General features: G+C 66.2%; 39 protein-coding genes and 1 tRNA gene. 12 read left to right on the forward strand and 28 right to left on the reverse strand.

Features of this window, described 5'->3' with window-relative positions:
- Nucleotides 1-88 precede the first annotated feature (88 nt).
- The 13 genes from G1C96_RS04535 to G1C96_RS04595 form a co-directional block, all read right to left on the reverse strand.
- Nucleotides 89-778: a hypothetical protein gene (locus G1C96_RS04535; RefSeq protein ID WP_169275465.1), complete on the reverse strand. Its 690-nt coding sequence runs from the start codon at nucleotides 776-778 to the stop codon at nucleotides 89-91.
- A gap of 57 nt (nucleotides 779-835) precedes the next feature.
- A complete protein-coding gene (locus G1C96_RS04540; protein WP_169275466.1) occupies nucleotides 836-1,369 on the reverse strand; it encodes a hypothetical protein in 534 nt (177 codons plus the stop codon).
- A gap of 207 nt (nucleotides 1,370-1,576) precedes the next feature.
- Complete coding sequence (locus tag G1C96_RS04545) at nucleotides 1,577-2,266, reverse strand: hypothetical protein (protein WP_169275467.1); 690 nt, start codon at nucleotides 2,264-2,266, stop codon at nucleotides 1,577-1,579.
- 122 nt (nucleotides 2,267-2,388) lie between these two features.
- Nucleotides 2,389-2,739, reverse strand: coding sequence for a hypothetical protein (locus tag G1C96_RS04550; RefSeq protein WP_169275468.1), 351 nt, complete (start codon nucleotides 2,737-2,739; stop codon nucleotides 2,389-2,391).
- Nucleotides 2,740-2,801: 62 nt separating this feature from the next.
- Nucleotides 2,802-3,155 (reverse strand): hypothetical protein, encoded by a 354-nt coding sequence (locus G1C96_RS04555; protein ID WP_169275469.1) that lies wholly within the window; start codon nucleotides 3,153-3,155, stop codon nucleotides 2,802-2,804.
- A gap of 479 nt (nucleotides 3,156-3,634) precedes the next feature.
- On the reverse strand, nucleotides 3,635-4,129 hold the full coding sequence (locus tag G1C96_RS04560) for a hypothetical protein (RefSeq protein ID WP_169275470.1): 495 nt from the start codon (nucleotides 4,127-4,129) through the stop codon (nucleotides 3,635-3,637).
- Nucleotides 4,130-4,384: 255 nt separating this feature from the next.
- Nucleotides 4,385-5,470 carry a sensor histidine kinase gene (locus tag G1C96_RS04565; protein WP_169275471.1) on the reverse strand — a complete coding sequence of 362 codons (1,086 nt, stop codon included), beginning with the start codon at nucleotides 5,468-5,470 and terminating at the stop codon, nucleotides 4,385-4,387.
- Between the two features lie 35 nt (nucleotides 5,471-5,505).
- Nucleotides 5,506-6,129, reverse strand: coding sequence for a response regulator transcription factor (locus G1C96_RS04570; RefSeq protein WP_169275472.1), 624 nt, complete (start codon nucleotides 6,127-6,129; stop codon nucleotides 5,506-5,508).
- A 100-nt stretch (nucleotides 6,130-6,229) separates the two neighbouring features.
- Nucleotides 6,230-6,871 (reverse strand): response regulator transcription factor, encoded by a 642-nt coding sequence (locus tag G1C96_RS04575; RefSeq protein WP_169275473.1) that lies wholly within the window; start codon nucleotides 6,869-6,871, stop codon nucleotides 6,230-6,232.
- A gap of 130 nt (nucleotides 6,872-7,001) precedes the next feature.
- Nucleotides 7,002-8,192, reverse strand: a complete 1,191-nt coding sequence (gene dapC / locus G1C96_RS04580) for a succinyldiaminopimelate transaminase (RefSeq protein ID WP_169275474.1) — start codon at nucleotides 8,190-8,192, stop codon at nucleotides 7,002-7,004.
- Nucleotides 8,193-8,272: 80 nt separating this feature from the next.
- Nucleotides 8,273-8,596 carry a ferredoxin gene (gene fdxA / locus G1C96_RS04585; protein ID WP_169275475.1) on the reverse strand — a complete coding sequence of 108 codons (324 nt, stop codon included), beginning with the start codon at nucleotides 8,594-8,596 and terminating at the stop codon, nucleotides 8,273-8,275.
- 149 nt (nucleotides 8,597-8,745) lie between these two features.
- The gene (locus G1C96_RS04590) at nucleotides 8,746-10,269 is read right to left on the reverse strand and encodes an amino acid permease (protein WP_169275476.1); all 1,524 of its coding nucleotides are present in this window, start codon (nucleotides 10,267-10,269) and stop codon (nucleotides 8,746-8,748) included.
- Between the two features lie 193 nt (nucleotides 10,270-10,462).
- Entirely contained in the window at nucleotides 10,463-12,097 is a 1,635-nt protein-coding gene (locus tag G1C96_RS04595; RefSeq protein ID WP_169275477.1) for a UxaA family hydrolase, read from the reverse strand.
- Nucleotides 12,098-12,303: 206 nt separating this feature from the next.
- On the opposite strand from G1C96_RS04595, the gene G1C96_RS04600 reads away from it, so the two are divergent.
- Nucleotides 12,304-13,356, forward strand: coding sequence for a LacI family DNA-binding transcriptional regulator (locus G1C96_RS04600; RefSeq protein ID WP_169275478.1), 1,053 nt, complete (start codon nucleotides 12,304-12,306; stop codon nucleotides 13,354-13,356).
- A gap of 916 nt (nucleotides 13,357-14,272) precedes the next feature.
- Here the strand turns inward: G1C96_RS04600 and G1C96_RS04605 are convergent.
- From G1C96_RS04605 to G1C96_RS04620, 4 genes are all read right to left on the reverse strand, one after another.
- Nucleotides 14,273-16,126 carry a family 43 glycosylhydrolase gene (locus G1C96_RS04605; protein WP_205832047.1) on the reverse strand — a complete coding sequence of 618 codons (1,854 nt, stop codon included), beginning with the start codon at nucleotides 16,124-16,126 and terminating at the stop codon, nucleotides 14,273-14,275.
- 706 nt (nucleotides 16,127-16,832) lie between these two features.
- The gene (locus G1C96_RS04610) at nucleotides 16,833-18,143 is read right to left on the reverse strand and encodes an ABC transporter substrate-binding protein (RefSeq protein WP_169275479.1); all 1,311 of its coding nucleotides are present in this window, start codon (nucleotides 18,141-18,143) and stop codon (nucleotides 16,833-16,835) included.
- A gap of 186 nt (nucleotides 18,144-18,329) precedes the next feature.
- Nucleotides 18,330-19,052 carry an SGNH/GDSL hydrolase family protein gene (locus G1C96_RS04615; RefSeq protein ID WP_169275480.1) on the reverse strand — a complete coding sequence of 241 codons (723 nt, stop codon included), beginning with the start codon at nucleotides 19,050-19,052 and terminating at the stop codon, nucleotides 18,330-18,332.
- A gap of 236 nt (nucleotides 19,053-19,288) precedes the next feature.
- On the reverse strand, nucleotides 19,289-20,449 hold the full coding sequence (locus tag G1C96_RS04620; RefSeq protein ID WP_169275481.1) for an AraC family transcriptional regulator: 1,161 nt from the start codon (nucleotides 20,447-20,449) through the stop codon (nucleotides 19,289-19,291).
- A 569-nt stretch (nucleotides 20,450-21,018) separates the two neighbouring features.
- Between G1C96_RS04620 and G1C96_RS04625 the strand changes: the two genes are divergently transcribed.
- The 3 genes from G1C96_RS04625 (at nucleotide 21,019) to G1C96_RS04635 (ending at nucleotide 25,983) form a co-directional block, all read left to right on the forward strand.
- The gene (locus G1C96_RS04625; RefSeq protein WP_169275482.1) at nucleotides 21,019-22,335 is read left to right on the forward strand and encodes an ABC transporter substrate-binding protein; all 1,317 of its coding nucleotides are present in this window, start codon (nucleotides 21,019-21,021) and stop codon (nucleotides 22,333-22,335) included.
- Nucleotides 22,336-22,550: 215 nt separating this feature from the next.
- Nucleotides 22,551-24,884 (forward strand): glycoside hydrolase family 95 protein, encoded by a 2,334-nt coding sequence (locus G1C96_RS04630; protein WP_169275483.1) that lies wholly within the window; start codon nucleotides 22,551-22,553, stop codon nucleotides 24,882-24,884.
- Nucleotides 24,885-24,951: 67 nt separating this feature from the next.
- Nucleotides 24,952-25,983 (forward strand): LacI family DNA-binding transcriptional regulator, encoded by a 1,032-nt coding sequence (locus G1C96_RS04635; RefSeq protein WP_169275484.1) that lies wholly within the window; start codon nucleotides 24,952-24,954, stop codon nucleotides 25,981-25,983.
- A 420-nt stretch (nucleotides 25,984-26,403) separates the two neighbouring features.
- On the opposite strand, the gene G1C96_RS04640 is transcribed toward G1C96_RS04635, so the two are convergent.
- The 9 genes from G1C96_RS04640 to G1C96_RS04680 all read right to left on the reverse strand — a co-directional run bounded on the left by G1C96_RS04640 (nucleotide 26,404) and on the right by G1C96_RS04680 (nucleotide 34,893).
- A complete protein-coding gene (locus tag G1C96_RS04640; protein ID WP_169275485.1) occupies nucleotides 26,404-26,694 on the reverse strand; it encodes a F0F1 ATP synthase subunit epsilon in 291 nt (96 codons plus the stop codon).
- Complete coding sequence (atpD, locus tag G1C96_RS04645; protein ID WP_169275486.1) at nucleotides 26,694-28,181, reverse strand: F0F1 ATP synthase subunit beta; 1,488 nt, start codon at nucleotides 28,179-28,181, stop codon at nucleotides 26,694-26,696. Before atpD ends, G1C96_RS04640 begins: the two co-directional genes overlap by 1 nt.
- Nucleotides 28,182-28,189: 8 nt before the next feature.
- Nucleotides 28,190-29,086, reverse strand: a complete 897-nt coding sequence (locus G1C96_RS04650) for a F0F1 ATP synthase subunit gamma (protein WP_169275487.1) — start codon at nucleotides 29,084-29,086, stop codon at nucleotides 28,190-28,192.
- A 3-nt stretch (nucleotides 29,087-29,089) separates the two neighbouring features.
- On the reverse strand, nucleotides 29,090-30,736 hold the full coding sequence (atpA, locus tag G1C96_RS04655; RefSeq protein WP_169275488.1) for a F0F1 ATP synthase subunit alpha: 1,647 nt from the start codon (nucleotides 30,734-30,736) through the stop codon (nucleotides 29,090-29,092).
- A gap of 92 nt (nucleotides 30,737-30,828) precedes the next feature.
- Nucleotides 30,829-31,647: a F0F1 ATP synthase subunit delta gene (locus G1C96_RS04660; protein WP_169275489.1), complete on the reverse strand. Its 819-nt coding sequence runs from the start codon at nucleotides 31,645-31,647 to the stop codon at nucleotides 30,829-30,831.
- A gap of 24 nt (nucleotides 31,648-31,671) precedes the next feature.
- Complete coding sequence (locus tag G1C96_RS04665) at nucleotides 31,672-32,202, reverse strand: F0F1 ATP synthase subunit B (RefSeq protein ID WP_169275490.1); 531 nt, start codon at nucleotides 32,200-32,202, stop codon at nucleotides 31,672-31,674.
- Between the two features lie 65 nt (nucleotides 32,203-32,267).
- A complete protein-coding gene (gene atpE / locus G1C96_RS04670) occupies nucleotides 32,268-32,504 on the reverse strand; it encodes an ATP synthase F0 subunit C (RefSeq protein ID WP_169275491.1) in 237 nt (78 codons plus the stop codon).
- A 100-nt stretch (nucleotides 32,505-32,604) separates the two neighbouring features.
- Nucleotides 32,605-33,411: a F0F1 ATP synthase subunit A gene (gene atpB / locus G1C96_RS04675; protein WP_169275492.1), complete on the reverse strand. Its 807-nt coding sequence runs from the start codon at nucleotides 33,409-33,411 to the stop codon at nucleotides 32,605-32,607.
- 444 nt (nucleotides 33,412-33,855) lie between these two features.
- The gene (locus G1C96_RS04680; RefSeq protein WP_169275493.1) at nucleotides 33,856-34,893 is read right to left on the reverse strand and encodes a homoserine O-succinyltransferase; all 1,038 of its coding nucleotides are present in this window, start codon (nucleotides 34,891-34,893) and stop codon (nucleotides 33,856-33,858) included.
- A gap of 182 nt (nucleotides 34,894-35,075) precedes the next feature.
- On the opposite strand from G1C96_RS04680, the gene G1C96_RS04685 reads away from it, so the two are divergent.
- Nucleotides 35,076-35,152 (forward strand) — tRNA-Met (locus G1C96_RS04685).
- Between the two features lie 107 nt (nucleotides 35,153-35,259).
- Here G1C96_RS04685 and G1C96_RS04690 read toward each other — a convergent pair.
- Complete coding sequence (locus G1C96_RS04690; RefSeq protein WP_169275494.1) at nucleotides 35,260-39,009, reverse strand: hypothetical protein; 3,750 nt, start codon at nucleotides 39,007-39,009, stop codon at nucleotides 35,260-35,262.
- 304 nt (nucleotides 39,010-39,313) lie between these two features.
- On the opposite strand from G1C96_RS04690, the gene G1C96_RS04695 reads away from it, so the two are divergent.
- The 3 genes from G1C96_RS04695 (at nucleotide 39,314) to G1C96_RS04705 (ending at nucleotide 43,163) form a co-directional block, all read left to right on the forward strand.
- Nucleotides 39,314-41,686 carry an alpha-1,4-glucan--maltose-1-phosphate maltosyltransferase gene (locus tag G1C96_RS04695; RefSeq protein WP_169275495.1) on the forward strand — a complete coding sequence of 791 codons (2,373 nt, stop codon included), beginning with the start codon at nucleotides 39,314-39,316 and terminating at the stop codon, nucleotides 41,684-41,686.
- A gap of 57 nt (nucleotides 41,687-41,743) precedes the next feature.
- Complete coding sequence (locus G1C96_RS04700) at nucleotides 41,744-42,241, forward strand: inorganic diphosphatase (protein ID WP_169275496.1); 498 nt, start codon at nucleotides 41,744-41,746, stop codon at nucleotides 42,239-42,241.
- Between the two features lie 346 nt (nucleotides 42,242-42,587).
- Entirely contained in the window at nucleotides 42,588-43,163 is a 576-nt protein-coding gene (locus G1C96_RS04705) for a manganese efflux pump MntP (RefSeq protein WP_169275497.1), read from the forward strand.
- Between the two features lie 3 nt (nucleotides 43,164-43,166).
- On the opposite strand, the gene G1C96_RS04710 is transcribed toward G1C96_RS04705, so the two are convergent.
- Nucleotides 43,167-43,919, reverse strand: a complete 753-nt coding sequence (locus G1C96_RS04710; protein ID WP_169275498.1) for a hypothetical protein — start codon at nucleotides 43,917-43,919, stop codon at nucleotides 43,167-43,169.
- A gap of 154 nt (nucleotides 43,920-44,073) precedes the next feature.
- Here G1C96_RS04710 and G1C96_RS04715 point away from each other — a divergent pair, with 154 nt between their 5' ends.
- From G1C96_RS04715 to valS, 4 genes are all read left to right on the forward strand, one after another.
- Entirely contained in the window at nucleotides 44,074-44,916 is an 843-nt protein-coding gene (locus tag G1C96_RS04715; protein WP_169275506.1) for a winged helix-turn-helix transcriptional regulator, read from the forward strand.
- Between the two features lie 44 nt (nucleotides 44,917-44,960).
- A complete protein-coding gene (gene nth, locus G1C96_RS04720) occupies nucleotides 44,961-45,623 on the forward strand; it encodes an endonuclease III (protein WP_169275499.1) in 663 nt (220 codons plus the stop codon).
- Nucleotides 45,624-45,660: 37 nt separating this feature from the next.
- The gene (locus tag G1C96_RS04725) at nucleotides 45,661-47,244 is read left to right on the forward strand and encodes an ABC transporter substrate-binding protein (protein ID WP_169275500.1); all 1,584 of its coding nucleotides are present in this window, start codon (nucleotides 45,661-45,663) and stop codon (nucleotides 47,242-47,244) included.
- Nucleotides 47,245-47,829: 585 nt separating this feature from the next.
- Nucleotides 47,830-50,577, forward strand: a complete 2,748-nt coding sequence (valS, locus tag G1C96_RS04730) for a valine--tRNA ligase (protein ID WP_169275501.1) — start codon at nucleotides 47,830-47,832, stop codon at nucleotides 50,575-50,577.
- The last annotated feature ends 341 nt before the right edge of the window (nucleotides 50,578-50,918 follow it).

The raw sequence follows: 50,918 nt of genomic DNA on the forward strand, positions 1-50,918 counted from the left end.
GGCCACGTCGCCCCGCTCATGGTTTCAGCCTATAGGCCGTTCCCCGCATCGCTTCGGCGTGTCCCCTACCACGAACGGGCGGCGCGCCTCAGTCTGCGGACTCGGTTCCCTGCGCGGCGGAGCTCGACTCCCCGGACGGTTCCGGCCCGATCTCCCAGTAGGCAGGGTCGGGAAGCTTGCTCTGGTCCCCATCCACGGCATAGGGACGCCAATACGGCTCGAGCGCCTTGTTGATGCGCATGTAGTCGTATGCGGCGGGGTTCTCGGACGCGCTTTCGCCGCAGAGCTGCTGTTCCTTGTCCATGCCTTCGCCGACTCGGTCCTGATGGGCATCGTCCCAGCGGTCGGACACATTCGGATCGTCACTGACGATGATTCCCTGCCGGGCAAGACACGCGTTCTGCAGTTCCCTGCTTCTGGCCTGTATCGCCTTGGATTCCTGAGGCGTGAGACGACCGTCCGCGAAGGCCTGCCTGACGACGGGATCGACGGCGGTCTCATATGCCTCACGGTAGGCGTCCGGCGCGGGATCAGGTACGATCCAGACGATGCGACTGCGGGCGTCCCCATCATTCCACGGCCACGGCAGACCGGAACCGTCCGAGGCATTCCTACCGGGAGAGGCGGACGGTCCGCACGCCGACGATGCCGCAACGGCAACGAAGGCCACAACGGCGCATGCCCTACGGAAACGCGGAGAAAAACCGCGTGCATCATGCTTCCTCATCATGTCGCCCTTTCCAGCAAAACCTCGTTGCCCGCCGTATGTTGCCAGCATATCCGTCAATGACCGAACACTCGAATGCATCAACATCACGAACGAACATGCGGATGATCATTGCTTCAATCCGAGCGGATCCGTCATGCATTGGAAGAATCGCTCGGATTTAGCCGAATCGTAGTTGGGATCATGCTCATCGGTCAATGGCCCAAGATATTTCTTGTATTCAGGTGTTTCAGTACCCCCCGGAGCGGAGTAGAACGACAGGAAGTAATCTGGATCCATGTTCTTGTCAATGAGTCCATGCGATTTCATGCATTCCAGAATCTTGGTGTTGTATTCGTCGGCACTGAGATTATCCGGATTATTGGAAATAAAATCATGCAATGGCATGATGTGCATGTAATCGGTCTTTTCATAGCATTGCTGCATCACCGCATTGGAATGCTCGGCGACGACTTCGACGCCGGCATCCGCATGAAGGCTTTCCCCGCCATCCTCCGTCCACGACCACCTGAGTCTTGGATCGGCGTCGAACACGCATGTGCTCATCGCATCCGCAAACTCACTCATCTCCGCCTCAGTGATCACACCGTCCTTGAGAATTCCTTTCACCAATGGATTAGTCGATTCATCGTAGTTCTTCATGAACTCCGCGGCGTATGGATTGTCCGCAGCGATGGAAAGCCCCTCACTATTCTCGCTTTCACAGGCAACAAGAGGAGCCAATATCACCACAAGGAATAGTACAGCACAGGCAAACCTAACATAACCAAATGAAAGCAATGACCGCCCACACATACCAAACTCCTTACTCAAGAAATCACACTCACCTGATCATATAAAACAATCTAACTACTTCCTTATACTCATCGGATCATCAACACATTGCCAGAATCGTTCCGACTTGGCGGCATCATATCCCGGGTCATGCTCATCCTGCAACGGTGTGATATATCGCTTATATTCAGAGCTATTAAAGCCACCAGGAGCCGAATAGAATGAAAGGAAATAATCGGGATCCAAATCTCTGTCGATAAGACCATTGTCCTTGAGGCACTGCAGAACCTGCTTATTGAAATCATCCGAACTCAGATTATTCGGATTTGAACCATTAATCGATGTATACAGAGGCATAATATTCATGTAATCCGTTTCATCATAACATTGCTGCTCACGTTCAAGCATCTGTTCAGTCGTTATATTGGAATCCTTGCCGAGCAATATCGTCTCACCTTCGCCGTTGGACCACGACCAGTCAAGTCCCTTATCCGACATACACTGCGCGAACACGTCGGCAAATTCATTGATCTCGGCCTCGGATATCTCTCCGTCCCTCAGCATACCCTTCACCAGCGGATTCGTTGCACGTGCATAGGAATTCCTGAACTCAAGGGCATATGGATGACTCGGATCTACAGCAGGACCATCGTCGGAGGATGATGCATCAGAAAACCCGCATGCACATAGCGGCATCAGTATTATACAGAGCACCATGAAACCCGATCGATAATGCCCGCCACGTCGCCTAGACAATGAGAACATTGCATACTCCCTCTCCAAAGAAGATCCTTGCGCAATCAATTAGGAAATTGATACTGATTGCCATGAATATATCTACCACGACAATCAGCATCAATCTCCACCATGCTCGAAATCATTATCACTCAACTGCTAATGAAATCCCCCCATGACTCATCTTGACCGCCCAGAAGATTATGCCCAGCAGTTGACCGAACTCCAAAACTACGATACTCAGAATCGGTTTTAAATCCATATCTACCATCGGGAAGATTATACCTGATACGATGCCTTGACTTAAAACCAACATATGCCATGCAATACTGCCAGTGCACTTCACCGATTCCAGGATCCATCCAGTAATATTTATAGGACATCACGGTCAAATTGTTCGTCCCAGCGACAGCACTGGTGGCAGGAATGGCAGCAACGCCGATTCCCAAGGCACAGGCAAGAAGAGCTGCGACGGTCTTCTTGCAACGTGTTACGATTGTCATGATTGTTCCTTTCTTAATTGAATTTCCATGTAATACAATCCGAGTATTTCACACGCATTGAACTACATATCGAGATTAAAATCACCGAAATAGCCACCGATGGTGTAGTCATAGCTCAGGCGAGGAGCGCGCGAATCCTCTCCGGGAGCCATCCACTTTCCCATCGATCGGCCATATTCACCATTAGCATTCCATCCATGCATCCAATGCCGAGAGAAATACCCGTTTATTCCACGGGAGCGGTCTTCATCAACGAAGCCGTAGAATCCGCTCCACGGCGCATTCTCTGTGTGGATCTGCCATTCCGCTGAACGATCTGCCGCGAATGCCGTCAAGGCATACACGGGCATACAGCCCACGAATACGATACATGCCACAAGGGTTGCGGCTATGCGTTGACCCGGTTTTCTTATCATATTGTCCTCCTATTATGCGTTATAAATACTGCATTGTATAAAGGTGCACCAACGGCAACGTTGCCGTTATGTGTTATATTATAAGGACAAGCCGAAGGAGGCAACGGATTCGCCTACTACGAACGGGCGGTTTTGGCTGAAACACCTTTACTGAGATAAAAAGCAATATATGGGCATCGTCACAAAAGGAGTATCATGAAAGCTCTTATCGCAATTATAAGTATCATTATCATTAATTTTCCTTGTGCCACTACATCTTTGCCGGCAACTAAACCTGCCATCCAGATTTACGGCAACAGTTGCCCATGTCCAGATCCGGTCAAATGGCTTTGTGGACCTTTTTGCGATTAATCAACGACAGCTCACCATCGACACGCAAACAGACGCAACCGTATTGTTCGAAGGGGTCACATCCGCGTATGCAGATCTGACCCCTTCGAAACCAGCAGGCATCGGCTTCAGTCTCTTTGCGATGCCAGCTATGACGCATTCGGAATGAATTCCATCATCCGAATCCACTGATAGGTAGGTCCGTATTCCGTACAATCGAATATGGCGTCGGACAGTGCGTCTGCCTTGCCGATATCGGAGGGTGCGATGGTGGCACCGTCGGCACTAGTGGAGAACCCCTTAGAGCCCAAGCACGCTTCCAGCAGGGCATTGCCCTCAGCCACCTCGCCATAGGTGACCTTGCCGTCCTCGAAGATCCTTCGCACAGTAGGATCCGTAACCTTGGCGTAGGTCTCATCGTATCCCGCAGGTTTGGGATTGGGGACGGTGCCCGACACGTCGTCGGTGTTTTTGCCTTCGGGTATGTGCTTCGTGATGGTCGAAGTGTCGTAGGTGGGTGCACTCCATCCGGACGGAGTGGAACCGCCGCACGCAGACAAACCAGAGATCGCGACGAGACAAACGACTGATGCGATCGCTCTGCATGAGAAACGATTGACGGATGAGACGGTATGAATGTTCATCGAAGTCTTCCTTTCCTTGGCTGGTCCGCGTTGACCCGCCATTATGATTCCATCGTAGCAACGGAGGAGAGGACACTCGACGGTTCCGTGTACCACGTTTGGACAGATGATCAAGATACGTGCCGTCGTTGTTGAATACGACTCCGCCCCCGGTGTCCGGTTCGATGACGGTGACCGTCCTCGCTGTGCAACCCAGACGCAGCCCATTGACGAAGCCCGTTATCATCTCATGATGCGGAGCGGAACTGCGGATGCTCAGTACGTGATGGCGATGGTCCATTCGCCGTCCTCGACGGCGTGTGAGACGGTCCCGTGGTAGGGCGCGATCGACTGGCGCATCAGCGCCATTCCCGAATCGGCACCCGTCTCGTCCGGACGCTCCTCGGTGAGATTGGTGGATACGATGTGCACCGTCACGTCGTCATCGGTCACGTCATCGCCGAACGTCACCGTCGTCGCATACGGGCCGGGAATCCCATGCCGGATGATGTTGGTGTGGATCTCGCGCAGCAGATCGACGCATACGGCCAGTTTGTCCGCGGAAACCGCATTCACCGGTCCCGAGACGGCGATGCCTCCCCGGAAATGCAGCAGACGCATCGTCGCCTCGATCTCCCCCACGGTGTTGTGGAATCTCAGGGCAACGTCTCCCGCCGTCGTGACCTGGCGCTGCGACGGCGCGACGCTCAGCTTGGCGGGATTGATGATGTTCTCGCGCAGCTCGTGCAGCGCCTGCTGCAGCAGCAGTTCCACCGTGCTCCAATCCCGTGCGTCCGAGGATCCGTCACCATGGAGCCGGCACACCATCATGGCACCGGCGAGCTTGCCCGCGATGGAGTCATGCGCGCTGTGCAGCAGACGCAGCTGCTCCTGCTGCCGCTCGTAGGCGGCCTGCTGCGAGGCAAGACGCGACTGCCGTTCGCCCCACTTCCTTACGCCGAACCCCAGCACCAGAGCGATGAGATACGTGGAGTCGATGCCTATGAGCGACGGGAGCGCGCCCGGCTTGTCCCAGAAATGCAGGACGATGTCCGTACTGATGGAAAGCACCGTTGCCAGCATGCATGCCACGGCGTACAGCGGCGTTCCCATGAATCCCAGCACGCCCAGGGCGAACCACACACCGGCGTACGCCTGCGGTCCACCGAATACCAGGGGAATCAATGAAGTCGCCACGCTCAACGCGCACAGCGCCGTGGAACAGGCAACCGGATACAACGGCAGCAGCAGCACCGCCGCCAGATAGTACACGCCGGCAACGCCGGACTGCACGTCCGTGATGGGGCTCATCGGCAGCTGCAGCACATAGTAGACCACGCCGAACAGGCTCCCGAGCGTCATCGCCTTGTGCCGCCCGTACCGCCGCAGTATCCCGCTCAATCGATCAGCCCCTCCCTCACGCAATACGCCACCGCCTCCGCGCGGGAATTCACGCCGAGCTTGGCATAGATGCTGCGCATATGGGTCTTCACCGTGGTCTCGCTTCTGCCGAGTCTGCGGGCGACCGCCTTGACGGTGAGACCCGCGGCATACAGGCGCAGTATCGTCAGCTCGGTCTCGGTCAGGCGGACCGCGGATGCGCCCTGCGCGCGACCGCCCCACCGCATGAGCGTCTCGTTCCCCACGGCACTGCCGATGACGCGGATCAGCTCGTCCGTGGGCCGTTCCTTGTACACCACGCCGACCATGCCCGCGCGCCGCAGCTCCTCCTCGGTGTGTTCCACACGGAAGGCGGTCATGCCCACCACGGCCGTTCCCGGATGCCGTGCGTGCAGCTCCGCGGACAGCCGCACGCCGTCCATGACGGGCATGGACATATCCGTGAGCACCACCTGCGGCAGGGATGCGGGATCCTCGCACAGCGAGAGCGCCTCCAGCCCGCTCTGCGCGGCCCAGCGCACGGCTATGGGCGCGGACGACCTGCGAAACAGTTCGGCGAGCATCCTGAGCGCGAACGGATCATTGTCCACTATGCCCAGCGTGACGCGTTGCGTGTCCATGGCGGATCTCCTTCGACCAACTCACTGAGCCTCATTCTATGGAGCACGGCGTTTCGACGCCGTCAACGACTCGCGGAACGTTCTCCCCGGGCGCGTCCCTTCAGATGAGCCCCTCGCGCACGCACTTCGCCACGGCCTCGGGACGGGACGAGACGCCCAGTTTGGCGTAGCTGCCGCGCAGATGCACCTTGACCGTGGAGACGCTGATGCCGAGCTGGTGGGCGATGGCGTTCGTGGTCTTCCCCTCCGCGTACATGCGGAGCACCGCGGTCTCGGTCCCGGTCAGCGGCGAGCGCGCCGTCCGCCACGCCCCAGAATTCGGATCCCAATGCGCCACCGCGTCGTCGCCGGCCGCGGCGCCGATGACGTGCACCAGCCTGAGCGGGTCGACGTCCTTGCCCACCGCGGCGCCGATGCCCGCAGCATGCAGCTCCTCCGGCGTCTGGGTGATGCGGAATCCGGCCATGGCCACGATGCGCAGATCGGGATGCCGGACGTGCAGCGCCTTCGCCAGCTGCATGCCGTCCATGTGCGGCATCGCCAGATCGGTGAGCACCACCTGCGGACGGTCGGCGGCGTTCCCGCACAGGTCCAGCGCGGCGGCGCCGTTGTCCACCGTCCACAGCACGCGGATGGGGACCGTCTCCGGGGCGAACAGGCGGTTCAGGAACCGCAGCACCATCGCATCGTTGTCCACGATGCCCAGGGTGACGCCGCCATGCGCGCTCCCCGCCTCGGACATCGTCGCCCCCCCTGTGACGTTCCATGCCACATCGCCGTGTTTCAGTGTTCCATCGTTGGAGGCCAGTATAGCCGCCGGAACGGGGCCGAAGCGGACCCCTTGCCGATTGTTGCCAACGCCCGATATCGACCTAGGCGCGGGCGGCCTCCAGACGCGCGGCGGCCAGTTCGATCGTCTCGTCCGACGCGGTGGCGGCGAAGCGCAGATGGGACGGCGCCGCATAGAACTCCCCGGGGCTCGGCACCACGCCGATCGCGGCAAGATCGGCCATGTCCGTCCAGCAGTCGCCGGACTTCGCCCTCACCCACACGTACAGTGCGCCGGCGGGCATGGCGGCATCGTAGCCATAGACGCGCAGCGCCCCCACGAGACGCTCCAGACGGGCGCGGTAGCGTTCCCACTGCCCACGCACGGCGGCCACGTCGCGCAGTCCCGCGGCCATGGCCGCCTGCACCGGGCCGGGGATGATCTGCCCGATCTGCTTGCGATAGTCGATCATCGGCGTCACGAGCGCGGCGTCGCCGGCGATGAACGCGGTACGGTAGCCGGCCATGTTGGACTGCTTGCTCAGCGAATACAGCACGAGCACGCCGTCGGCTCGTCCATCGCACACTGCGGGCGACAGGGCGCAGGGCGCGGCCGTGAGACTGTACGCGCCCGCGTCGGCCGGCTCGTTGGTGGCGCTGGAGACGGCGTCGTCGCCGGCACCGGACCACTCCATGAGCGCATAGCACTCGTCGGACAGTACCACGGCGCCGATGCTGCGCGCCGCATCCACGATGCGCTTGAGCTGCACGGCATCCAGCACCTCGCCGGACGGATTGGACGGCGAATTCACCCACACGGCCTTGACGCCCGGGATTCGCGCCCACGAATCCACGTCGGCCACGTCATCGACCTTGAGCACCGTGGCGCCGGCCAGCTGCGTGCCGATCTCGTACGTGGGATAGGAGACGCGCGGCTGCACCACCACGTCGCCCTCGCCCAGATGCAGCAGGGACGCCATGAGCGCCACCGCCTCCTTGGAGCCGACCGTGGGCACCACGCGCGCGCCCACCGCATCCAGATCCACGCCGCGCAGATGGCGGAACCACTCCCCGATCGCCGCGCGCAGGTCCGCGGTGCCCGCGGTCACCGGATAGCCGTGCGCATTGGGCGCGTCGGCCGCGGCGACGAGCGCCTCGCGCACGGACGCGGGCACCGGGTCCACCGGGGAGCCTACCGACAAGTCCGCCATGCCACCGGGCACGGCCTGCGCGGTCCGCTTGAAGCGCGCGATGCGCGACCAGTCGTAGGGTGACGAGAACGGTTGGAATCCCATGTGCGACGGCTTTCGGTAGGTTCGGTGGTTCGGTGCGGCGCCGGTGCGGCACCGGTTCGTTCGGATTGGTTCGGCTAAGCTCAGCCCTGGTTCTGCGGGGGCAGGGCCTCCACCTGAGCCGGGTCCTTGCCGATGGGACCGGCAGCGGATGCGCCGCCCAGATCGCCCACCTCGGCGAAGAACTCCACGGCGGCGTCCTTGTACCACGCCCACTCGTCCGGCAGGTCGTCCTCGTAGAAGATCGCCTCGGTGGGGCACACGGGCTCGCACGCGCCGCAGTCCACGCACTCGTTGGGGTTGATGTACAGGGAGCGCTTGCCCTCGTAGATGCAGTCGACCGGGCACTCGTCCACGCAGGCCTTGTCGCGCACGTCCACGCACGGCTGGGCAACGACGTATGGCATGATGATCTCCTTACCGCAATTGATGACACGACACAGTTAGGGCCCACCATACTCGCGGGTCTCGCCCTACCATCGCGCCATGCGTCGCCCGATACGCGCGACGGCTCCCCTCCTCGGCGGGAAGGGAGCCGTCGTCACAGCGCGTCACGTCACAGCGCGGAGGCGACCTCGTCGGAGATGTCGCCGGTCAGATCGCCGCGCCCCAGACGCGAATGGCGGTAGCTGTAGCCGAAGTAGATCGCGAAGCCCAGCACCAGCCACACCAGGAAACGCACCCACGTGAGCACGGACAGGTTGATCATGAGCCAGAAGTTCGCGAGCGCGATGAGGATCGGCACCCACGGGTTGCCCGGCATCTTGAACGCGCGCGGCAGCTCCGGGCGCTTGGCGCGCATGATCGGAATGGAGACGGCCACCAGCGTGAACGCGGACAGCGTGCCGATGTTCACCATGTCGGACAGCACGCCGATATCGAAGCAGGCGGCCACCAGCGCCACCACCACGCCCACAGCGATCTGCAGCACGGCCGGGGTGCCGTGCTGGCCGGTGCGGGACAGCCCGCGCGGCAGCAGACCGTCGCGGCTCATGGCGAACACGATGCGCGTCAGGCCCAGCAGCAGCACCATCACCACGGTGGCCAGACCCAGCACGATGCCGAAGCTGATCACCTTCGCGGCCCACGTGGCGCCCACGATCTCGAACGCGGTGGCCAGCGACGGGCTGTCCGCGGCGGCCAGCTCCTTGTAGCTCACCATGCCGGTGGTGACGATGGCCACGAGCATGTACATGACGATGATGAGCAGCATGCCCACGCCGATGCCGAGCGGCACGTTGCGGTGCGGGTTCTTGGTCTCCTCGGACGCGGTGGCCACCACGTCGAAGCCGATGAACGCGAAGAACACCAGCGCCGCGCCGGACAGGATGCCGGGCACGCCGTAGATGGACGGGGTCATGCCGGTCATCCACTGCCACAGCGGCTGCGTCCACACGCCGGTGACGACGGAGGCGCCCTGCACGGAGGAGGCAGGCTCGCTCGGCGGGATGAACGGCGTGTAGTTGGAGGCCTTCACGTAGAAGAAGCCCACGATCACCACGAAGAACACGATGGCGATCTTCAGCACGGTCATCGCGCCGTCCACGCGCGCGCCCAGCTTGGTGCCGAACACGAGCAGCACCGTGAAGAACGCCACGATGATCAGCGGCGCCACGTCGAAGTTGAAGCCGCCGAACAGCGTGATGTTGGTGTTGAGGTCCCAGCCCATGAGACCGAAGAAGTCGTTGAGGTACACGCCCCAGTACTTGGAGATGACCGAACCGGCCATGAGCATCTCCAGGATGAGGTCCCAGCCGATGATCCACGCCATGATCTCGCCCACCGTGGTGTACGTGAACGTGTAGGCGGAACCGGCCACCGGGATCATCGACGCGAACTCGGCGTAGCACATCACGGCCGCGCCGCACACCACGCCGGCGATGAGGAAGCTGATGATCACGGCCGGGCCCGCATGGTAGGCGGCGGCCTGCGCGCCCACGGAGAAGATGCCCGCGCCCACGGCCACGGCCACGCCCATGATGGCGAGGTCCCACGCGCCCAGCGTGCGCTTGAGCTTGCGGTCCTTGTCGTCCGTCTCCGCGATGGTCTGCTCGACGGACTTGGTTCTGAACAGTTGCATGGGCTCCTTCTCCCTTTGCTGTCTTGCCGGTTTGCCGGTCTGCGTGCGTCCGCGCACGACTCGACACGCTATCCTACAGGCACCGTGTTGCATGCGAAAGCCCCGGCCGCGGGGACCGGGGCTTGCGACGGCGTCAGTCGTCGTTCCGCACCATCGCGCAGGAATAACGACATCGTACGCGTGTGGCCTTTCGTTATTCGGTGGGACCGTCCTTGAAGATGACCACGCCCTGCATCGCGTTGCGCTCGTTGTTGGCGCGGGCGCCGTCCACGGTGCGCAGCACGAGCTCGCGGAAGTCCTCGTCCACCACGGAGGCGGGCTCGTCGAGCAGACGGCCGGCGTTGAAGTCGATCCAGCGGTGCTTCTTGGTGGCGAGCGGCGTGTTGGTGGCCACCTTGAGAGTGGGCACGAAGCAGCCGAACGGGGTGCCGCGGCCGGTGGTGAACAGGATGATCTGGCAGCCGGCGGCGGCCATGGCGGTGGTGGAGACCATGTCGTTGCCGGGGGTCTCCATGAGGCTCATGCCGTTGCGGCGCAGGCGCTCGCCGTACCACAGGACGTCCTCCACCTCGCACTTGCCGCCCTTGCGGATGCAGCCGAGGGACTTGTCCTCCAGCGTGGTGATGCCGCCGGCCTTGTTGCCCGGGGACGGGTTGTCGGAGATGACCTCGCCGTACTTGCGGAAGTGGTCCTTGAACTTGTTGATGAGGCGGACCACGTCGTGGAACACGCCCTCGTCGCGCGCCTGGGACATGAGCACGGTCTCGGCGCCGAACATCTCCGGCACCTCGGAGAGGATCACGGAGCCGCCCTGGGAGGTGACCCACTCGGCGAAGCGGCCGACGAGCGGGTTGGCGGTGATGCCGCTCATGCCGTCGGAGCCGCCGCACTCCACGCCCACCTTGAGCTCGCTCATGGGGATGGGCTCGCGCACGTCGTTCGCGGCGGCGTCGTTGAGCTCCTCGAGCAGGTCGGCGGCGGTCTCGAACTCGTCCTCCATCTCCTGGCAGATCATGAAGCGGGTGCGCTCGGGCACGTACTCGTGCATGCCCTCCTTCATGAGGCTCATCTGGTTGTTCTCGCAGCCGAGGCCCACGAGCAGCACGCCGCCCGCGTTGGGGTGCTCGGCGATGCCGCGCAGGGTCTCCTGCGTCCAGACCAGATCGCCGCCGAGCTGCGAGCAGCCGTACGGGTGGCGGGCCACGATCACGGAGTCGAAGTTGCCGTTGTCCGGGTGCAGGGCGCGGAACGAGCGGGCCATGGTGTCGCACAGGCCGTCGATGCAGCCCACGGTGGGCACGATGTACAGGTCGTTGCGGATGCCCACCTTGCCGTTGGCGCGGCGGTAGCCCATGAACGTGGTGGTGGGGTGGCCGGGCTTGACGGTGTCGTCGGTGGGCTCGTACGTGTAGTCCAGGTTGGCGCCCAGATTGGTCTTGATGTTGTGGGTGTGGACCCATTCGCCGCGCCTGATGGGCTGGCTGGCGCGGCCGATGGCGAAGCCGTACTTGACCACGTTGGTGCCCTCGGGGATGTCCTGGAGGGCGATCTTGTGGCCGCGCGGCACGTCGTTGAGGACGGTCAGCGGGTCGTGGCCGTCCACGGTGACGGTCTCGCCGGCCTTGATCGGGCGGGCGGCCACGCACACCATGTCGCCGGGCGCCAGGACGATCGTGTCCAGCCCGGTCTTCTCCGGGATCTCGGCGATGTAGTCGTGCTGGCCCTTGATGCCCTCGCCGCAGGTGCGGATGAACCCGGTGCTGGCGTCGCGGGCGGCGGCCTTGAGGTCGCCACAGAATTCGGAATCGGTTTGCTTCGTTGCGCTCATACCTCAATGGTACGGAAAAGTCAATAGCCCGGGTCGATTTGTTGCCATCCATTGCAGGATTCGGTACGGCGGGGCGCGCATCGCGGGGTCGGAGTCGCACGGCATCGTGCGGCGGGCCAATCGCGCGGCAGGCACGGTATCGCACAGTATCGCACGGCATCGCACGAAAGATCGTCGGATAGGACCCGCCTTATATACTGTGTGGCATGAAGCAATCGTCCTCCCTCTCCCCTCGCTCGTCGCACGGACGCACGCGCCTGCAGGACGTGGCGCAGGCCGCCAACGTGTCCATCGCCACCGTGTCCAAGGTGATCAACGGACGCTCCAACGTGGCCGACGAGACGCGCGAGCGCGTGGAGCGTGCGGTGCGCGAACTGGGGTACGTGCGCACGAACATCGCGGAGGAGGACCGTTCCGGGATCATCGAGGTGGTGTTCACCGCGTTCGACCACTTCTGGGTGACGGACGTGCTGCAGGGCATCTCCATCGCCGTGGCCGACCGCGACGCGCGCGTGGAGGTGCGTGCGGCGGACACGTCGTCGTCGTGGGTGGACCGCGCGATCACGGATCAGGCGATGGGCGTGATCGCGGTGATGCCCAGCCCGTCCGACGCCGTGGTGTCCAAGCTCACGGCCCGGCGCATCCCCTGCGTCTCGCTCGACCCGTGGGGCAACCCGCCCGCGCAGGGCATCCTGGCCGTGCAGACCGACTTCTGGACCGGTGGACTCATCGCCGCGCGGCATCTCATCGCGCTCGGGCACACGCGCATCGCCACGATCACCGGGCAACCCTCGGAGATGCGGGCGAACGCGCAGCTCGACGGATTCGGCAGCGCGCTGGACGAGGCCGGCATCCCGCGGCGCGACGACATGGTGATCCGCTCCAAGGCGTCCTGCAAGCACGGGCGCGCGGCGGCGCTCGAGCTGCTGGGGCGTCCGGAGGGCGAGCGGCCCACGGCGATCGTGGCGCAGACCGACCTCATCGCGATGGGCGTCTATCAGGCCGCGTACGAGCTGCGGCTGCGCATCCCGGACGACCTGTCCGTGGTGGGCTACGACGACATCCGCCCGTCCTGGTATATGACGCCGCCGCTGACCACGGTGAGCCGGCCGATGCGCCGCATGGGCATGGCCGCCGCGGAGATGATCTTCGCGCAGAACGGCGAACAGAGCGCCGGGCCGGATACCGCTACCGGACAGCGCGCCATCCTGCCGCCCACGCTGATCGAGCGCGGCAGCACCGCGGCGCCCGCGCGCTGAGACGCTGCGGCATCGTCGCTGCGGATTCTCACGGATTGGGCGAGACGGCCGGCACCTGTTCGCGCATTTATCGCATCGTGATCGCATCGTGCGGTTTCCGCGGATTGGACGGATCCGACCATGCACATCGGACGTCCCGTTGCGCGGATTTCCACAAATTGGTCAGATCCGATCGTCACCGTCATGCACCTGTCGTGCGGTTCCTCGCAGATTTGGCGGAAATGACCACGCGTGCTAGGCGCCGATCCGCAGATTTGGCGGAAGTGACCCCGGAGCGACGATTTTCGAGCTCCCCGAGGTCAGATCTGCCAAATCTGCGAAAACGCGCGCGATCGGGATGGTCAGTTCTGCCAAATCTGCGAGGATGTTGCGCGCGACGACGGTCTGCGGAGAGGTCCGGCAGCAATGGTCTGCGCGAACGGCCGGCGGAAAAGATCAGCGGACGATCAGCGCGAGGATTCTCACGAATTGCGCGGATCCGATCGTCATTGCCGTGTATCCATCGCACAGCTTCCCGCAGATTGGGCGGAAGCGGCCGGCACCGTTCTGCATCGGGGTGCGGCCTCCTGTAGATTGGGCAGATCCGACCATGCGCATCGGACGCCGATCCGCAGATTTGGCAGAAGTGACCTCGGGGAACTCGAAAATCGTCGCTCCGGGGTCAGATCTGCCAAATATGCGAAAATGCGCGCGATCGGGATGGTCAGATCTGCCAAATCTGCGTGGGGGTGGTCGGTATCGGGGCACTCGGTCGGGACGTTGCGCACCCGATCGGACCACCGTGTACCCGATCGGACCACCGCGCATCCGATCCGCTCATCGTGCGGACACGGCATCGCAGCGCGCGGGTCACGCGAGCGGTGTCACAGCGCGAGCGAATCGGATGACGGTCAACGCGAGGATCGGATGGGGACGGTCAGTGCGCGCGATAGGAGAAGCGGCGGAAGCGCGCGAGGGAGCGCGGATCGCAGGCGGCCACCGCATCACCGCGGCGGTTCATGCCCACGTTGGTCAGGGCGATGAAGTCGCCGGTGAATCCGCCGGACAGGAACGTCACGTCGATGCCGCCCGCGAGTTCGCGTCCGTCCACGGCGAAGGAGGCCGTGGTGCGATCCACGCGGATCGTGAGCGTGTGGCTCAGCGCGGCGATCGCGACATCCAAATCGATCGTACCGCCCGAGACGATCTCGTCGCCCGCGGCATCCGCACCGTCCGCAGCGTCCGCAGCGTTCGCAGCGTCCGTATCGTTCGCGGCACCCACGCCCCCGTCCAGAATCGCGGACTCGGCGCGGGCCGCGTCGCCGGCCGCATCGAGCTCCATGTCCGCGAGGACGGAGAACGTGTCGCCGTGGTTCGCCATGAGCCGCGCGATCACCGGCCCTCCCCTGCCGTCGAGCCGCTCGTCGCGCGTCACGGCGAGGAACAGGTAGTGCTTGGTGTCGAGATAGAGCAGCATGCCGGCCATATCGAGATACGTGTGCGGCACGTAGTCGAGGGTCACGGTCGCCTCGAACGCGAAGTCGGTCTGGCGCGTGGCCACCATGTGCTGGCCGAACGTGGACTGCGGCGAGGCGCCCGGCGCGAGCGTCAGACCGGCGGCGCAGCCGCAACCCTCGTGATCGCCGCCGCACCGCGCATCGCCCACCGCGAGCCAGTCGCCGGGCAGCTCGCGCGGCGTGTTCCACCGGGCGAAGTCCAGCGCACCGCCGGAGAAGTCGTCCTCGAACGACGTGACGACGCTCGCCCCGCCGCCGCGGTACGCACGCGGGGCCGGCACGTCCACCGCGGGATGGTTGCCGCCGCGCGACTCGGCACCGTCCAAAGACCCCGCCAGCCGAAGCCAGCCGTCGTCGGTCCACGTCACGCGCTGCAGCGCCGCCTCGCGCCCCAGCACCGCGTGACCGCCGCGGAGCGGACGCGTGCACAGGTGCGCCATGTACCATTCGCCGTCCGGCGTGGACACCACGCTGCCGTGGCCGGCGCACTGCAGCTCGAGCGACGGATCGTCCGCGGAAGTGAGCATGGGGTTGGCGGGATCCACCTCGTACGGCCCCCAGACGCCGCGCGACCGGCACACCGTGACCTGATGTCCGGAGCCGGTGCCGCCCTCCGCGGTGATGAGGTAGTACCAGCCGTCGTGGCGGACGATGTGCGGCGCCTCGGTCTTGGCGGCCGCGGTGCCGTCGAAGATGCGGCGCGGTTCGCCGATCGGCGCGAACGTGCGGGCGTCGACCTGCTGGAGCACCACGCCCGCGGACTTGTTGTGCGTGGCGACGCGGTAGTCCCACAGCTCGTTGACCACGTACATCGCGCCGTCGTCGTCGAAGAAGATCGACGGGTCGAAGCCGGAGCCGTTGACGTACACGGGCTCGGACCACGGCCCGCGGATGTCCGGGGCGGTGACGATGTAGTTGGCGGCGTCGGCGAACGGGCGCTGCGTGGTGGCGACGTCGGTGTAGATGAGGTAGTACAGGCCGTCGTGCCAGGTCATCATGGGCGCCCAGATGCCCATGTTGTCCGGGCGGCCGGCGAAGTCGGCGAGCGCCGGGGTGGCGAGCACGGAGGTCTCGTAGCGCCATTCGACCAGATCGTTGGAGGCGTAGACGCGCACGCCGGGCACCCAGGTGAACGTGGAGACGGCGATGTAGTAGCGGCGGTCGTCGGTGAAGATGTTGGGGTCCGGGTTGAAGCCGGGGAGGATGGGGTTGTGGATCATGGCGCGGTTCGGGTCGCCGTGCGCCGGCGCGGCTGCTGCTGCTTCGTTGGTCATCGTTGGTCTTTCCGGGTGGTTCGGGGCGGGCGGGAGATCCGATCGGCCGCGCGGTGGTCGCATGCGGCTTCGCGGCGGACGCATGTGGCTCCGCATCGGCGCAAAATCTTTCCCACCCTTTTGTTCATCCTTTGAACTTTATGTCTCCATCGTACACCCTCAGGAAACGGAGGAAGCCGCTCCCCCGACGCGCCGCGTCCGCGCTCGATGCCGCGCCGGCCCGAGGGCGCACACGACCGGATGCGCGGATGCGCACGGGAACCGCATGTTCCCGAGACTCCGAGGAGCGAGCATCGAATCCGCTCATTACGTGAGACGCAGACATCGGATCCGCTCAATCCGCGAGGTACAGGAATCCAATCCGCTCAATCCGCGAGGTGCGACACAGAGATTGAGCAGATCGGATGCCCCACACCCCCTTCACGGCCTCCCCGGCATCGGATCCGCTCAATCCGCGATGCGCGGGAATCCGATCTGCTCAATCCGCGATGCGCAGCACACGGATTGAGCAGATCGGATGCGCGACGCCGGGGACACGGCGAACGACCGCGGACGCGATCGCAACGCCACGGGACACGACGGAACGGAACACGATACGACGGACGGGGCGCACCGATCGTCGATCAGCGCACCCCGCCCGTCCGGCAATCCGGTCAGGTCGGCCGCCTCAGACATTGCCGGCCCGGGCCTACTTGGCCGCCCGAATCTACTTGGACTTGGCGATGGCCTCCTGCGACTGCGTGACGAACTGCTGCGCCGCGTCGGCCGCGCTCATCTTGCCGTACATCACCGACTCCTCCAGCGTGAAGAGGATCTGGTTGGCCATCTGGTACGAGGCGGACGGGAACGGGGCGTCCACCTTGGACGAGTTGGGCTTGACCACGTTCTGCGTGAAGTCGACCACGGCCTTGTCCGTGTCGGAGAGGGACGGGGTGAGATCGGCGAGGATCTTGTTGTTCACGGTGATGCCGCGCTCGAGCAGCAGCACCTTGTTGGCGTCCTCGTTGTTGAGGTAGAAGTTGATCCACTCGGCCGCGAGCTTCGGGTTCTTGCAGTCGCGCGAGACCACCCACAGCTGCGACGGGCTGGTGTAGTTGGCGAGCTTCGTGTCCTCGGCGGGCCACGAGGTCATCTGCAGGTTCTGGTTGGACTGCGCCGCCTTGCGCAGCGCGTTGAACGTGGAGCCCCACGCGAACATGCACCACGAGCGCTGCGACGGATCCGTGCCGTAGACCAGCGGATCCTGCTCCGCCTGGCCGATCTGCAGACCGCCGAACACCTCCGGCGAGATGTGCCACCCCTCCTTGATGCCCTTCTCGTAGACGTCGAACCACTGCTGCACGTCGGAGGCGTCCACGCCGAGCGTGCCGTCGTCGTTGAACAGGTGCTTGCCCTGGCCGCGCATCGCGTAGGCGATGAAGTTCAAGGACGGCATGTACGCGTAGTTGGTCTTCCAGCCGGTCTTCTCGTAGATGGTCTTGGAGATCTGCTCGAACTGCTCGATCGTCATGTTGTCCGGGATGGTGACGCCGGCCTTGTCCGTGACGTTCTTGTCGTAGGCGAGCACCGGCACGCCGAGCGCCGTGGAGATGCCGTACTGCTTGCCGTTCACCTCGCCCTGCGCGAGCACGTCCTTGTCGATGTTGCTCACGTCGATGGTGCCGTCGTCGATGTACTGCTGCAGGTCGATGAGCGTGCCGTTGTTGATGTACTGCGAGTAGTAGTTGTAGTTCATCTGGATGATGTCCGGCATGGAGCGCGACGCGGCCTGCGTGGACAGCTTCTTGAACATGTCGTCCATGCTGGCGAACTGGCCGTCGATGGTCACGCCCTCATGCTGCTGCTCGAACATGGTGTTGACCTGCGCGGTGCGGTCGTTGCGCACCTGATTGCCCCACCACATGATCGACAGGTGGTTGTCCGACGATCCGCCGGAGCTGCCGCCGCACGCGCCCATCGAGACGACCGCGGCGCAGGTGGCGATGACTGCGCAGACCTTCTTCATCATTCCGTTCATGGCTTTGCTCCTTTGCATTGCTGCTCTTCCGGTGCCGTCCGTACCGCCGGGCGGCCATTTTGTTCAGTTATGGTGTGCGGCGCCCCGACGATGGGGCGCCAAGCATGTTGGGCTGCGGCTCGCGCGCATGGCCCGTGCGCATGGCCCGTTCGCGCGGCGCTGCGCGATGCGAGGAGCGCCGTGCGCCTACGCGCCGAGCAGGGCGGCGAGACGGGGCGCGAGGACGCGGGCCATCACGTCGTAGCCGTCCTGGTTGGGATGGATCGAGTTGCCGTACAGCTCGCGATGCCCGTTGACGTTGGCCGCGAAGTCGACGAAGTGCCAGCCGTGTTCGCGGCACATGCGCCGATGCGCGGGGTTGAGCAGATCCACGAGCACGTTCATGCGACGCATGCCCTCCAGCCCGAAGCGGCTCATCACCGGCTCCTCGAGCGCGAAGCGGATGATCGAGAGCACGGCCACCTCGGCGTGCGGGGTGAGCGCGCGCACCTCGTCGATCAGCGCCGCGTAGCGCTCCACGGAGGCGGGGATGTCCTCGGGTTTGGCGACGTAGTCGTGGCCGATGTCGTTGGTGCCGAGCATGAACGTGACGAGGTCGGCCTCGGGCAGCACCTCGCGCGCGGTCCGCCATTCGTCGGTCTCGCGGTAGTGCACCACCTCGATGCCGTTGTGCCCGCAGTTGAACACCTCCACGCCGAGCATCTCCCCCACCTGCTCGGGCCACGGACGCGGGGCGTTGAAGCCGAGGCCCGTATCGCCGTGGGTGATGCTGTCGCCGATGCACACGATGCGCGCGCGGGACGAGGGGACGTGCACCGTCGCGTCTCGCACCGTTGCATCCTGCGCCGTTGCATCCGGCGCCGTTGCATCCTGCGATGCGGATTGCAAATCTTGCTGACGATCGCTCATCGTCGCAGCTCCTTCTCCTCGCCGTCGCACCCCACCTCAGGAATCGGTGCGATGCATCTGTTTGCCGCGTTGCACTTGACAGTGTATACGCGGACGCCGCACGGCAGCGCTCATCATTCTTGGCACGAAGATTACATTTCTTGCTATATTGCGGCGCCAATGCGGGTGATGCGGGAGATGCGGGCGATGCGGGCGATGCGGGCGATGCGGAACCTGTCGCGCACGGTCGGCCGCGGTCAGTCGCGCACCGCGTCGCGATACGCCTGCGGCCCCAGCCCGGTCTCGCGACGGAACGCCGTGCTGAACGCGCTGGGCGAGCCGAAACCGCAGTCGGCGGCGATGGACGCCACGGAGGCCGACGTGTAGCACAGGTAGAACTTGGCCTGACGGATGCGCATGTCGATCAGATACCGGTGCGGCGTGACGCCCGTCTCCTCCTTGAACAGCTTGGCGAAATGGAACGGGCTCATGCAGGCCGCGGCGGCCAGACGCTCCAGGGTGAGCGGCTCGGCGTAGTGCTCGGCGATCATCATGCGCGCCCTGACCACCGGGGAACGCCGATGCGCGTCGGCGCCCGCGCCCGCGGCACCGGCGGCGAGCTCGGTCAGCAGCGCGTCGAGATGATGCGCCAGATGCGCTTCGCCGATGTCCTGATGCCGTCGCACCGCGTTGTACAGGAAGCTGATCTCGTGCACCGCGGCCGCCGGTTCGCCCGGCGTGACCACCGGGCTGCCGCCGTGCGCCATGACGTAGTCGTAGTACGGGCGCGCGGCCGGGCCGTCGTAGTACACGTAGATGTGCCGACAGCCGGCGGCGCTGGTGAACACGTGCGGCACATGGCAGTCGATCACCGCGAACTGTCCGGCCGTCATCGTCTCGTCGATGCCGCCCACCCGCATGCGGAAGTCGCCCTCGGTGACGTATTCCACGAGGAACATGCCCTCATCCGTGCGATGCAGTCTGAACCCGGGCTCCAGCTCGAGCTTGCCGACGCGGTCGATCGTCAGCGGCAGCAGGCGGGCCTCGCTGGCCGCCAGATACGGGAACGTGCCCAGTTGTTCGTCGCGCCCGTCCGGCTCGTCGACGTTGGGGGCGCCCATGCCGTTCACGTGATCCGTGCCGTTCTTGTGATCCGTGCCGTTCTTGATGTCCGCGCTGGCCGCATGGTCCGCGATGTTCGCGCTGACCGGACCGGCCGCGTCGACTGACCCGGTCATGACGGCCGGCTTGGCCGCGACGTCCGTGCCGATCGAGGCATCCGTGCCGATCGAAACGTCCGTGCCGACCGAGACGTCCGTGCCGTCGCCGATGACCGCACCGCGCGCATCGTTCCGACCGACCGTACTGCTGCCGCCGGTCGCGCTGCTCCTACCGACCATGTTGCTGCCGCCGATCATGCCCGACCTCCCCTCTCGCGGTTCCATCATCGCAGATTTGGCGGAACTGACCATCCTCCGGCAGCCGTCGTGCGCAGATTTGGCGGAAGTGACCCCGGAGCGGCCGAAAAACGCAGCTCCGGGGTCACTTCCGCCAAATCTGCATGCGGCAGCGGATCGCGCGTGGTCAGTTTCGCCAAATCTGCGCGCGGCCTACGCGCAGTCAGCGGGCGGCCAGCGCACAGTCGGTCGCACAATGAGCAAATCCGATGCGCGGCGGCGCGACATGGCGAACGATTCCGAAGGCCGACGACATCGGAACCGGCCTACGCATCCGATCCGCTCATTCCACGTCCGCCCAACCACTCAGCGAGCAAATCCAATGGCAACGAACCCCACAAAATGCACCCGCATCCGACTCGCATTCCACAGCGGAACACTGCAACACAACGACATCGTACACCCGCTTGACAAAGTACCGCGACCTCGGTTATGCTGACGATACGCGGATCGAATTATTCGTAATAATGAACGATTTATTCGCACCACGGCAATGGAGTCGGAGAGTCACATATCGGAAAGGTTCAATGATGAACGCACAGTCAGCCATCAGGAAGGCGGCAGCCATCGTGGCCTGCGCCGCCACGCTCGTCACCATGGGAGCATGCGGCGGATCGTCCGGAGGATCCGCGAATTCGTCGGACAAGCATCTGACGATCTCATGGTGGGGCAACCAGCAGCGCAACGACAACATGGCCAAGGCGAACGCACTGTTCGAACAGGCCAACGAGGGCGTCACCATCGACGGCCAGTTCTTCGACAGCGGCAGCTACTACAAGAAGCTGTCCACGCAGGCCGCGGGCGGCTCCCTGCCCGACATCATCCAGATCGGCGGCGCGGAGCTGAGCCAGTACTACGCCAACGGCCTGCTGGTGGACCTGACCGACTACGTGAAGAACGGCACGCTCGATCTGTCCGACGCGGACGCCAACCTACTCGAGGCGGGACAGTTCGAAGGCAAGCAGATCGGCATCCCGACGGCCGTGGCCACGCCCGCGCTCATCTACGACAAGACCATCACGGACAAGGCCGGCGTCACCATCCCGAACGACATGACGCCCGAACAGTTTGTGGAGATCTCCAGAACCATCTACGAGAAGACCGGCGTGAAGACCAACTTCGCGTACGGCGCCGGCTACGAGATCCTGCAGACCATGATGCGCGGCGACGGCAAGGACCTGTTCAAGGACGGCAAGCTCGGCGTCACCGCCGACGACATGGAGTACTACTTCCGCATCTTCGAGACCGGCATCAAGGAAGGCTGGCACATCGACGCCGCCGCCTTCGCGGAGCTGACGCTCAACACCGTAGAGCAGGACCCGCTGGTCTACGGCACCGACCCCTCGCGCCAGTCCTGGTGCGCCTTCCTGACCAGCTCGCAGATCTCCGCCGCGGACAAGGTGGCGCGCGCGGACCAGAACCTGCAGCTGGCACCGTGGCCGTCGCACGACGTGAGCAAGTCGACCTCGCTCAACTACGCACAGCAGTGGGTGGTGTCCAAGGACTGCAAGAACCCCGAACTGGCCGCCAAGTGGATCAGCTGGTTCACCAACGACCTCGAATCGAACAAGATCCGCCTGACCGACCGAGGCATCCCGATCAGCTCCAAGATCGTCGAGGAGATCACTCCGCTGCTCACCGCCTCCGATCAGAAGTCCGCCGACTACATCCTCAACGTGGTCACGCCGATCTCCGCGCCGCCCATCGCGCTCGACCCCGGCAACGCCAGCCAGCTCAAGGCGCAGACGCTGCCGCAGATCGAGGAGGCGCTGTGCTACGGCACGATCGACGCGAAGCAGGCGGCGCAGCAGTTCTACGACGAGGCGACCACGATCCTCGCGAAATGACGCGCCTCCCGCACAGCGCGGACGCACATTGAGACGCGCGGCCCGTACGACTTCCGCACTTCACCCGTACGGGCCGCCACCATGAATCGCGAAGGGGAGACGGGACAACCGACCGCCTCCCCTTTCGCCGTACGATCGTCGCGACACGACCGCAGCGCAACGGCGCCGGCAACGACACAGGAACGCATCAACACACGAACGCGAGGGAACGCACCATGACGCATCGACTCTCCTTCTCCGCACCGGCCAGGGACTGGACCGAGGCGCTGCCGATCGGCAACGGGTTCATGGGGGCCATGGTATTCGGCGGGACGCGTCGCGAACGGCTGCAGGTCAACGAAGACAGCGTCTGGTCAGGCGGCCCGCGGGACCGTCTCAATCCGGATGCGCACCGGGCCTACGAGCAGGTGCGCGCACTGCTGCGGCAAGGCGATGTGGCCGCGGCCCAGGAGCTTGCCGCCATGGGCATGTTCTCCCCCGTCCCCGATGCCCGGCACTACGAAACGCTGGGCGACGTGTTCGTCAACGTCGTGCCGGCCGGCGGAGACGGAACCGAGAACGTGCATGTCGCGAACTACCGGCGCACGCTCGATCTCGACGCCGCCATGCACCGCGTCACCTTCGACGACGTCGACGGCACGCACGAGCGCCGCTGCTTCGCCTCGTACCCGGACATGACGATGGTCCACGTGATCGACGAACCCTCCCCCGCGAACATCCGCGTCACCGTGGAACGCCGCTCGCACGAGAAGAAGACCAACGTCATCTGGCACTGCGACGGCATCGACAGGCCGGACGATGCCACCGTCCGCCTGTACGGCACCAACGGAAGCCACGACGGCATCACCTACGTGCTGGCCGTGCGCGTCGTGGGGGCGGACGACGGCTGCCGCGTACGTGCCATGGGACGAACCATCGCCGTGGACGGCACCCGCCGCGCCGTGGTGCTCGTCACCGCGCGCACCACGTTCCGCAGCGAGGATCCGATGCGGTGGTGTCTGGACACGCTCGACGCGGCGGAGGCGGCGGGCGTCGAGGAACTGGAACGGCGCCACCGCAAGGACATGGAGGATTTCGCGCGCCGGGACCGCGCCACGCTGAGACTCGGGAGCCCAGATCCCGCGCTCGACGCGATGGACACTCCCGACCGTCTGGCACGGCTGCGGAAGGGCAAATCGGATCCCGGACTCATCGAGCTGCACTGTGCCCTCGCCCGGTACCTGCTCATCGCCAGCTCGAGAGAGGGCTCGCTGCCCGCGAACCTGCAGGGCATCTGGTGCGAGGACTTCGATTCCCCGTGGGGCGCGAAGTACACGATCAACATCAACACCGAGATGAACTACTGGTTCGCCGAGGCGATGGGGTTCGGCGACCTGCACATGCCGCTGCTCGAGCACATCCGACGCATGAGGCCCCACGGCGAGCGCGTGGCGCGTGAAATGTACGGCCTCCGCGGATTCGTCTGCCACCACAACACCGACATCTGGGGCGACTGCGCGCCGGTGGACGCGTACATGCCCGCCACGCTGTGGCCGATGGGCGCGGCATGGCTGTGCCTGCACCTCGTGGACCACTACCGATATTCGCGCGATGCGGCGTTCGCGCGCGACTGCCTGCCCACGGTGGCGAGCGCCGTGCGATTCCTCGTCGACGTCATGGAACGCGACGACGAGGGGCACTGGGCGTTGCCCGTGTCGCTCTCCCCTGAGAACACGTATCGCACGCCGGACGGCGGCAGCGGCAACCTGTGCGCCGGGACGGCGATGGACGTGCAGATCGCGCGCGAACTGTTCCGCGGATATCTGGAACTCGTCGATGCCGTCGGGGCGGACGGCCTCGGCAACGATGACAATGGCAGCACCGACGACACCGGGCTCGCCGCGCTCGTGCGGGACCGGATCGACGCGCTGACGCCCATCCGCATCGGCTCGACCGGCCGACTGCTCGAATGGGACCGCGAATATGCGGAGACCGAGCCCGGACATCGGCACTTCTCCCCGCTGTTCGCCGTCTATCCGGCAGCGCAGATTCGTCCGGACTCCACGCCGAAGCTTGCAGATGCGGCACTCGCCCTGCTGCGGCATCGCATCGAGCACGGATCGGGAGGCGAAGGCTGGAGCCGCGCATGGTCGGCGATGCTGTTCGCGCGTCTGGGACGGGCCGAAGAGGCATGGGAAGGCGTGGTGCGGCTGCTCACGGATTCGGCGTTCGACAACCTGTTCAACGCCGACAAGCTGGGCCGCCCCGGCACGCCGTTCCAGATCGACGGCAACTTCGGCGGTCTCGCTGCGGTGCTGGAGCTGCTGGTGCATGACTACGGCGACGAGGTCGCGCTGCTGCCGGCGTTGCCAGAGGCGCTCGAAGACGGAGCGCTGACCGGACTGAGACTGCGGGCCGGATGCGCGCTCGACATGACGTGGTCTCACGGCGCGCTCGTCTCGTGCGCCGTGACGGGACTCCGCGACGGCGAGGTGACGCTGATCATGCCGGGCGGCGGGCACGTGCCCGTGCGGTTCGGCGCCGGGCGACGGATCGGCGTCGTGTCTTGATCGGCGCGATCGGAACATCCTATACTGCATCAAGCGAATATTTCGAAACTCGATCGACGGGGGCGTCATGACGACATCATCAGCACCTGTCCGCGCCAACGGCAGACGACTCAGGGTCACGGACATCGCCAGACTCGCCGGGACCTCGCAGTCGACGGTGTCCAAGGTGATCAACGGACGCGCCGACGTGGCCGAGGACACGCGCCGCCGCGTGCAGGCCGTGCTGGACGAGGTGGGATTCCGCAAGAAACTCGTCACAACCAAGGTCTCCAACCGGATCGAATTCGTCACGCGCGTCTTCGACGCCAACGGTTCCTTCCCTCTGCTGCAGGGGTTGCTGCACTGGGCGCGCCAGGAGTCGCTGGACGTGGGCATCACCGAGCTCGGGCGCGAAGGCGAGTACGCCGCCGACGCCATCACGCACGTCATCGACGGCAATCCCTACGGCGTGGTGATGCAGCTGTCGTCCGCGTCGGAGAAGGATCGCGGCGCACTGCGGTCTCGCGGCATTCCGGTCGTCGTGATCGATCCGGTCAACGGCAATCCCAGCGGGGATCTCACCGTCAGCATCGACAACTGGACCGGCGGCCTTCTGGCGGCGCGGCATCTGACTGGGCTGGGACACACGCGCATCGGCATCATCGCGGGTCCCGAATCGGCGCTCTCCTCCACCGCGCGAATCGCCGGGTTCGAGCAGGGGCTGCGCGAGGCCGGCGTGACGATGCCTGACGAGCTGCGGCGCAGCGGCGACTTCGACGCGACCGAGGGATACCGCACGGCGAACGAACTGCTGACGCTGAACGATCCGCCGACGGCCATGTTCGCGCTCAACGACCTGATGGCGGTGGGAGTCTACAAGGCCGCCGCCGAACATGGACTGCGCATCCCCGACGATCTTTCGGTGGTGGGATTCGACGACATCTTCCCCGCCGCCTATCTGGGCCCCGGACTGACCACCGTGAATCAGTCGTTCGACGACATGGCACGCAAGGCGATCGACATGATCGTCCGCACGCGCCGCGGCACGCTGACCGACACGTCCGTCGTGCTGCCGGTGCGGCTGACCGTGCGGCAGAGCACTACCGCGCCGCGGGGCTGACCGGCAACGCGCGGTTGAATGCACCAGCAGCGCTCGCCGATGTACGGTCGCAGGGTCATCTCGCAGCCCCCATCATCGCAGATTTGGCGGAACTGACCGTCCTCCGACGGCCGGCGTTCGCAGATTTGGCGGAAGTGACCCCGGAGCGGCGTTTTTCGGCCTCCCCGGGGTCACTTCCGCCAAATCTGCGTTCGACAGCGGATCGCGCATGGTCAGTTTCGCCAAATCTGCGCGGCACGGCCAGCATGCGGCCAACACACCAACCAGCATGCGACCAGCGCACGGCCGATCATGCGGCCGGAGAGTATGCGAAAGGGCCCGCGCCGGGCGTCCGATCGTGAATGCATCAGCGATCGGACGCGCAGCGCGGGCCCTTGCAGTCGACTGGTCGGCCGCGGCGTCACCCCCGCAGCGGCGGCGCTACTCCGCGGTGACGGCCGTCTCGTCGGAGCAGTGCTCCACGGCCACGGTGAGCTTGTTCGAGTCGAAGGCGACGAAGCCGTCCTCGACGTCGAAGCCATGGCGCGAACCGTCGGTCTCGACCACGACGACGCGACCGGAGTTCACGACGACGAGCACGGGCTCATGGTTCGGCAGGATGCCCATGCCGCCCTCGGAGGCCGGCACGGTGACGCTGGTCGCCGTCCCGGACCACACCGGACGGTCCGAGGCGACGATGGTCACCTGCATGGTGGTCTTCTCGGCCGCCATCAGGCACCCAGCTCCTTCTGCATGTCATGCCACTTCTTCTCGAGGTCGTCGATGCCGCCGATGCCGGAGAACGCCTGCTCCGGGACGTCGTCGTACACGCCGTCGCAGATGCGGGTGAAGGCCTCGATGGTCTCGTCGGCCGGCACGTAGGAACCGGGGCGGCCGGTGAACTTTTCCGCCACGTAGAAGTTCTGGCCCAGGAACTGCTCGATGCGGCGGGCGCGGGCGACGGTGGTCTTGTCCTCCTCGCTCAGCTCGTCGATGCCGATCAGGGCGATGATGTCCTGCAGTTCCTTGTTGCGCTGCAGGATGGCCTTGACGCGGTTCGCGCAGTCATAGTGCGCCTGGCCCACGTAGCGCGGATCGAGGATTCGCGAGGTGGAGCTCAGCGGGTCCACGGCCGGGTAGATGCCCTTCGACGCGATGTCGCGGGACAGCTCGGTGGTGGCGTCGAGGTGGGCGAAGGTCGTGGCCGGGGCCGGGTCGGTGTAGTCATCGGCCGGCACGTAGATGGCCTGCAGCGAGGTGATGGAGTGGCCGCGCGTCGAGGTGATGCGCTCCTGCAGGGCGCCCATCTCGTCGGCCAGGTTCGGCTGGTAGCCCACGGCGGAAGGCATGTGGCCCAGCAGCGTGGACACCTCGGAACCGGCCTGCGTGAAGCGGAAGATGTTGTCGATGAACAGCAGCACGTCCTGGTTCTGCACGTCGCGGAAGTACTCGGCCATGGTCAGTGCGGTCAGCGGCACGCGCAGACGGGTGCCCGGCTGCTCGTCCATCTGGCCGAAGACCAGTGCGGTCTTCTCCAGCACGCCGGCCTCGTCCATCTCACCGATCAGGTCGTTGCCCTCACGGGTGCGTTCGCCCACGCCCGCGAACACGGAGACGCCGCCGTGGTTCTGCGCCACGCGCTGGATCATCTCCTGGATCAGCACGGTCTTGCCGACGCCTGCGCCGCCGAACAGACCGATCTTGCCGCCCTGCACGTACGGAGTGAGCAGATCGATGACCTTGATGCCCGTCTCGAACATCTGGGTCTTGGACTCGAGCTGGTCGAAGGACGGGGCGTTGCGGTGGATGGACCAGCGCTCCTTGACCTCGATGTGCTCGTCCGGCTTCTTGTTGAGGATGTGGCCGGTCACGTCGAACACGTGGCCCTTGGTCACGTCGCCCACCGGCACCTTGATCGGCTCGCCGGTGTCCTCCACGAGGGCGCCGCGGACCAGGCCGTCGGTGGACTTCAGGGCCACGGTGCGCACGATGGAGTCCTCGAGGTGCTGCTCGACTTCCAGGGTGATCTCGCGTCCCTGGTTCTCGCCCTCCTCGCCGACGCCGCCGGCGATCCTGACGGTCAGTGCATTGTAGATCTCAGGCAGGTGTCCCACCGGGAATTCGACGTCGACGACCGAGCCCTGGACACGCGTGACGCGGCCCTTCGCCGGCCCTTCGGCCGAAGCGTCGGGCGCGGTGGTCTGAACTTGATCAACCATGTGCGTTCCTACTCTTCCTTCTTGTTCAGCGCCTCGGCGCTGCCGATGATTTCGGTAAGTTCCTGGGTGATCGAGGCCTGGCGCGACGAGTTGAGCTTGCGCGTCAGATCGGCGATCAGATTGCGGGCGTTGTCCGTCGCGGTGTGCATGGCGTTCTGCCTGCATGCCGTCTCCGACGCCGCGGAGGTCAGCAGACACTCGTGGATGCGCGACTGGATGTACTTGGGCAGCACCGCGTCGAGCACCTCCTCGGTGCTGGGTTCGAAGCTGTACAGCGGAGCGGTCTCGTTCTCGGACTGCTGCTCGGTCTCCACGAGCTCCACCGGAAGCATGCGCAGCACGCGCACCTTCTGCACCACCATGTTGACGAATTCGGTGAACACGATGTACAGCTCGCTGACGCCGCCCTGATCGGCCGGCTTCATGTAGGCTTCCAGCAGCGCCTTCGAGATCTTCTCGGCGACCTCCGCGCCCGGCTTGTCGGTGTCCCCCTCCCACGTGTCGGCGATCTGACGGCTGCGGTACTTGTAGTACGTCACGCCGCGACGGCCGTACACGTAGAGCACGGGCTGCTTGCCTTCGCCGTCAAGGCGGGCGAGCAGGCCCTCGGTCTCACGGATGATGGAGGAGGTGTAGGCGCCGGCCATGCCACGGTCCGAGGTCAGGGCGAGCACGGCAACGCGGGGGTTGCCGGGTTCACCCTTGAAGATCGGATGCGTGATGTGCGTGTGCGCCACCAACGCCTGGACGGCATCGGAAATCGCATCGGAGTACGGCTTCGCATCCAGGGCGACCTTGCGCGCCTTGGCGATGTGCGAGGACGCGATCATCTCCTGGGCGTTGAAGATCTTCGCCAGCGATTCGGTGGAGGCGATCCTGCTCTTGAATGCGAGTTGCGAGGCCATGGCTTACTGAGCTCCCTTGGACTTCTTGTCGGGTGCGACGAGCTTCTCCTGCTCGACCTTGGCCCTCGGATCGACCTTGGGCTTCTTGTCGACGAGCGGCTTGCCGGCCACGGACACGTAGGTGCTGCGGTACTCCTCGATCGCCTTGTCCAGCGCCTTCTCGGTCTCGGCCGTGAAGTCGCCGGTCTCGCGGATCGTCTTGAGGACGTCCGTGTTGTGGGCGAGGTAGTCCAGCATGCCGTGCTCGAACGGCAGCACGTCGGCGATCTCCAGATCGTCGAGCTTGCCGTGGGTGCCGGCCCACACCGAGGCCACCTCCTGTTCCATGGAGTAGGGGGAGAACTGCGGCTGCTTGAGGAGCTCCGTCAGACGGGCGCCGCGGGCCAGCTGGGCCTTGGAGGCCGCGTCCAGATCGGACGCGAACATCGCGAAGGACTCGAGCGAGCGGTACTGCGCCAGCGAGATCTTCAGCGTGCCGGAAACCTTCTTGAGCGCCTTGGTCTGCGCCGCGCCGCCCACGCGGGACACGGAGATGCCCACGTCCACGGCCGGGCGCTGGTTGGCGTTGAAGAGGTCGGACTGCAGGAAGATCTGGCCGTCGGTGATGGAGATCACGTTGGTCGGAATGTACGCGGAGACGTCGTTCGCCTTGGTCTCGATGATCGGCAGGCCGGTCATGGAACCGCCGCCCAGATCGTCGGACACCTTCGCGCAGCGTTCGAGCAGACGCGAATGCAGGTAGAAGACGTCGCCCGGGTACGCCTCGCGCCCCGGCGGACGACGCAGCAGCAGCGAGATCGAACGGTAGGCTTCGGCCTGCTTCGACAGATCGTCGAAGACGATGAGCACGTGCTTGCCGTGGTACATCCAGTGCTGGCCGATGGCCGAGCCGGTGTACGGGGCGATGTACTTGAAGCCTGCGGAGTCGGATGCCGGGGAGGCCACGATGGTGGTGTACTCCATGGCGCCGGCGTCCTCGAGGCTCTGACGCACGGAGGCGATGGTGGAGCCCTTCTGGCCGATGGCCACGTAGATGCAGCGCACCTGCTTCTTCGGGTCGCCGGATTCCCAGTTGGCCTTCTGGTTGATGATCGTGTCGATCGCGATGGCGGTCTTGCCGGTCTGGCGGTCGCCGATGATGAGCTGGCGCTGGCCGCGGCCGATCGGGGTCATCGCGTCGATGGCCTTGAGGCCGGTGGACAGCGGCTCGTCGACCGGGTGGCGGTGCATCACGTCGGGGGCCTGCGCCTCCAGGATGCGGCGGCCTTCGGTCTTGATCTCGCCAAGACCGTCGATGGGCTCGCCCAGCGGGTTCACGGTACGCCCGAGGTAGCCATCGCCGACGGGCACGGACAGCACCTCGCCGGTACGACGCACCTCCTGGCCCTCCTCGATGCCTGCGAAGTCGCCGAGGATCACCACGCCGATCTCGCGAGCGTCAAGGTTGAACGCCAGACCGAGTGTGCCGTCCTCGAAGGTGAGCAGCTCGTTGGCCATGCAACCAGGCAGTCCCGTCACGTGCGCAATGCCGTCGCCGGCCGTGGCCACGTAGCCCACTTCCTGGGTGGGGGTGTCCGACGGCTTGTACGACTCGACGAAGTCATCGAGCGCCTTGCGTATCGTGGCGGGATCAATGGTTAGTTCTGCCATGATCACTCCTTATTGTTGAAAACTTCTGTGAGGTGTCCGGCGCGGGCCGCCTGCGCGGCGATCCCGCCGGATCCTTGGGGTCGCGTCGCGGCTCAGCCCACCGAGCGCCTGAGGCGCTGGAGCTGGGCGACGACGGTGTGGTCGGTGACCTCGGAGCCGTATTGGACGCGCATGCCGCCGAGCACGGACGGGTCCACCACGGAGTTGATGTGCACCGGACGGTTGAGCTTGGCGCCGTAGGTGGCGACGAGGCGCTTGATCTGCTCCTTGGTGAGCGGCACGGCGGTGGTGACGGTGACCATCATCTCGCCCATGTGCCTGGACAGCTTGTTGATCAGCCACTGGATGATGGTCAGGAAGCGACGGTTGCGCAGGGAGCTCGTCGCGTGGATGGCCAAGGTCATGGTGATCGGGTCAAGCTGCTGCCCCTTGAGCAGCTCCTTGAGGAACGCCACGCGGTCGGACGTCGCCATGTACGGGTCCGAGAGCTTGGAGCGCACCTGCGGCAGGGCGAGGATCGCGGAGTGCAGCTGCGCGAGCTCGATGGAGACGCGCAAGGTGACGCCGCGCGCGTCGGCGAGGTACATCACGGAGTCGACGCCGAAGTCCTCCACCGCGTTGGCCAGATGGCTCATGCGGCTCCACCGGCGTCCCACCACGTCATGCAGGATCTCGACGGTCAGCGGATGGGCCTGGCCGGACAGCAGGGCGTCGACCAGACGGACCTTGTCCTCGACGGGACGCGCAGGATCGGACAGCGCCCGCTGCACGCGCTTGTTGGCGTCGAGCATGTCGGCGAAGCCGAACAGCTCCTCGTGGATGCGCTCGTTCTCGAGGCCTGCGGCCTTGAGCTTGGGAGCGAAGCTGTCGCGGGACTCGCGGTCCGCGATCAGCGAAGCCTCTCCTTGCATGTCACCTCCTTGGGTGTGCGCCGGTCACTTGCCGGCCGGTTCCTTGTCGAGCTCGTCGATCAGCGAGTCGATCATCGACGTCTGCACGTCGCCGCTTTCGAGCTTGGCGCCCAGGATCTTGCCCGCCAGGGCGGTGGCCAGCACGCCGACCTCGCCCTTCAGGCTCACCAGTGCCTGCTGCTGCTGGGAAGCGATGGAACGCTGGGCGTTCGCGGTGACCTGCGCGGCCTCGGTCTCGGCGCGGGAGCGGGCGTCGGCGATGATGTGCGACGCCTCGGCGCGCGCGTCGTCGCGGATCTTGGCCGCCTCGACGCGGGCGTTGCTCAGCTGCGCCTCGTACTTCGCCTTGGCCTCGTCCGCATCCTTCTGGGCCTGCTCGGCCTTGGCGATGCCGCCTTCGATCTTGGCCGCACGCTCGTCGAAGATGCTCTGGAACTTGGGCAGGAAGAACTTGTAGAAGAAAATGGCCACGATAACGAGGATGACCGCGCTCCAGAAGATGTCGAAGCTCTTCGGAAGGAACAGGTCAATGCCTTCGACTGCCAGAGTCTCCATATCCGCCTCCTTTCGGTTGATTCGTCTTGGCTTGTCGCTTTACGTAGCTTGTGCGCCGCGACGGATCAGCGGAAGACGAAGCCGGAGATGAAGCCCAGGAGGGCCAGGAACTCGACCAGGCCGAAGCCCAGCCACATCAGCGTCTGGATGCGGCCGCCGAGTTCGGGCTGGCGCGCGGTGGCCTCGATGGCCTTGCCGAAGATGATGCCCACGCCGATGCCGGGGCCGATGGCGGCCAGGCCGTAGCCGATGGCACCCAGGTTGAGGTTGCCGGTGACCTCTGCGAGAGTAATGAGATCCATGGTGTTTTCCTTTCTTATGGCTTGGCGGTCAGGAGACCGAAACCAAAAATCCTTGGGGGGACGCGCGGCGCGGTGCGCGGTGCGCGTCCGGGGACGAGGACTACTCCTCGGGGTAGCTCAGGTTGATGTACACGCAGCTCAGGGTGGCGAAGATGAACGCCTGCAGGGCCGCGACGAACGCCTCGAACAGCGTCATGATGAAGCCGAACACGAACGTGACGGCGCCGAAGGCGGCCATGGCGTTGTGCGCCTCGATGAGGAAGTACTGGGTGGCCGCGAAGCACAGGGCCACGATGAGGTGGCCGGCCATCATGTTCGCGAAGAGTCGGATGGCCAGGGACAGCGGGCGGATGAGCACGATGTCGATGAGCTGCATCGGCACCAGCAGCACGTAGACCGGGATCGGCACGCCCTGCGGCAGCAGCTCGTCCTTGAGGAACCTGCCCAGTCCCTTGCCGCGGCACGCGGCGATCCAGTACTGGACGAAGGTCCACAGCGCGAAGCACACCGGCATCATGATGGTGGCGGTGGCCGCGATGTTCATGCCGGGGATGATGCCGCAGATGTTGAAGGCGAAGATCGTCAGGAACAGCGTGGTGATCATCGGCACGTAGCGGCGTCCGCGCTCGGAGCCCATGACCTCGTACACGATGTTGTTGCGCACGAACTCGAGCAGCCACTCCACGGCACCCTGCCAGCGGCCGGGGATGAGCTTCGCGCGCCTGGCGGTGATGCCGAGCACCAGCAGCAGCACGACCGTGGCGATGAGGCGCACCATGATGATGCGGTTGATCGCGAACGGCGTGCCCTGGAACACGAAGGTGTCGGGGAGGAAGTCGTCAATCGTGGGGACCTCGAACTCGGCCAGCGTGGTCATCGCCGCAGCGAGAGTCACCGCACCTGCCATCTCGTACCTCCTACTCTCCTAATTCGAACAGCACTCAATATAGCCCCTCGCGGAGCCCCCGTGTGTGACGGAGACGTTACCGGCCGCAGCCGTCCGACGCGTCGGGGCGACGTGTTGCGTTAGCGCTCACACTACTCCTCCGGCAAGCGCGGCGCGACACGTCCTCGTCATTGCTCGATGATGGTTTACCGACTCGCCGCGGCGTTGTCAACGGACCGAAGCCACGTGATGGACGACGAGGATTCCACTATTCGGACATCGTGGTGACAATGCCGACACCGCACACGCCGGATGTGCGATTTGCGCGGCGCGGACGCCGCCGTGCACGCCGACCGGGGATGCCCGTGACGGCCGCGGATGTGAGCAAGAACACATTCGCATGGCGACGTTCCGGCGCGGACGTCGATGCGGACGGAGCGGCGGCGCACGATCAGCGACGCACGATCAGCGACGCACGATCAGGCCGTAGCCGTCGTCCTCGAGCGGACGGTAGTCGTCCCGGCGCGGGCCGCCCGGCTCGTGGCGGATGGAACGGTCGGTGCCCAGGCGCTTCTCCGCGCGCAGGCGCGGCACCTCGGTCAGGTCGTACGGCGTGGTCTGGTACACCCAGTTCAGCCAGTTGCGCCACAGCAGGTTGGCGTGCGCGCGCCAGGAGAACAGCGGCTCCAGGGAGGGATCGTCGTGCGGGAAGTAGTTCTCCGGGAACGGCACGTTGGTCATCCCCTTCTTCATGTCGCGCTCGTACTCCTCGGCGAGCGTGTACTTGCCGTACTCCCAGTGCCCCAGCGCGAACACCTCGGAGAAGTCGCGCGTGGCGATCAGCCCGGGGCCGGAGCGCGGGCCCCACGTGAGGATCTGCAGATCGGGGTTGGCGCGCACGTCGTCCTCGTTCACGCCGGCCAGACGGGAGTGCGGCTGCAGGTCGATCTCGTCGAAGCCGTTGGTCAGGAAGCAGTACTCGTCCTGCAGGTACTGCGGGAACACGCCGAAGATCTTCCGCGGCAGGTCCACCTTGCGCACGCCGTAGCGGTAGTTGAGCGCGCCCATCGCGCCCCAGCACAGGTACATGGTGGAGAACACGTGCGTGGACGCCCAGTCGAGGATGTGCCGGAACTCGTCCCAGTAGTCCACCTCCTCGAACGGCATGTGCTCCACCGGCGCTCCGGTGACCACGAAGCCGTCGTAGTAGTTGTCGCGGAACGCGTCGAGCGTCTCGTAGAACTTCACCAGATGATCGGCGCTCACGTGCGTGGCCTCGTGCGTGGAGGTCTTCATGAAGTCGATCTCCACCTGCAGCGGCGACTTGGAGATGAGGCGCAGCAGCTGCGTCTCGGTCTCGATCTTCTTGGGCATGAGGTTCAGGATCACCAGCTTCAGCGGGCGCACGCGCTGACGCTCCGCCTCGGGTTTCTCGAGCGCGAAGATGCGTTCCGAGTCGAGGATGTCTCTGGCCGGCAGGCCGCTGGGGATCTTGATAGGCATGGCACCATTATGGCAACGCGCGGGATATGGCGCCCAGGGGAAACCGCCGCGGCGCCATAGACTCCGGTTATGGGGCGTTATCAGGCCGTTGCCGGGCCGCCGACGACGGGCGCGACACGCCGAGGCTTGCATTCGCGCGGAACACCGGTATATTAGTGCGAGCTGTCTGCAAGACATGCCGTCGCGGGGTGGAGCAGCTCGGTAGCTCGCTGGGCTCATAACCCAGAGGTCCATGGTTCAAATCCATGCCCCGCTACCAATTGAAGGCCGGGAATCGCAAGGTTCCCGGCCTTCGTCGTATCCGACGGGCCATCGGCGGCCCGTCCGCGCGTCACCGTGCCACTGCACGTCAGCGGCCACCGTGCGTCAGCGGTAACGACGCCGCGCCGCGAGCACCGTCACGCCGCCGCACGTCAGCGCCACCACGCCGGCGGCCAGCGCGATCGAGGCGTCGCCGCCCAGACCGGTGGTGGCCAGCGGGGCCGCCTCGGTCACGGTCACGCTCTCCTCGGCCACGCGGGCGTCCCCCACGTGCAGCACGTTGCCGTCGCGGTCCCACAGGGTCTCGCGCCAGTAGTAGTCGCCCGGCTCGTCCAGCCGCACCTCGCCGGAATCCACGCGCACCACGCCCGTCTGCAATGGCACCGGATCCAGTCTGGCCACGGACTCGTCCTCGTCCTCGCGCGCCTGAGGGTTGAGACGGAACAGTTCGAAGGAGATCGACGACCCCTCCGGCGCGCCGCCCTCGATGACCGCCGTGTCGTGCACCTGCGCCGGCACGGGTCCGCCCTCGCTGGCCTCGGTGGTGACGCGGGACACCTCGAAGGACTCCTCCTCGATGCGCGCCCCGTCCACGATGACCGGTTCGGCGGAGCCGACGGCCGGATCCGCATTCTCGGCGTCTCCGGCAGCGTCCCCGGCATCCGCATCGGCATCCGCGTCGTCCCCGTCCGCGAAGAGCAGCACCTTCCAGTAGTAGCGCCCGGGTTCGGGCGCCGGCATCGGCGGAGTGGCGAACGTGTTCTCGTCCGACTGCGCGGGCACCGCGATGCGTCCGGTGGAGGCGACCCGTTCGTCGGACCCGAGCGGTCCGCCGTAGCGCCACAGCTGCGCCTCGGCCTCGCCGCCCGCGGGCAGCCGGCCGCGGATCGTCACGCCGTCGCTCACCGATTCGGCGCTGAACCAGCGCGCCTTGGGCACGGCGGTGCTCAGGGACACCACGTCGAAGCTTTCCGCCGGGTCGCGCGCCGGCAGGTAGGCAACGGTATCGCCGGCCTCGTCCACGACGTGCAGGCGGTAGTAATAGGTGCCCTCCGGCCATGCGGCCTCGATCTCCCATTCGGGCGAGGTCACGTCCAGCGTGGGGGCGATGCCGCCGGCGGCCTCGTCGAACGGCAGCTCGGGCAGCGGCTGAAGGTCGCCCTGCCTCACCATGAGGTCGGTCTCCGCGTCGCCCTCGCCCTGCCGCCACAGCTGCCAGACGAAGGAGACGCCGTCCGGGGTCTGCCCGGGGGCGACGGCCACGTCGCCGTCCGTCCGCTCCCAGCCGGTGATGGTGAGCGTGTCGGCGTTGGAGGAGCGCGATGACTCGTACCGGTCGAGCGCCTGCGCCGTCACGGCGTGGCGCACCCGCGTGGCGTAGCGGTGCACGGAGGTGCGCTCGGACGGGTCGCCGTAGCGGCCGCGGGCCAGCTCGTTGCCGTACCGGTCGCGCAGCGCGGCCACCCAGTAGTATTCGCCGGCGTGCCGCGCGCTGAATCCCTCGGCGCGGAACGTCAGTCCGTCGCCGTCGTTCGCGTCGCGCACCTGCGCCTCGGTCAGCTCGTACTCCCGCGTCGCCTCGAGCGTGCCGTTCGCCGGATCGCCGGTGTTGCGGTACAGCGTCACCTCGGCGGTCACCCCGTCCGGCACGCCCACGGTATGCCCGTCCACCTGCCCGGGCGTGATGGTCAGCTCGTCCCAGATGGGCCCATCCACTTCGCCCAGCCCGCGCGCCCTGGTGGACAGCTCGGCCGCGGCCACCACCTCGGTCACCTCGCCGTCGATGCCCAGCGGATGCGAGTCGATCACCTCGCCGTCCTTGTTCCACAGCGTGGCCTTCCACTGCACGTGGCCGTTGACCGACGTGCGCACCTCGGGGCTGAGCACGGTCTGGTTGGCCTTGGAGGCGTCGAGGTCCACGCGCGCCTCGTCCAGCAGCTTCGCCTCGCCGGGCTGCTCGCCGAATCCCACGGGCGCGTAGGCGCTGAAGGTGATGTGGGAGCCCTCCGGCACCCTGCCGGAGACGTCCGCGGCGTCCCGGAACGGCTCGCCCACGCCCACGCGGGCGGGACTCACGGCGGTGGTGATGGACGGCGTCTCGGGCCTGACCTCGGTGACGCGCACGCGCTCCCACTCGTCGTCGTAGGCGCTGGACGTGGCGCCCACGCGGTCGTCGCCCTCGAACACGTAGACGAAGACGTACCAGCCCGGCGCGTCCGCGGTGATGCTCACCGGGTTGCCGTCCGCGTCCGGCACGCCGCCGCCCACCTTGATCTCGCCGTTGACCGCCGGATACGGCCACGATCCGACCAGCCGGTGATGCTCGTCCGCCGCCGGAGGCGTCTCGCCCTCGGGGCGGTACTCGTCGATGCGTTCGGCGTCGTCGCGGTCGCCGGCCCAGTACACGTCCACGCGCGCGGTGGCACGGTCCGGGCCGAATCCGAACGCCTCGTCGCCGGCGAAGGACCCGTGGTCGTCCGGGTAGCCGGACACCGTGATCGTGTCGCTCACGTCGCTGCCCACGAGCGCGGTGTGCTCGGTGACCGTGGAGTCCACCGTCAGCGGCGCCACGGCGTTGTTGGTCTCGGCGTGCTCCAGGAACGGCGTGACCACGTCCGCGCCCAGGAATCCTGCGGCCTCGGGGCTCTGCGCGGCGCGGTCGATCGTCCACACCCACGTGCCGAACCCGGCGCGCGCCCGGTACGGCTCGGTGCCGCCCGGCTCGGTGACGGCCGTCACCTCCACGCGCTGGTCCGGCCCGTCGAAGCGCGCGGAGCCGTAGGCGCGCGGCGTGCGGCCGAGCTGCGCCAGACGCGCCAGGAAGTCGGCCGCACCCTCGCCCTCGTTCGGCGCCACCGGGGCGGCCAGATCGGCGGCCGCGAGCCCGTCGAAGTAGTAACCGGCCGCGTCCAGCACGGCGCCGCCGGCCCACTCCTCGCCGTCGGCCACGCCGGAGAACACCGCGTCATGCACCTCGTCGCCCACGGCCACCGTCTTGGCCGTGACCTCGGTGCGCAGCGCGGGGCGGAACTCCCTGCGCACGTCGAAGCTCACCGACTGGTCGGTGCGCACGCTGGTGCCGCCGAACTGCACGAAGTCCTGCGAACTGACGAGACGGCGGATCACCTGATGCGAGTATTCGGTCTGCACCGCCACCGCGCCGGAGCCGTTCGCCGTCCACGTGAAGGTCTGCTCCTGCTCGCTCGACGTGCCGGACACCTCGGCCGAGCCGGTCGCGTCGAACGTGGCCGGGCCGGTCAGGCGCAGCGTGAACGGCACGCCGGCGATCGCCGCGCCGTCGCCGTTGCGCACCACCGCGGTCACCACGCCGCTGCGCGACCCCTCATGCAGCGTGTACGTGGCCTCCATGGACGCGGGCGCGTTGCGCCCGGCCTCGGCCCAGAGCTCGTCGATCCTCGTCGCCACCTCGGGGCGCAGCCGGAGCAGCGCCTCGCGGCGCCCCTTCCACAGCTCCATGTCCGCCATCTCGAAGTAGTCGTGGATGAGCGCGCCGATGGCGATCTGCGTGGTCACGTCGTAGCTGTCCCGGTACCGGTCCGTCAGCCAGGCGATCCTGCGCGCCTCCGGCGTGTCCGGGATGGGCTCGGCCCGCTCGTACGACGTCTCGTCCATGATGCCGGACTCGATGCAGTAGGCGTTGTTGCCGTCCTTGTCGCGCATCGTGGCGCCGATCGAGTACGTGGCGGTGTCGTAGAAGAAGCGGTCCCACATCTCCGTGGGGTTGATGGTCAGCGGTTCGGCCGCGTACGCCGCCGTGAGGCCCGGGGTCATCGCCAGCAGCGTCAGCGCCGAGGCGACGACCATGGCCAGGACGGCCCGTAATGCTCGTTTCATTGTCGTTCCTTTCGCGAAGCCGACCCGCGCCCTCGCACGGGTGGTACCTCACGACGGTGTCATGTCCGAGCCTTCCGGCGGCGGGTTTCCGGGGCATGTGGTCGAACGTGGGCCCGCGGGGGCCGTTCCGGCGTGTCATCCCGTCGGGCCGTTGTGGACAACCCGATGTGGTCGAACGTGGACGGATGTGAGCGCGCACGGTCGCGCCCCGACGGTGAACGGAGGCTGAACTTGTTACGGAAAAACGTTTGACGCGACGATTGTTTCCACTCCGAAACATCCGTTGTGGCCTAGGATGGGCGGTATGGCTACACAACATCGCGTCGAAGGACGCACCGAACAGAACACCGCCACCACCTCCGCCTCCGCCGAGTCAACGAAGACCAAGGCCAGGGCGTCCGCCGCGGCAGCCAAGACCGCGACCACCGCTTCCGCCGCAAAGGCCGTGAAGACCACCAAGGAGACCGCCGAGAAGAAGACCACGACGAGGAAGACCGCCACGCGCAGGACCTCCACGCGCCGCGCCTCGACCACGGCGAAGACCACGGCGAAGGCCGCCGCCAAGCCGGACGTCATCACCCCCGTGTTCGACGCCTACGGCGAGGCCGCCGCCCCGACCATCCCCGTCACCGACCCGATCCAGTTCGGCCGTGTGGCGGTGATGGACGTCACGCCCAACGAGGAGGCCAACCGCTTCCCCGCGCGCGTGGAGCTGGGCGAGACCTTCCGCGTCACCGCCGAGGTGTTCATCGAGGGCCGCACCAAGGTGGGCGCCACCGCCATCCTGCGCAACCCGCGCGGACGCGAGATGATGCGCCGCGCCATGACGTGCACCAACCCCGGCCTGGACCGCTGGGAGGTGGACCTCAGGGCCGGCGAGCGCTCCGACGTGAACCCGTGGGAGCCCGAATACGCCGCGGTCAGGCGCCAGCTGGGCGACTGGACGCTCGTGGTGCAGGGCTGGGAGGACACGTACCGCTCCTGGCTGCACGACGCCGAGATCAAGGTGAACGTGAACGACGACGTGGACAACGCGCTCCGTGAGGGCGCCGCGCTGCTGCGCCGCTGGGCGGACACCGAGGACGCGCACCTCAGGGCCGCGCAGCGCGGCCTGCTGCTCGACGCCGCCGACGAGATGGACGACGAGTCCTTCTCCCCCGCCGAGCGTCTGGCCGCCGCCAAGAGCGACGAGATCACCGCCCTGCACGCCACCAACCCGCTGCGCGACGGCCTGTCCGAGGGCGCCGCGAAGACGATCCGCGTGCAGCGCCCGAAGTCCAGCTTCGCCGCGTGGTACCAGTTCTTCCCGCGCTCCGAGGGCGCCTACGTGGACAAGGCGACCGGCAAGATCGTGCAGGGCACGTTCAGGACCGCGGTCATCGGTCTGGAGCGCGCCAAGGCCGAGGGCTTCGACATCGTCTACCTGCCGCCGATCTTCCCGATCGGCGTGACCAACCGCAAGGGCAGGAACAACGCGCTCGTGGCCGGCCCGGACGACCCGGGCTCGGTGTTCGGCGTGGGCAGCGCCGAGGGCGGCCACGACACCGTGGATCCGCGTCTGGGCACGATGGAGGACTTCGAGGCGTTCGTCGCCAAGGCGCACGACATGGGCCTGGAGATCGCGCTCGACTTCGCGCTGCAGTGCTCCCCCGACCACCCGTGGGTCAAGGCGCATCCGAACTGGTTCCGCCACAAGCCGGACGGCACGATCGCCTTCGCGGAGAACCCGCCGAAGAAGTACCAGGACATCTACCCGATCGACTTCAACGCCGACATGCCCGGCATCGAGAAGGAGGTGGAGCGCATCCTCGAGCTGTGGATCAAGGCCGGCGTGACGATCTTCCGCGTGGACAACCCGCACACCAAGCCGGTGCGCTTCTGGCAGGACGTCATCGCCGCCGTGACCAAACGCCACCCGGAGATCCTGTTCCTCGCCGAGGCGTTCACGCGCCCGGGCATGATGCGCGCGCTGAGCTACGTGGGCTTCACGCAGTCCCACTGCTACTTCCCGTGGCGCAACACCAAGGAGGAGCTGGCCGAGTACCTGGCCGAGACGAACGGCGACGACGGCTACTACCAGCACAACACGTTCTGGCCGTCCACGCCGGACATCCTCACCGCGTACCTGCGCGACAACGGCATCGCCGGCCACGCGGTGCGCGCCGTGCTCGCCTCGATGGGCTCGCCGAGCTGGGGCATGTACTCCGGCTACGAGCTGATCGAGAACGTGCAGCGCCCCGGGTTCGAGGAGCAGATCGACAACGAGAAGTACGAGATCAAGGTGCGCGACTGGGCCAACGCGGAGAAGTACGGCATCTCCGGGCTGCTCGCCTCGCTCAACCGCGTGCGCCGCGAGCACGCCGGCCTGTTCGGCTACCACAACCTCACGGTGCTGAAGACCGACGATCCGAACATCCTCGCCTTCGCGCGCCACAACCCGGCCGAACTGACCGCCGACGACAAGCCCGAGACGCTGATCGTGGTGGTGAACCTGGACGGGCACAACGCGCACCAGTCGATGGTGCACCTCGAGCTGCCCGACTTCGGCATCGACCCGGCCGCCGGCGCCCACGTGCGCGACGAGCTGACCGGCCGCGAGTTCGACTGGAGCTGGGACAACTACGTCTCGCTGGCCCCGTGGGCCGACGTGGCGCACGTGCTCAGCGTGCGGTACTGACGTCCGCGCGCTATTGTGTGTAAACGGATATTCCTGTCAACCAACAAGGAGTGTGAAATGGCAGAGACCTTCAACGTCGTGGTGGAGATTCCGCGCGGTTCCAAGAACAAGTACGAAGTGGACCAGGAGACCGGCCGCGTGTTCCTGGACCGCGAGCTGTTCACCGCCATGGGCTACCCGGACGACTACGGCTACATCGAGGGCACCCTCGGCGAGGACGGCGATCCGCTGGACGCCCTGGTGATGGTCAACAACTCCGTGTTCCCGGGCTGCGTCGTCGAGTGCCGCGCCGTGGGCCTGTACCACATGGAGGACGAGGAGGGCGGCGACGACAAGGTGCTGTGCGTGCCCGCCGACGTCCGCTACGACGGCATCCAGGACGTCAAGGACGTCAACGAGTACCACCTGAAGGAGATCAAGCACTTCTTCGAGCAGTACAAGGCTCTGGAGCCCAACAAGGAGGTGCTGCCCGGCGACTACTGGACCGGCGTCGAGCAGGCCGAGAAGGAGATCGTCGAGGCGCGCCAGCGTCTGGCCGACTCCGAGGCCAAGTGAGCCTCGTCGTCTGACGACACGTGACGAGAAGCCCCTTTCCCACGCGGGAGAGGGGCTTCTCCCGTATCCGCATCCTCCGCCCGGCATCCACAGCGCCGCGCGACGTTGCGCGACGCAGGATGCAACGTCGCGCAACGCACATCCCGTACCGCGCGGGCGATGCTACAATCGTGCACCGTAATTGCGTACGACTGGCGAACAGCATTCGTATGGGGATTCAAAGCCGGCGATCCGGACCGGCAGTTTGAATGTCGTCGCTCGGCTAGGCGTAGGCGGTCGGAAAGACTGGTCGAGGCCCATCCCGCATGCCGCAACGGGTACGGGATGAACCATTTTTTCACTGCACATGATCATCGAAATTCTGCTCATTGCCGTTTCCGTCTCCATGGACGCCTTCGCCGTCGCCATCGGCAAGGGACTGACCGTATCCGGGAAGGTGCGTCACTCCGACGCGGTCAAGGTGGGGCTGTGGTTCGGCGGATTCCAGGCGCTGCTGCCCCTGCTCGGCTTCTTCGCCGCGTCCACGTTCAGCCAGTACGTCACGGCCGTGGACCACTGGATCATCTTCGCGCTGCTGCTGCTCATCGGCGGCAACATGATCTACGAGGCGATCTTCAAGGACGACGAGGAGGACGCGGAGGAGACGCCCGACTTCGACTGGAAGCACATGCTGCCGCTGGCCTTCGCCACCAGCGTGGACGCCTTCGCCGTGGGCGTGAGCTTCGCGTTCCTGCCAATCAACGTGCCGCTGGCGATCACGCTCATCGGCGTGACGACGGCGCTGTTCTCCATCGCCGGCGTGTACATCGGACACTTCTTCGGCGCGCGCTGGCAGAAGCCCGCGCAGATCGCCGGCGGCATCGTGCTGGTGCTGCTCGGCGTCAAGGTGCTGCTGGAGCACATCGGCCTGATCGCCTGGTAGCCGTCACCAGTTGAGCGGGAACATGAGTCCCAGCGCGCCCAGATAGACCGGCATGCCGGAGAGCATGACCGGCATCAGCGCGAGCCCGATCCACGACCTCGGCGCCACCAGCTCGGCGTCGCCGCGCCACAGCACGCCGATCGCGCCGATGCACAGCACCAGCACCAGCACCGCGAGCGCCACAAGCGCGTACTGCCAGCCGAGACCCCGCAGTTCGGCGCGGCCCGCCTCCAGCAGAAGCATCGGCAGGAAGCACCATCCGCCCGCGGCCGCCGAGCACACGCCGCTGATGATGCAGCGCGACAGCGTGACGATGAGGTGGGAGCGGTCGCGGCGCAGCATCTGCCGACCGAACCCCACGATCACCAGCACGGTCATCAGGATGCCGAACAGGCAGCCCCACAGCACCGAGGCGCTGCGGTAGGTGACGTAGCGGTCGCCCACCACGAGCACGTGCCATCCGGCCGCCACCGAGACCACGCCGATCAGTGCGGAGAACAGGCGCGAGAACCATCCGAGCCCGGGGATGCCGCGGAACGGCCACATCGCGTGGAACGCCAGCACCAGCGCCAGCGCGCACGCCACCGGGATCAGCACGCCCGGGGAGAAGGTCTCGTCGGGCGTCAGCCCCAGCGCCACGGGCAGCGCCGCGCACGCCAGCAGCAGCACGTACGCCGCGGCCTGCACCCCCGTCAGGTCCCTCACGGTCGGCTGCACGCCGGCCGCCGTCATCTTGTCCGCAGTAGTCTCGTCCACACCGCCCTACTCTATCCGCTCCGCACCGGTCGGCGCACGACACGTGTCCATAACCTTCGTTACAACTAACCGAAAAGCACTTCGCCGCTGTACGATGGCAATCGTTATCATGCGGTGATCAACAAAGGGGCGCGATGTGACGGATCTGACTTTGATGACGGTCGCCAGCGATCCGGCGTCGGTGCTCCCCTCGCTGGCGCTGCTCTCCCACCGCGTGCGCGTGCTGCCCATGGACGCCGCCTCCCTGGTGAAGATGCCGGAGAACACCATCCTCTTCCTCGACGCCCGCGACGACCTCGCCTCCGCCAAGACGCTGTGCCGCCTGATCCACGCCTCCGGACTGTCCACGCCGATCGTGCTGGTGCTCACCGAGGGCGGCTTCACCGTGGTGACCGCCGAATGGGGCGTGGCCGACGTGATCGTCTCCACGGCCTCCCCCGCCGAGGTGGAGGCGCGTCTGCGTCTGGTCTCCGAGCGCGGCACCGCCTACACCACGGCGTTCGCGGGATCGGTCCCCTCCGGCGCCGGCTCCAAGGTGGAGAACGAGGACGGCCAGCTGCGCTCCGGCGACCTGGTGGTGGACACCAACGGCTACACCGCCTCCCTGCACGGACGCCCGATCGATCTGGCGTACAAGGAGTTCGAGCTGCTCAAGTACCTCGTGCAGCATCCCGGCCGCGTGTTCACGCGTGCGCAGCTGCTGCAGGAGGTGTGGGGCTACGACTACTACGGCGGCACCCGCACGGTGGACGTGCACATCCGTCGTCTGCGCGCCAAGCTGGGCGGCGAATACGAGCATCTCATCGGCACCGTGCGCAACGTGGGCTATCGCTTCGATCCCCCGGAGGACGAGCAGCAGGCCGACGAGGCGCGCCAGGCCGCGGCACGCGCCGCCGCGAAGGCGCACGACGATGCGGACGGCACCGCCGCGGCGGACGCCGCAGCCGATGCGTCCTCCGCCGCGCACGGTCAGACGGTCCAGACCAAGAGCGCCTGAGCCGCCGCCCGCCGAACCACCGGACCGCACCGAACGCAGCCATCATGCCCAGGGAAAGCAAACGCGCCCGTCTGGAGCGCATGCACGCCGAATACGCGCTGCTGTGCGAGGAGATCCCCGCGCCGCGGTGCGCGCTGGACTTCTCCACGCCGCTGCAGCTGCTCGTCGCCACCGTGCTCAGCGCGCAGACCACGGACAGGCGCGTCAACACCGTCACGCCCGAGCTGTTCGCCACGTATCCCGACGCCCGGTCGCTGGCCGCCGCGAACCCGGAGGACGTGGAGGCGATCATCCGCCCGCTGGGCTTCTACCATGCCAAGACCAGGCATCTGCTGGGACTGGCCGCCGCGCTCGACGAACGGTTCGGCGGCGAGGTCCCGCGCACGATGGCGGAGCTGACCGGACTGCCCGGCGTGGGGCGCAAGACCGCCAACGTGGTGCTGGGCAACGCGTTCGGCATCCCCGGCTTCCCCGTGGACACGCACGTGATCCGCGTGACCGGCCGTCTGCGCTGGCGCAGCGACTGGAACGACGCGCGCACCCCGGACCCGGTGCGGATCGAGCGCGAGATCTGCGCCTGCTTCCCGCCCGAGGAGTGGACCGACCTCTCGCACCGGCTGATCCTGCACGGGCGCGCGATCTGCCACGCCCGGCGCCCCGACTGCGCGCACTGCCCGCTGGCCGGGACCTGCCCGTCCGCCGGCTGAGGGCCGCCGCGGGACCGAGATCGCTAGACTGGCCCGTATGAACAGGCATTCGGCGCACCGTGCCGCCTCCCGCACCCGCGACTCGCTGAGGTCGCTGCTCGTCTTCGTCGTCACGCTGGCCGTGCTGGCCGGCGCGGTGTGGGGAGGCTGGACGATCATGCGCCGCGGCGGTCTCGCGGCGCTGCGCGGCACGCTCACGGGCGAGACGAACGGCTCGGGCGACGCCGGCGGCAACCCCGTCACCGTGGCCGTGCACGGCGCCGCGCCGCAGTCGCTGGACATCCGCACCGACGCGTCCTCCGCCGTGGAGCAGGCGCTCATCGGCAACGTGTACGAGACGCTCGTCGGACGCGACCAGAACAACCGCGCCATGCCCGGACTCGCCGCCTCGTGGGACGTCTCCGCCGACGGCCTGACCTACACGTTCCGCCTGCGCTCCGGCATGCGCTTCTCCAACGGCGACGTGCTGGACGCGCAGGACGTGGTGCGCTCGCTGCAGCGCACCGTGAGCGACCGGTACGCCGGCGCGAGCGACCTGACCGGGCTCGCGTCGGTGAGCAACCCGGACGCCGCCACCGTGACGGTGACGCTGCTCTCCCCCGACGCCGCGCTGCCGTGGAGGCTCTCCGGGCGCGCGGGCATCGTCTACGACCTCGACGCGCAGACGGACTACGCCGCCGCGGCGCTCGGCTCCGGCCCGTTCACCGTGTCCGGCTTCTCCCCCGGCTCCTCGCTGACGCTCGAACGCGACGGCGCGTACTGGAACCGTGACGGCCGCGCCGCGAGCCCCTCCGTCACGCTGCGGTACTACGACGACGGCGCCGCGGCCGCCGACGCGGTGACGCGCGGCGAGGCCGACGCCGCGACGGATGTGCCCGCAGCCTCGCTGGACGCGCTGCGCGGCGCCGGCGCCACGCCCGCGCAGGGCGACAGCACGCGCAAGGTGCTGCTCGGCTTCAACGCGCGCGCCGATTCGATCTTCTCCGAGGTGCGCCTGCGCCAGGGCATGCGGTACGTCATCGACCGCCAGCGCATCATCGACGCGAACGGCGCCGCCGCGGCGCTGGGCGGACCCATCCCGAGCCTCGACCCGGGCTACGAGGACCTGACCGGCCTCTACCCGCACGACACCGCGAAGGCGCACGCGCTGCTCGACTACTTCGGCTACCGCTACCGGTTGCGGCTGGTCTACCCGGCGAGTCTGGGCACGCAGGTGGGCGACCTCGTGGCCGGCTCGATGCGCGACTTCGGCTACGACGTGACCGTGTCCGCCGTGGACGACGCCACATGGCGCGAGCAGGTGACCGAACGGCACGAGTTCGATCTGACGATCTTTCCGATGGACGCGAGCCATGACGTGACCGAGCTGGCCTCGCCGGACTTCTTCCTGGGCTACACGGATTCCGTGGCCGAGGGCCTCGCGGCGGCCGTGCGCGCCTCCGCGGACGAGGCGGCCTACGAGACGAACCTCCGGGCGCTGGGGCGGAGGCTCTCGGAGAACGCGATCGCCGACTTCCTGTACGTGGAGCGCCCGTGGAGCGCCTCGCGGGCCGGCGTGACCGGGATGCCGCTCAACCGCACCGACGTGTTCCTGCCGTTGGCTGGGCTCGCCAGGGCGTAGGCCGTTCGGGGGATTCCGCCCTCGGTCATCCTGAGTGTGTTTCTTTCGGTCATCCTGAGCGCACGCGAAGGATCCTTCGACTGCGGCTCCGCCTCCGCTCAGGATGACAGAGGGGAAGCCCAGGATGACAGAGGGGAAGCCCAGGATGACAGAGGGGAAAGCCCAGAATGACCGAGTAAGAAAAGCCCGGGATGACTAGCCCCGGACGGCCTCGGAAAGCACGCTTGGGATGGCGGGAGGCATGCGCTCCCCGATCGTCCAGGGCATGTTTCCTATGGTCGTCCTGAGTGTGTTTCCTGCGGTCGTCCTGAGTGTGTTTCCTGCGGTCGTCCTGAGTGTGTTTCTTTCGGTCATCCTGAGCGCACGCGAAGGATCCTTCGACTGCGGCTTCGCCTCCGCTCAGGATGACCGAGAAAGAAAAGCCCAGGATGACCGAGAAAGAAAAGCCCGGGATGACCGAAAAAGAAAAGCTCAGGATGACAGAGAAGGAAGGCCCAGAGCGGCAGAGGAAGCACGCGGGAAACCCGCCAAACGGCCCGTTCCCCTCGCCCGGCCTTGTCAGCGAGCCTACCTAGACTAGCGGCTATGACTGATCAAGCAGAAGGCACCATCAAGGCCAACCTCACCGCCCTGCCCGACAAGGTGGGCGTGGAGGGCCTCGAAGACAAGTGGCGCGCCACTTGGGACGAGGACGGCACCTACAAGTTCCGCAACACCCGCGACCGCAAGGCCGTCTACTCCATCGATACCCCGCCGCCCACCGTCTCCGGTTCGCTGCACGTGGGCCACGTGTTCAGCTACACCCACACCGACGTGATCGCGCGCTACAAGCGCATGCGCGGCTACGACGTGTTCTACCCGATGGGCTGGGACGACAACGGCCTGCCCACCGAGCGCCGCGTCCAGAACTACTACGGCGTGCGCGTGGACGTCTCCCTGCCGTACGATCCCGACTTCAAGCCGCCGTTCGAAGGCACCGACGGCAAGAAGATCGACGCCAAGGACCAGGTGCCGATCAGCCGCAGGAACTTCATCGAACTGTGCGAGCGCCTGACCGCCCAGGACGAGAAGCTGTTCGAGGCGCTGTGGCGTCGTCTGGGCCTGTCGATCGACTGGTCGCAGACCTACCACACCATCGGCGAGCACCCGCAGCGCGTGGCGCAGAAGGCGTTCCTGCGCAACCTCGCCCGCGGCGAGGCCTACCAGCAGGACGCGCCGGGCCTGTGGGACGTGACGTTCCAGACCGCCGTGGCCCAGGCCGAGCTCGAGTCCCGCGAGTACCCGGGCTTCTACCACAAGGTGGCGTTCCGCTTCGAGGACGGCACCCCGATCTACATCGAGACCACCCGTCCGGAGCTGCTCGCGGCCTGCACGTCGCTGATCGCCAACCCGAACGACGAGCGCTACAAGCCGTACTTCGGCCAGTACGTGTACTCCCCGCTGTTCAAGGTGAAGGTGCCGATCCTCGCGCACCCGGCCGCCGAGATGGACAAGGGCGCCGGCATCGCCATGTGCTGCACGTTCGGCGACGTGACCGACGTGGAGTGGTGGCGCGACCTCAAGCTGCCCACCCGCCCGATCATCCAGCGCAACGGCCGCATCATCATGAGCGTGCCGGACTGGATCGAGGACGAGGGCGGCAAGGCGATCTTCGAGGAGACCGAAGGCAAGACCACGTTCTCCGCCCGCAAGATCATCGTGGACCACCTGCGCGAGTCCGGCGATCTGGACGGCGAGCCCACGCCCACCAAGCGCATGACGAACTTCTACGAGAAGGGCGACAAGCCGCTCGAGATCGTCACCTCCCGCCAGTGGTACCTCAAGAACGGCGGCACCGACGCCAAGCTGAACGCCGAGCTCATCGAGCGCGGCAAGGAGCTGAACTTCCACCCCGACTTCATGCGCGTGCGCTACGAGAACTGGGTGCACGGCCTCAACGGCGACTGGCTGATCTCCCGCCAGCGCTTCTTCGGCGTGCCGTTCCCGCTGTGGTACCCGGTGAAGGAGGACGGCTCCGCCGACTACGATCACCCGATCACGCCGAGCGAAGACATCCTGCCGATCGACCCGACCATCGACGTGCCGGCCGGCTACACCGCCGAGCAGCGCGACGTGCCCGGCGGCTTCACCGCCGAGAAGGACATCATGGACACGTGGGCGACCTCGTCGCTCACCCCGCAGATCGTGACCCACTGGGAGGAGCCGGACGAGGCGTCCAAGGCGCTGTTCAAGGCCACGTTCCCGATGGATCTGCGTCCGCAGGGCCAGGACATCATCCGCACCTGGCTGTTCAGCACCATGGACCGCGCGCACCTGGAGAACAAGTGCCTGCCGTGGAGCAACACCACGCTGTCCGGCTGGATCCTCGACCCCGACCACAAGAAGATGTCGAAGTCCAAGGGCAACGTCGTCGTGCCGAACGAGCCGATCGAGAAGTTCGGCGCCGACGCCGTGCGCTACTGGGCCGCCGCCGCGCGCCTCGGCCTTGACGCCACGTACGACGTGGGCCAGATGAAGATCGGCCGCCGACTGGCCATCAAGCTGCTCAACGCGACCAAGTTCGCGCTGGCCATCGGCCGCGAGGACGAGAACCACCACGTGGGCGCCGCCGCCACCGCCGTGTGGAACCCGGCCGACGTGACCGAGCCGCTGGATCGCGCCGCCATGGCGAAGATGGCGCTGGTGGTCCGCCAGGCCACCGACGCGCTGGAGGCCTACGAGCACTCCAAGGCGCTGGAGACCATCGAAAGCTACTTCTGGCAGTTCTGCGACGACTACATCGAGCTCGTCAAGAACCGCGCCTACGGCACGCCGGACGAGCACGGCAAGGTCCCGAGCGAGAAGGCCGTGAAGTCGGCCCGCACCGCGCTGGGTCTGGGTCTGGACGCGTTCGCGCGCCTGCTGGCCCCGTACCTGCCGTACGCCACCGAGGAGGTGTGGAGCTGGATGCACGCCGGCGAGGGCTCGGTGCACCGCGCCGCATGGCCCACCCCGGAGCCGTACGTGGCCGCCGCGTCCGGCGTCTCCCCCGAGACGCTCGCATGGGCCGGCAAGGCCGTGGAGCAGCTGCGCAAGATCAAGTCCGAGGCGAAGGTCTCCATGAAGACGCCGATCCTCTCGGTGGCACTGTCCGCCGTGCACGAGGGCGCCGAGGCGATCCGCTCCGCGATCGACGACATCGCGCAGGCCGGTCGCGTGGTGGGCAAGTTCGACCTCGTGGAGAAGCACGCCGAGGAGGAGGCCGCCTCCGACGCCGAGACCGCCGTGGAGGACACCGTGGCGATCGAGGCCAGCGAGCTGGGCGAGCCGCCTGTGAAGAAGCCGAAGCAGTGACACAGCCCCTTTGACTTCGGCTTCCCCACAGGCGGCCGTCGCCGCCTTCAAGGCGGCTCCCTGAACCTACGGGGAGTCCACAGGACTCCCCGCCCAACGGTTCAGCCCGTGAAGAAGCCGAAGCAGTGACACAGCCCCTTTGACGAGACCCCCGACCGATGAGGTCGGGGGTCTCGTCGTATCGGACGAGTCCGGGCACCGAACATTGATGGCTCTTCGCATTTTGGTGTGTATGGGTGGTGGTTTAGAGGTGGGTCTGGATGGCTTGTCCGAATCCGCCTGTGTGGAGCAGGCTTCTGGTGATGTAGTTGTCGAGATTGCGGAAGCCGAGGGCGATGCCC

It is taken from the genome of Bifidobacterium moraviense (assembly GCF_012932365.1).
GTDB classification, from domain to species: Bacteria; Actinomycetota; Actinomycetes; order Actinomycetales; family Bifidobacteriaceae; genus Bifidobacterium; species Bifidobacterium moraviense.

Coding starts and splice junctions, on each gene's coding strand:
- G1C96_RS04680 (WP_169275493.1), bottom strand. CDS start 34,893: ATGCCTATCAAGATCCCCAGCGGCCTGCCGGCCAGAGACATCCTCGAC.
- valS (WP_169275501.1), top strand. CDS start 47,830: ATGACTGATCAAGCAGAAGGCACCATCAAGGCCAACCTCACCGCCCTG.
- G1C96_RS04715 (WP_169275506.1), top strand. CDS start 44,074: ATGACGGTCGCCAGCGATCCGGCGTCGGTGCTCCCCTCGCTGGCGCTG.
- G1C96_RS04595 (WP_169275477.1), bottom strand. CDS start 12,097: ATGAGCGCAACGAAGCAAACCGATTCCGAATTCTGTGGCGACCTCAAG.
- G1C96_RS04705 (WP_169275497.1), top strand. CDS start 42,588: ATGATCATCGAAATTCTGCTCATTGCCGTTTCCGTCTCCATGGACGCC.
- G1C96_RS04665 (WP_169275490.1), bottom strand. CDS start 32,202: ATGGAGACTCTGGCAGTCGAAGGCATTGACCTGTTCCTTCCGAAGAGC.
- G1C96_RS04560 (WP_169275470.1), bottom strand. CDS start 4,129: ATGAACATTCATACCGTCTCATCCGTCAATCGTTTCTCATGCAGAGCG.
- G1C96_RS04590 (WP_169275476.1), bottom strand. CDS start 10,269: ATGCAACTGTTCAGAACCAAGTCCGTCGAGCAGACCATCGCGGAGACG.
- G1C96_RS04535 (WP_169275465.1), bottom strand. CDS start 778: ATGCTGGCAACATACGGCGGGCAACGAGGTTTTGCTGGAAAGGGCGAC.
- atpE (WP_169275491.1), bottom strand. CDS start 32,504: ATGGATCTCATTACTCTCGCAGAGGTCACCGGCAACCTCAACCTGGGT.
- G1C96_RS04610 (WP_169275479.1), bottom strand. CDS start 18,143: ATGAACGGAATGATGAAGAAGGTCTGCGCAGTCATCGCCACCTGCGCC.
- G1C96_RS04565 (WP_169275471.1), bottom strand. CDS start 5,470: ATGACGCTCGGGAGCCTGTTCGGCGTGGTCTACTATGTGCTGCAGCTG.
- G1C96_RS04555 (WP_169275469.1), bottom strand. CDS start 3,155: ATGATAAGAAAACCGGGTCAACGCATAGCCGCAACCCTTGTGGCATGT.
- G1C96_RS04725 (WP_169275500.1), top strand. CDS start 45,661: ATGAACAGGCATTCGGCGCACCGTGCCGCCTCCCGCACCCGCGACTCG.
- G1C96_RS04635 (WP_169275484.1), top strand. CDS start 24,952: ATGACGACATCATCAGCACCTGTCCGCGCCAACGGCAGACGACTCAGG.
- G1C96_RS04540 (WP_169275466.1), bottom strand. CDS start 1,369: ATGAAGAACTACGATGAATCGACTAATCCATTGGTGAAAGGAATTCTC.
- G1C96_RS04550 (WP_169275468.1), bottom strand. CDS start 2,739: ATGACAATCGTAACACGTTGCAAGAAGACCGTCGCAGCTCTTCTTGCC.
- G1C96_RS04615 (WP_169275480.1), bottom strand. CDS start 19,052: ATGAGCGATCGTCAGCAAGATTTGCAATCCGCATCGCAGGATGCAACG.
- G1C96_RS04630 (WP_169275483.1), top strand. CDS start 22,551: ATGACGCATCGACTCTCCTTCTCCGCACCGGCCAGGGACTGGACCGAG.
- G1C96_RS04545 (WP_169275467.1), bottom strand. CDS start 2,266: ATGTTCTCATTGTCTAGGCGACGTGGCGGGCATTATCGATCGGGTTTC.
- G1C96_RS04660 (WP_169275489.1), bottom strand. CDS start 31,647: ATGCAAGGAGAGGCTTCGCTGATCGCGGACCGCGAGTCCCGCGACAGC.
- G1C96_RS04625 (WP_169275482.1), top strand. CDS start 21,019: ATGAACGCACAGTCAGCCATCAGGAAGGCGGCAGCCATCGTGGCCTGC.
- fdxA (WP_169275475.1), bottom strand. CDS start 8,596: ATGCCATACGTCGTTGCCCAGCCGTGCGTGGACGTGCGCGACAAGGCC.
- G1C96_RS04690 (WP_169275494.1), bottom strand. CDS start 39,009: ATGAAACGAGCATTACGGGCCGTCCTGGCCATGGTCGTCGCCTCGGCG.
- G1C96_RS04620 (WP_169275481.1), bottom strand. CDS start 20,449: ATGATCGGCGGCAGCAACATGGTCGGTAGGAGCAGCGCGACCGGCGGC.
- nth (WP_169275499.1), top strand. CDS start 44,961: ATGCCCAGGGAAAGCAAACGCGCCCGTCTGGAGCGCATGCACGCCGAA.
- G1C96_RS04605 (WP_205832047.1), bottom strand. CDS start 16,126: ATGACCAACGAAGCAGCAGCAGCCGCGCCGGCGCACGGCGACCCGAAC.
- atpA (WP_169275488.1), bottom strand. CDS start 30,736: ATGGCAGAACTAACCATTGATCCCGCCACGATACGCAAGGCGCTCGAT.
- G1C96_RS04640 (WP_169275485.1), bottom strand. CDS start 26,694: ATGGCGGCCGAGAAGACCACCATGCAGGTGACCATCGTCGCCTCGGAC.
- atpD (WP_169275486.1), bottom strand. CDS start 28,181: ATGGTTGATCAAGTTCAGACCACCGCGCCCGACGCTTCGGCCGAAGGG.
- G1C96_RS04575 (WP_169275473.1), bottom strand. CDS start 6,871: ATGTCCGAGGCGGGGAGCGCGCATGGCGGCGTCACCCTGGGCATCGTG.
- dapC (WP_169275474.1), bottom strand. CDS start 8,192: ATGGGATTCCAACCGTTCTCGTCACCCTACGACTGGTCGCGCATCGCG.
- G1C96_RS04600 (WP_169275478.1), top strand. CDS start 12,304: ATGAAGCAATCGTCCTCCCTCTCCCCTCGCTCGTCGCACGGACGCACG.
- atpB (WP_169275492.1), bottom strand. CDS start 33,411: ATGGCAGGTGCGGTGACTCTCGCTGCGGCGATGACCACGCTGGCCGAG.
- G1C96_RS04650 (WP_169275487.1), bottom strand. CDS start 29,086: ATGGCCTCGCAACTCGCATTCAAGAGCAGGATCGCCTCCACCGAATCG.
- G1C96_RS04700 (WP_169275496.1), top strand. CDS start 41,744: ATGGCAGAGACCTTCAACGTCGTGGTGGAGATTCCGCGCGGTTCCAAG.
- G1C96_RS04695 (WP_169275495.1), top strand. CDS start 39,314: ATGGCTACACAACATCGCGTCGAAGGACGCACCGAACAGAACACCGCC.
- G1C96_RS04570 (WP_169275472.1), bottom strand. CDS start 6,129: ATGGACACGCAACGCGTCACGCTGGGCATAGTGGACAATGATCCGTTC.